Genomic DNA, 57,671 nt, shown 5'->3' with positions numbered 1-57,671 from the left:
CTTAAAACGCTAGATAGAAAACCTTAGTAGTAAGATTGCTTTGTACCTCGCAATGACGATAGTTTTATAAAGGAAATGGATTTTGAAAAATCAAACCTAACTAAAACAAACCCGATTGTAGTAGAAATACTTTTAAAATAGCAGCAACCTTGAATATGCTGTCATGCTGAGGCACGAAGCATCTGTTTCATCGATCGCAGATGCTTCGTGCTTCAGCATGACAGAAGTTTTATTAAAAGATTGAAACGAAAAGCGGGACTGCTGTAACCGATTAGCATAGCTATTGCTTTTCAAATAAATTTAAAACTTGAGGAATTAAGGTTAAACCCCAATTCTTTGTTCAATTTTTTTAACGCATTTGTAGGCTTCTTCTAAAATTACGTCGTTTTCAATTGCCTTATCTGCATTTAAGGCATTTAACATAGAAATGGTTAAACAAGCTATGATTCCGTTTTTATCGGCAACACCGATTGGAACAGAAATATCTGTTACGCCTGATACCGAGTCGCTATTTTTAAAGTATGAGCCTGTTTGTTGTATTTCTGACAAAGAAGTTAAAAAATCTTCTTGTTGTTGTTTAGCATATTTTTTGAAGATACTGTTGTTTTTTAAAACCGTACTTCGCTCACTTTCGGGCATATAAGCCAATAAAACCTTACCAGATGCGGTTAAAGGCAAAGGGAATAAATTTCCTTCTTCTATAGAAAGCGCAATTGGCCCAGGGCTTTTAGCATGGATAATTACCATTACCTGATTCATGTAGAAAATACTTAAATGACAAGACTGGCGAATGGTATTTGCAAGCTCTTCTAAAGGAAATTGTGCTGCTTTTCTTAATTCATCGATCGGTGAGTGACGGTGGGAAAGATAGAAAAGCTTAAGTGATAAACGGTATTTACCCGAAACTTCATCACGGAGAATATAACCACGGCTTTCTAAACTCATCAACATCCTATAAATTTCATTAGGTGTTTTTTCAATTCCTGTAGCAATTTCGGTTTGCGATAATGGAACTGACTGAGCAGACAAATATTCAAGTATATCTAACCCCTTATCTAATGCTGGGGCCTGGTATTTAGTATCGTTATTCATTGGAGGTAATTTAAACAAACTTAATGATTTGGATGAAAAAAAATAATTTATATATGAATAGAAAGTTCATTATAAAAGTTACATTCATATATGAAATATATATTTATATTTGAGTTAATCAGATATTCGGAAAAGAGTATGAGCCTTAAGTCTTGCACAAATTGTGAGGTAAGTCCTATATCTGATAAGATGTTAACAAAATATTAACCCTAACTAATCATTACTATTTTCTTAAACACAACTCAGATAATCTTCTAAGGATTATCAAAAAATAACCTAACCAAATTAAAATTCGATTATGAACCCAATTAAACGCAAAAGCTATTGCCGATTTAGGCTACGCTATGTATTAATCGCCAAACTCTTAACTATTATGATGTTTGTCGCGGTTTCTGGATATGCCCAGACATTACCGAGTACATTTATTATTAAAGGGACAGTGACATCGCAAAAGGGCGAAACATTACCTGGTGTGAGCGTTAAGGTGAAAGGGACAAGTATTGGGGCGACGACAGATAACGACGGAAAATATTCAATTTCTGCTGCTTCGGGTAATGTAACTTTAGTTTATTCTTTTGTGGGTTTTACCATTCAAGAAGTAGAAGTAAACAATCGCAATACCATTAATGTAAAACTTGCTGAAGAGCAAAATGACCTGGATGAGGTAATTGTTGTGGGTTACGGTACACAAAAGAAAATAAACTTAACTGGTGCCGTTGCAACGGTAAGTGGTGCAACCTTAACGGAAAGACCCGCCCCTAATGCAGCTAATTTAATACAAGGGCGTATTACAGGTGTTCAAGTTACGCAGCCTTCGGGCGAACCAGGAAGAGATAATCCAAATTTTTTAATTAGAGGAAGATCTACTTATGGTGGTAGTACCGATCCATTAATATTAATTGATGGTGTTGCAGGTTCGTTTAATAATTTATCGCCAGATGACATTGAGAATGTAACGGTGTTAAAAGATGCATCGTCTGCTGCGATCTATGGAGCTAGAGCGGCTAACGGTGTAATATTAGTAACTACCAAAAAAGGTAAAAAAGGCGAAACGGTTTTTAGTTACCGCACAAATTTTGCCCGACATACGCCAACTGCATTGCCAGATTTGATTACTAATTCTGCGCAGTATATGGAAATGTATAATACTGCCGCGGCTCGTTCTGGTATCGCTTTCAGATATCCACAGGCAGATATTGATTTATACAGAAATTCGCCAGATAAGGCACAATATCCAGATTTTGATAATATGGATTATTATATTAATCCTGCAAATGTGATGCAGCATAACCTGTCTATTTCTGGTGGAAGTGATAAAAGCACATTTAATATTTCAGCTGGTTACTTAGATCAAAATGCTGTTTTCGAAGGATATAAATTTAAACGTTATAATGCATTACTAAACTATAACAACAATCTAACCAAAAGTATAAGTGTTGGTACCATCATCAATATGACTTATAAAGACCGTAAAGAACCACCTTTTACTGGTGAGAATATGGCTTTATTGGTTTACGCTGCTGGTCCGCTTTATGGTCCATTCTTACCGGATGGAAGTGGAAGAATTGTTTCGAGAGCATATGCGAATGAAGGTAGAAATCGGAATCCGCAAGAGGCTTATGCAATGGGTGAGCAAACCACAAAGGAATACAATGTTAACGCTCAGGCATACATCGATATTAAACCATTTAAAGGCTTAACATGGAGTTCGAAGGTAGCTATTAACTATGTTGATGAATATTATAAAATGTATCAGCATCCATATTCGGCGTATTTACTTCAGGATAGGGCAGCAGTAACAAATGAATATGTTGCAAACTCTTTTGGTCCTGATATTTTAGGTGTTACCGATCAGTATTCGAAAGTTTTAAATCCAACCGTTTATTCGACTTTGACTTACGAGAAAACTTTAGGTACAGGTCATAACCTGAAGGCTTTAGCTGGTTTTGAACAGTTATCTTATAAAAATCAAAATTTAAGAGGAAGAAGAATTAGTACGGTAGCTCCAGTTTTAGAAGATCTTACAGGTTATTCTGCATCGGGCGAATCTCTATATTTTACACATCCAAGATTACCATCTTTGGCTGCACCATCTGAGTGGGGAATGAGATCGTTATTTGGAAGAATTAATTACGATTATAAAGGTAAATATCTCTTAGAAGCTAATTTACGTTACGACGGAACTTCTAAAGTTTCTCCTGATTACAGATGGGGTGTATTTCCATCGTTCTCTGCTGGCTGGTTAGTTTCAGAAGAAGGTTTCTTGAAAGATAAATTAAGCTGGTTAAGTAGTTTTAAAATTAGAGGTTCATACGGTACACTTGGTAACCAGGATATCGGTACTTATTTATACCAAGATAATATCATCATCAATAACGTAAATTATCCATTTGGTAATGGTGCATTACAACAAGGCGGTGTTATTAACGATTTTAAAGATGTTAGTTTAAGATGGGAATCAACCAGAAGTATTGATGTAGGTTTTGATTTAAACGTTAAAAATGGACTATTCGGTGCTACTTTCGATTGGTTCAGACGTTCTACCTTCGATATTTTAGCAAGACCAACCGTTCCATTGAGTTTAGGTTTAGGTGCATCAACAGTTAACGATGGAAAAATGAGGAGTCAAGGTGTAGAGTTAGCCTTAACCCACCAAAATCGAATTGGTGAATTTACATACAGCTTAAATGCATTAATTTCTACAGCCAAAAATAAAGTAATTGAACTTAGAACGCCAGCTAAAGGTAGTACAATAAACGAAGTTGGTTTACCTTATTCTTCTTTCTATTTATATGAATGGGATGGTATTTTCCAGGTTGAAGATATTGGCAATCCAAGTGTGCCTGTACATGAGTTAAATCGTAATCCAAAAGCTGGAGATTTAAAAATGAAGGATGTTAATGGCGATGGAATTGTAAATGCAAACGATAGAGTAGTAGTAGATGGCGCCTATCCTGATTTTAACTATTCTTTCGGTCTAAATTTAGGTTATAAAAGATTTAGCTTCAGTGCATTTTTTCAAGGACTTGAAGGCATAAAAAATCGTGTAAACAACTGGGGTGTCGATCCTTTTCAACAAGGTACAGCGCCAACCACTAAGTTTTTAAATGCCTGGACACCTGAAAACAGGAGTAATACTGTGCCTGCAATTTATGTTGCTGGTTATAGCGGAGTTGCGCCTTATGCAGCATCTACTTATTATTTACAAGACGCATCTTATTTACGCCTAAAAAATGTAATGCTTGGCTTCGATGTACCAGTTAGTGCTATTTCTAAAATAGGAATTAAAAATTTAAATGTTTATGTATCTGCCGACAATTTATTCACCATCACAAAGTATGAAGGAGGTGATCCTGAAAGAGCAAGTTCTACAGGAAATCTTGCGCAATATCCGCAAACGAAAATTTTTAATGTTGGTTTAAATGTTAAATTCTAAGGTGTATCTCATGAAAAATAAAAATATAATATGGTGTGCTGTATTCGGATTATTAACATTCGGATCTTGCAAAAAAGATTTTTTAGATAAAAATCCATTAAATAGTGTTTCTTCTGAAATTTTTTGGGCATCAGAAACTGATGTTCAAACCGCATTATCTGGTGTATATTCTCGCTTGCAACAAAACTTTCTAGGCTACGAAAGGGTGTATTTAGATGCTTTGAGTGATAATGCTTTCCCATATCAAAATACCAATCAGGCAAACTTACTGGAAATGACAACAGGAAGTATATCGCCTGGATTGGGAGGTGTTTTACCAAATCTTTATTCATCTCCATATAGAGCGATTACTTCTTGTAATTACTTTTTAGATAATGTAGATCGCGCTCCTGTTACCGAAGCAAAGAAAAATGTTTATAAAGCAGAAGTTCGTTTTATAAGGGCTTTAGCGTATTTCGATTTGGTTCAAAATTTTGGTGGAGTTCCAATTAACACTAATTATCCCAAAACGGTTGATGAAGTTAAAATTCCGAAAAGTACTAAAGAGCAGGTTTATGCATTTATACAGCAAGATTTAGACTTTGCAATCGCAAACTTACCTAACGAAAAATATAATGGACACGCAGTTAAAGGCAGTGCACAAGGTATTAAGGCAAGGGTTTTAATTACGCAGCAGAAATGGGCAGAAGCAGTTCCAGTTTTGAAAGAAATTATGACCGATAATAAATTTGCACTTTCTAACAATTATGCGGCTTTATTTAAAACCAGCGGACAAGCTACTGCTGCTGTTAATACCGAAATTATGTTTTCTACCCAATATCTTGCTCCAACAAATCCGCAAAGAACCTCTCCTGGTGCTGGTGGAATGGATATTGAATTGGGGTGGTTTTCTTTAATTCAGCCATATAAAGATTTAGCTGATGATTATGAAATGACCGATGGAAAACCAAGCGCAGAATCGCCACTATTCAGTGCTGCAAATCCTTATGCAAATCGCGATCCTCGTTTAGATTTAACTATGAAATTGCCAAACGAAATTTGGAGGAATTCTACAAATGTAATTTGGAATGGATTTACGCAATCTTTTACAGGGTTTTTAATGGAGAAATACGTTGATTTATCGAGAGCTCCAATTACATCTGCAACAGCTACCCTTACAGATCAGGATTATATTCATCTACGTTACGCAGACATATTATTAATGTATGCTGAAGCTCAAAATGAAGTTAGTGGACCAGATGCAACCGTTTACAAAGCAATTAATGATGTTAGGCAGCGAGTTGGTATTGCAATGCCATTAACCGATCAGTCAAAATACGGTACACAAGTTGCGCTTAGAAACTACATTCGCCACGAAAGACGAATTGAGTTTGCACTTGAAGGTCAGCGCTACAATGATCTAAAACGCTGGAATATTGCACATATAAAGCTACCAACTTTACGTACACCAGCAGGAACGACACTGATTTTTGAAACTAAAAATTATGTTTTGCCGTTTCCAGCATCAGAGTTAGATAACAATCCAAAGTTGGTTCAAAATCCAAACTATTAAAATATATACAGAGCTGGGATTATAATTAGTTCCAGCTTTGAATAAAACTTGATGATAAGATATTACAACACAAGGTTAATTTGATATAAAAAACACCCGTTACATTCCATTATTTTTGTAGTTAAGCCTATGCTCTACCAAATATATTATAATAAATTATCTGCCTTAGTTACCTGTAGAAACTTGTTTAAACAAGCTTTATCAATGCTATTTGTATTGATGTTTCTGGTATTTTCAAGCAAAAATGCTTTAGCTCAGGATATTAGCGTAAATCGTTTAACGTGTGGGTATTTGGTAAATCCAATCGGTGTAGATTTTATTGCTCCAAACTTGAGCTGGAAATTAGAATCATCAAAACACAATGTGATGCAAACCGCTTACCAGATTTTGGTTTCGAGCAGTCAGGCTAATTTAGATAAGCATATTGGTGATGTTTGGGATACTAAAAAAGTAAATTCATCTCAATCGATTCAGGTAAAATATAGTGGTGCAAAACTTTTATCTACTAAAACCTATTATTGGAAAATTCGGGTTTGGGATAATTATAAAAATGAATCTGCCTGGAGCAAAACTGCTTTTTGGCAAATGGGTTTGTTAAATGCTGAAGATTGGAAAGGTGCTAAATGGATTGCGTTTGATAAATTAGCCGATTCAAATGTAAATATCCTGCCAACGGATGGTAAGAAGGATAAGTTCAATGCCAATAATGTTTTGCCGATGTTTCGTAAAGATTTTTCGGTAACGAAAACGATTAAAAAAGCTACAGCTTTTATTTCTGGCTTAGGGCATTTCGAAATGAGTTTGAACGGAGCGAAAGTTGGAGATGATTTTCTTGCTCCTGGCTGGACGAAGTACGATAAGGAGGCTTTGTATGTTACTTACAATATAACCAAACAAGTTAAAAAAGGCGGAAATGCCATTGGCGTAATGCTTGGTAACGGCTTTTATTACGTTCCGCCAGTAAAAGATAGATACAGAAAATTAAAGGTTGCTTATGGTTACCCAAAAATGATTTGTAGAGTTTTGGTTGAATATGCTGATGGCACATCTGAAAATGTTATCAGCAATCAGAATTGGAAAACCGATAAATCTCCCGTAACTTTTTCTAGCATTTACGGAGGCGAAGATTACAACGCAAATCTCGAACAAAAGGGATGGAATGTATCAGGTTTTAATGATGGTAATTGGAAATCATCATTAATTGTTGATGGGCCAAAATTGAATGCTCAAAAGGAAGAACCTGTTAAGATTTTCGATAATTTTTCTGCAAAAAATATTACTAGTACAATTAATGGAGAATGGGTTTACGATTTAGGACAAAACTCATCGGCTATAATTGAATTAAAAGTTCGTGGTAAAAAAGGCGATACGATTAAAATTACGCCAGCTGAATTAATAAAGGAAGATGGTTCAGTTACACAGAAAAATATAGGTGGTCCATCTTACTTCAGTTATATTTTAAAAGGCGATGGTTTAGAAACCTGGCGACCAAAATTCTTTTATACAGGTTTTCGCTATTTACAAGTTAAAGGTGGCGTTCCAACTGGAAAAGGAAATACATCAGGCAAAGCCGTAATTGAAGATTTAAGAGCATTGCATATAAGAAATGCAGCAGAGCCAGTGGGGAAATTTTCATCATCTAATGAGTTATTTAACAAAACTTTTAAGCTGATAGATTGGTCGATAAAAAGCAATATGGTAAGTGTTTTTACCGATTGTCCGCACCGCGAAAAACTGGGTTGGTTAGAGCAATTGCATTTAATGGGTAACTCAGTTGGTTATAATTACGATGCTGCACCGCTTTTCAAAAAAGCTTTGCAGGATATGAAAAACTCGCAATTGCCAAACGGATTAATTCCTGAAATTGCACCTGAGTATGTAAAATTTGAGTGGGGTGGTGATATGTTTCGCGATTCGCCTGAATGGGGCAGTAGTGGCATTTTATTGCCTTGGTATTTGTATCAGTGGTATGGAGATAAACAGGCAATGGTAGGTTATTACCCAATGATGCAACGCTATATCAACTATTTGGCCACTAAAGCTGACCATCATATTTTATCACAAGGATTAGGCGACTGGTACGATTTAGGTCCGAAACCACCAGGCGTTTCTCAATTAACGCCGATGGGTGTTACTGGAACTGCGATTTATTATTATGATTTGAAGATTTTGGAAAAAATGGCTACACTTTTAGGTAAAAAAGCAGATGCTATAACTTATTCAAAATTAGCTGTTGAAGTTAGAAAATCATTCAATAATAAGTTTTTCGATAGCAAAACCAACCAGTATGCTACAGGTTCTCAAGCTGCAAATGCGATGGCTGTTTATATGGGTTTGGTTGAAGACAAAGATAAAGTTGCCGTAATTGATAATTTGGTAAGAGACATCAGAGATAGAAAAAATAGTTTAACAGCTGGTGATATCGGTTATCGTTATGTTTTGCGTGTGTTGGAAGATGCAGGGAAATCTGATGTGATTTTCGATATGAACAGTCGTTCGGATGTTCCAGGTTATGGGATGCAAATAGCCAAAGGTGCAACAGCTTTAACCGAAAGTTGGGCCGCACTTCCAACCGTGTCAAATAATCATTTTATGCTCGGGCATTTAATGGAATGGCTTTATAGCGGCATCGGTGGTATTCGCCAAGCAGAAAATTCTACGGCTTTTAAAAATATTAAAATTGAACCTGAGATAGTTGGCGATTTAACTTCGGCTGATGTAAGTTACAATTCTCCTTACGGGGAAATTTCCTCTTCATGGAAAAAAACAGGTAAAGAATTTACATTGGAAGTAAATGTTCCAGCAAATACAACCGCGGATGTTTATCTTCCTGTATCGGTTAATCAAAAAGTTAGCGAAATAAACAATGTCGCTTTCCAAACGATTGGGTCTGAGCAGGGAAAGACAAAAATTTCAATAGGTTCGGGCACTTATAAATTTAATGTGAAATAGATGAGAGCGATTTGGATCTACGTATTTGTTGCGCTATTAAGCTTTTCCGCATTTGCTCAGGAGATTAAAAATCCTGTTTCTCAAACTGAAATGGAAAAAATTTATCAGGAAGTAAAAACGCCTTACAAATATGGTTTGGTTTTGGTTCCTGATGATAAAGACCATAAAATGGATTGCCCGACGATTTTTAGAAAAGGTAAAGATTGGTATATGACTTACCTGATTTTTAGCGGTCGTGGTTACGAAACCTGGTTATCAAAAAGCAGTGATTTACTGCATTGGGAAAACCTTGGGAAACTGATGTCTTTTGAAGAATCTGGTAAATGGGATGATAATCAAAAGGCGGGTTACAATGCACTATTAGATACGAAATGGGGTGGAAGTTACCAAGCTAAAACATTTGATGGAAAATATTGGATGTCGTATTTCGGTGGAAAAGAGAAAGGTTACGAAGTAGAACCATTATCCATCGGGATGGCTTTTACAAACCAGCACCCATCTGTCGTACAGGAGTGGAAAAGGTTGGATAAGCCAGTTTTAAGTTCTTCAGATACAGATGTTCGCTGGTGGGAAAACCGCAACAAACTTTTCAAAAGCACTGTAATTGAAGATAAGAAGAGGTTAACAGGGCATCGATTTGTGATGTATTACAATGCCGTTGGCGATTCGTTAACTAATAATAAAAAAACACGTTGGTATGAGCGGATTGGTATGGCGGTTTCTGATGATATGATAAATTGGAATCGTTTTCAGAAAGATCCAGTTGTTCATCATCCTGTAGGAATTACTGGCGATGCTGTGATTCAGCAAATGGGTAAAAACTATGTGATGTTTTATTTTGGCGCTTTTTGGCAGGATAGAAAAGGGTCTTTTAATCGCTTTGCGGTTTCTAAAGACTTGGTAAACTGGACCGATTGGACTGGAGAAAACCTAATTGAATCATCAGAAAAATACGATGAATTATATGCACATAAATCTTTTGTGCTTAAATATAAAGGAGTAGTTTATCACTTCTATTGCGCTGTTAACAAGCAAGATCAACGCGGTATTGCCGTTGCAACGTCGAAAGATTTAGGTAAAAGTAAAGTGAATTTTGTTCAATAATTAGAAATGAAGATGCCTCAGTTTAAATATAGAATGTTTGGTTTGATACTTTTGGTGTTCGTGATGTTTTTTGCACCACGTCATTGCGAGGCACGAAGTAATCTAGCAACTATGGGTTTAAATAGTAACCGCATTAAGATTGCTTCGTGCGTCGCAATGACGACTGTTCCAGTAAATACGATTTCTGAATTTCGCTCTATAACAAGCTTCAACAAAGATTGGAAATTCTTCCTTGGCGATGAACCTGGTGCAAAATCTCCTGCATTTACCGATGCAAAATGGAGAAAATTGACTTTGCCACACGATTGGAGTATTGAAGGGAAATTTGATGAGAAAAACCCTGCAAAACCCGAAGGTGGCGGTTTGCCAACTGGAATTGGTTGGTATAGAAAAGAATTTATCGCACCTGCTAATTTTCAAAGCAGATTAATAACCATCGAATTTGATGGCGTTTACAAAAACAGCGAAGTTTGGATAAACGGAAAATATTTAGGCAAACGGCCGTATGGATATTCATCGTTTTCTTACGAGATAGGCAAATATCTAAAAACGGGAAAAAATATTATCGCCGTTAAAGTTGATAATTCTGCACAGCCCGATTCCCGTTGGTATTCAGGTTCAGGTATTTATAGAAATGTTTGGTTAACCTCAACAGCTAAAATTGCTGTAGCAAAATGGGGAACATTCGTAAGAGCTGATTTTGTTAAAGCAAATGCAAAAGATGTACATTATCCAGATCCTCATGCTATTGTTGAAATAAATACAAAGATTATAAATGAAACTGGTAGGATTCAGTCAGCTGATGTGATTGAGAAAATATATGACCCAAACGGTAAATTAGTAAATAATTCAACTTACAATGTTAAAAAATTAGGCAAAGAACAAGATATGTTTACCAAACTATTCGATTTAAAAAATCCGATGCTTTGGTCTGTAGAAAATCCTAATCAGTATAAATTGGTTACTCAGATTCTTCAAAACGGTAAAATAATCGATTCCTACGAAACCAAGTTCGGAATTCGCTCTTTCAACTTTGATGCGGCAAAAGGCTTTTCTTTAAATGGCAAACCGATGAAAATTTACGGTGTTTGTTTACACCACGATTTAGGCGCATTGGGTGCTGCGGTTAATGTTCGAGCGATGGAACGTCAGCTGGAAATTATGAAAGAAATGGGTGTGAATGCCATACGGACTGCACACAACCCACCTGCGCCAGAGTTTTTAGATTTATGTGATAGAATGGGTTTCCTGGTAATGGATGAGGCTTTTGATATGTGGGCGAAGAAAAAAACCAAAAATGATTATCACTTAAACTTTCCAGAATGGCACAAACGTGATTTAGAAGATATGGTTCTTCGTGACAGAAATCATCCATCAATTATATTATGGAGTATTGGAAACGAAATTCGCGAACAATTTGACAGCACAGGTATTGCGCTTACAAAAGAATTGGTTTCAATTGTTAAGAATTTGGATACTTCTCGTCCTGTAATTTCGGCTTTAACCGAAACTGATTCGACTAAAAACTTTATTTATCAGGCTAAGGCTTTAGATATTTATGGCTTAAATTATAACCATAAAAAATACGCCGATTTCCAGAAAAACTATCCTGGTGTGAAATTTCTGGCTACAGAAACAACATCTGGCTTACAAACAAGAGGTTTTTATGATACAGCCGATACCATTCGCCGTTGGCCGCGAGATGGTAAAACAAAATTTGTTGAGGGCAATAAAGAATGGTCTGCATCTTCTTACGATAACGTTTCTGCTTATTGGGGTTCTACACATGAAGAAACCTGGGCGGCAGCGAAAAAGTACGACCATGTTTCGGGTTTATTTGTTTGGACAGGTTTTGATTACCTTGGCGAACCTTTGCCTTATCCCTGGCCAGCCAGAAGTTCGTATTTCGGAATCGTTGATTTAGCAGGTTTCCCGAAGGATTCTTATTATATGTACCAAAGTGAATGGACAAACAAACCTGTTTTGCATATACTTCCACATTGGAATTGGGAGCAAGGAAAATCAATTGAGGTTTGGGCTTATTACAACAATGCTGATGAGGTTGAACTTTATCTAAACGGAAAATCTTTAGGTAAAAAAACTAAGCAAAACGATGATTTACATGTGCTTTGGAATGTAAATTTTGAACCTGGAACATTGAAAGCGATCTCCAGAAAAAATGGCAAGGAAGTTTTGGTACGTGAAGTAAAAACAGCTGGAGCTCCTGCAAAAATTGAATTAATCGCTGATAGAAAAAATATTAAAGCTGATGGTAAAGATTTATCTTTTATTACTGTTCGAATTTTAGATGAAAATGGAAATTTAGTGCCTAATGCAGATAATTTAGTTGATTTTAAGGTAGAAGGAAATGGTTTTGTTGCAGGCGTTGATAATGGTTTTCAGGCGAGTTTAGAGCCTTTTAAAGCCAATTACCGCAAAGCATTTCACGGTTTGTGTCTGGCTATTCTTCAATCAACAGAAAAAAGCGGGAATATTAAATTAACTGCAACATCTAACGGTTTATCTTCTTCATCAATTACAATTAATACTGAAAAATGATGAAGAAACCTAGTTATATAAAGATTGCTTCATGCCTTGCAATGACGTTCCCATTATCGTCATTGAGAGGAAGTTTGACAAAGCAATCTTTTTGCAAAAGCTTTTCAGTTTCGAGAAACTTAGATGTTCTTAAGTATTTTAGACGGTTAGAATTAATATGCTTAACCCTGCTAGCGACTTCGGCGTCTGCTCAGCTTGTTGATAAAACACCAACGGCCGTTCAAAAAGCGCCTCAAATTTATAGCAAAGAACCTTGGGAAGACCAATTAGTTAGTGGAATAAATCGCGATGCATCTCGGGCAACGGCTTATTCCTTTACCAGCATAGCTGATGCAAAAAATGGCAATCGAGATAAATCAACCAGAATGATTTCTTTAAACGGCGATTGGGATTTCAATTTCGCGATAAAACCTGCCGATGCGCCAACTGATTTTTATAAATCACGCGTTAGCGGATGGAAAAAGATAGAAGTGCCCTCAAACTGGGAAATGAAAGGTTATGATAAGCCAATTTATAAAAGTGCCGTTTATCCGTTTCGTCCAGTTAATCCCCCAAATCCGCCGATGGATTATAACGGAGTGGGCAGTTATCAACGCACTTTTTCTATTCCTGAAAATTGGAAAGACATGAACATTACACTGCATTTTGGTGGGGTAAGTTCGGGCTATAAAGTTTGGCTAAACGGTAAGTTTTTAGGTTATGCCGAAGATAGTTTTCTTTCTTCTGAGTTTAATATTACACCTTATTTACAAGCTGGAGAAAATATATTATCGGTACAGGTAATGCGTTGGACGGATGGTAGTTTTCTTGAAGACCAAGATCACTGGCGTTTAAGTGGCATCCACAGAGAAGTTATACTTTTAGCAGAACCAAAACTTAGAATCGCAGATTTCTTTGTTCAAACTAAGTTGGATAAGGATTACAAAGATGCAACGCTAAGCATTCGTCCGCGAATTGAAAACCTGACTGGTAAAGAAGTGAAAGGCTACAAAGTTAAAGCTTCGCTTTTTGATAAAAATGGCAAGGAAGTTTTTGCAAATCCTTTAGAAAGAAGTGCAGAAAGCATTATAAATGAAATCTGGCCACGATTAGATAACGTAAAATTTGGTTTGCTTGAAACGAAGGTTAAAAATCCATTGAAATGGAGCGATGAAGTTCCAAATCTTTACACGCTTACCATTTCATTAGAAGATAGTTTAGGAAAGGTTTTAGAAGTAAAAAGTACCAAAGTTGGTTTCCGTAGCATCGAATTTTCTAAAACAAACGGAAAGCTTTTAATCAATGGAAAAGAAACTTATTTATATGGTATTAATCGCCCTGATCATCATCCAACAAAAGGAAAAGCATTAAGTAGAGAGGATATTTTGGAAGATGTTTTAACGATAAAACGTTTTAATTTTAACTGCATTCGAACAAGCCATTATCCAATGGATCCTTATTTGTATGATTTATGCGATGAATTTGGAATTTTAGTAATTGATGAAGCGAATCTGGAAACACATGGTTTGGGTGGTAAATTAAGCAACGACCCAACCTGGACTTCTGCCTATTTAGAACGCAGCAGTAGAATGGTGATGCGTGATAAAAACCATCCAAGTATTATAATCTGGAGTTTAGGAAATGAATCGGGTAGTGGACCGAATCATGCAGCTATGGCAGCGTGGATTCATGATTTTGATATCACCAGGCCAGTTCATTATGAACCAGCAATGGGTAATCCACGTTTAGAAGGCTATATGGATCCAAGCAACCCAGCTTATTTAAAAGCTAACGACCATTCTCACAGGTTGCAAAATCCTCAAGACCAACCTTATATTGATATTGTGAGCAGGATGTATCCAAGTATCTACACGCCGAAAATGCTAGCTGAGCAAAAGAATGGTGATAATAGACCTATTTTCTTTGTAGAGTATGCACATGCGATGGGTAATTCGGTTGGGAATATGAAAGATTTTTGGGATGTTTTTCGTGCTACGCCTCGTATAATTGGTGGTGCGATTTGGGAATTTAAAGATCAGGGAATTTTACAGACAGATAGTGCTGGAAATAAATTTTATGCCTACGGCGGAGATTTTGGTGAAAAGTATTTCGATAATTTCACCATTAAAGGCATTGTAAATTCTGACGGTAAACCAAAAGGCGCAATGTTCGAATGTAAACGTGTTTATCAAGGTGCAGAAAGTGAGCTTAGCGATAAATCGAAAGCAATAATTAAAATTACAAATCGCCATTCGGTAAAAAACTTAAATGATTATACGGTTACTCTAATTGTACGGAAAGATGGTATGGTTGTTAGTCAGAAAGTATTACCAGCAATTAATTTAGCTGCAGGAAAGGATACTTTGCTAAATATTTCCAAGTATTTGCCAAAAATGGAATCTGGTTCTGAATATTTGGCTGATATTCATTTCTCTTTGAGTAAAGATGAACTTTGGGCAAATAAAGGCTTCGAAGTTGCAGCAAACCAATTTGCTTTAACAGGTTTGGCAGAAGCTAAATCAGTTGATAAGATTGCTCAACCAAAATATACAAGTAATGCCGAATTAGATATTTACTCAAGTCAAAATTTCGAAATTGGCATCAGCAAAAAGAATGGTGCTTTGGTTTCTTATAAATGGAAAGGCGAACAACAAATTTTTGCTCCGCTGTTGCCGAATTTTACTCGTCCGTTAACTGATAATGATAAACGTGGCTGGAAATCGAACAAAAAATTAAAGCAATGGTATGCTAAAGACTTGAAATTCATTTCAAGCTCTGCTGGAAAATTTGATGCTAAAGATGGTTCTGGATTGTTAATTACCAGCGATTATAGTTTGATTAACGATAGTGCCAAGGTTAAAGTAAATTATCAAATTTCATCAAGCGGAATTATCAAAGTTAATTATGCTTTAGAGGTAAAATCAGGTTTGCCAAATATTCCAAAAGTTGGAATGCAGCTAGGTATCCTACGCAAAAACGATAATATTTCTTGGTATGGTAAAGGTCCGATGGAGAATTATATCGATAAAAATTATGGTGCAGATGTGGCAATTTACAGCGAACCAATTAACGATTTTATGGAGCACTATGCGGTTCCGCAAGAGAATGGAAACCGAACCGATGTACGTTGGATGTACTTTTCTAACTCTGCAAAAAACCAAGGTTTAGTTTTTGTTGCAGACAGTTTGCTGAGCATGAGCGCTAGTCCTTATACCGATGAAAATGTGCAAGCAGCAAAACATACTAACAAATTAAAAGATGCAGGGTTTTTAACGGTTAATGTAGATTTAATTCAAATGGGCGCTGGTGGAAACGATAGTTGGAGTGATGTTGCAGCACCATTGCCGCAATATCAAATTCCATCAAAAAATTATAAATACAGTTTTTATCTTTTCCCTTTTGATGGTAAAAAGGAAGAAGTTAGTAATAAGATGAAAAGAATAAAATTTTAGGTATTGTCATTCTGAGGAACGAAGAATCTGTAAACGATAAAAAGCAGTCATTAAAATGGCAGTAACTCAAATCGAGCTTATGTTGAATCGGTCAGGGATTCTTCACTGCGTTCAGAATGACAGCAATAAATAAAAAAGGAAATTAAGTGGAGAAGACGATTAATTTAAAAGGAATAACATGGAACCACAGTCGTGGGCTTTTGCCGATGGTGGCAACAGCGCAGCGATTTTCTGAATTATACCCAAATGTTAACATTACCTGGGAGAAAAGAAGTTTGCAGCAATTTGCCGATTTTTCCATTCAGGAATTAGCAGAGCGATTTGATTTGTTGGTTATCGACCACCCCTGGGCAGGTTTTGCCTCGAAAACAAAATCTATTGTTGCGCTGGATTTTTACCTTTCTGATGATTATTTGAAAGATCAGGAACGAAATTCAGTTGGTCAATCTTATGAAAGTTATTTTTACGAGGAACATTTATGGGCCTTGCCAATTGATGCGGCAACACCTGTGGCGGCATCTCGACCAGATTTATTAGCAGAAAAAGGATTGCAATTACCTAAAACTTTTGAAGATTTATTAGCACTTGCCGATCAAGGATTAGTTGCATTCGCAGGTATTCCGATAGATGTTTTAATGAACTTTTATACACTTTGCTGCTCGTTAGGAGAAGACCCTTGCCAAAACGATGAAGAAGTTGTTTCGCAGGAGTTAGGTGTTAAAGTATTAAAAATGTACCGTGAGCTGGCATCTAAAATGGATAAAGGAAACTTCAACAGAAACCCAATTCAGGTTTATGAGTCGATGACTATAACGGATGAAATTGCTTATTGTCCTTTTGCTTATGGTTATTCAAATTATTCAAGAAATGGCTATGCCCGGAAGGTTTTGCATTTTCACGATATGATTTCTTTAGATGGAAAAACCAATTTAAGAAGCACTTTGGGCGGAACAGGTTTGGCTATTTCTTCTAAGTGCGAAGAAATGGATGTTGCTGCGAAATATGTAGAATTTGTGGGTTCTCCAGCTTGTCAATCAACATTGTTTTTCGAAAATGGCGGACAACCAGGGCATTTAGCCGCCTGGAAAAACGACGAAGTAAATCGCCAAAGCCAGAATTATTTTGCAAACACTTTGCCCGCCTTACAGCGTGCTTTTCTTCGTCCACGTTACCATGGTTCTATGTATTTTCAAGACCATGCAGGCGATGTGGTTCGAGATTATTTAATGGATGGCGGAGATGAAATTCAGGTTTTAGCTCAAATGAACGAATTATATAAGAAATCTAAAACTTTGGTTTTATCATGAACAGACCGTTAGAAGGATTATTGGTTTTAGAGTTTTGCCAGTTTTTGGCAGGCCCATCCGCTGGATTGAAATTAGCTGATTTAGGTGCTCGTGTAATCAAAATCGAACGACCAAATACTGGCGATGCTTGTCGCCAATTATCCATCAAAAATCTTTTTGTTGATGAAGATAGTTTGCTTTTTCATACTATCAATCGCAATAAAGAAAGTTATGCTGCTGATTTAAAAAATCCTGAAGATTTAGAAAAATTGAAAAAGCTCATCAGCAAAGCTGATGCAATGACACATAATTTTCGTCCAGGTGTGATGGAGAAAATTGGCTTAGACTACGAAAATGTTAAGCAAATCAATCCGAAAATTATTTATGGAATGGTTACGGGTTATGGCAATGAAGGACCTTGGCGAAATAAACCTGGTCAGGATTTGTTGGTACAAGCCGTTTCAGGTTTAACTTTTTTATCAGGTCTTGATACCGATGGACCAGTTCCTTTTGGTTTATCAGTTTCTGATATTATGTGCGGAAACCATTTGGCGCAAGGCATTATGGCGGCATTAATCAAAAGAGCAAAAACCAATAAAAGTGTACTTGTTGAGGTTAGTTTGCTAGAATCTGTTTTGGATGTTCAGTTTGAAGTGATTACAACTTATCTGAACGATGGAGGGAAACTTCCCGATAGAAGCGGAGCAAAAGGTAGCGCACATGCGTATCTGAGTGCACCTTACGGGATGTACGAAACCAAAGATGGTTATATTGCAATGGCGATGGGAAATCTTCCAAATATTTGTGCAATAATTAATTGTGACATTAGTGATTTATACGTCGAAGCTGGTTCGGCATTCGAGAATCGAGATAAATTGATTGTTCGCTTAGCGGAAACATTTAGGAAAGATGATACTAAAGTTTGGATTAATCTTTTAGAAAGTAGTGGGATTTGGTGTGCAGAAGTATTAAATTATCAAGGCGCAACGGAGTTGAATACTTATAAAAAACTACAAATTGAACAGAATTTGGAGTTGAGTGATGGAAAGCAAATAAAGACTACGGTTAGTCCGATACGCTTAGATCATGAGAAATTATTTGCGGCAAAAGCTGCACCAAAATTAGGTATTAATACGGAAGAGATTAATAAAGAGTTTGAATTAAAATAGGTTGCTAGTCGAGATTTGTAATCCCTGTTGAATTAAACTAGGTTGTTAGTCGAGATTTGTAATCTCGATTGATTGTTTTGAGGGTTTAAATCCTCATTTCATTAAGTCAAAGAAAATATCCTTGACCAGCCTGAAGATAAAGTGAAGTAAACTCGGTCGTCGTTTAGACAGAAGGGCAATAGAATAGGTAAACCTTTGGAAAGAGTTCACAGCGACGATTGGTTTATATTAATAGAGAATTGAATTAGAAAATATTTATAAACAGTTGTCATTCTGAACGCAGTGGAGAATCTGCAAGCGATGAAAAAGTAACTTAATTAAACCACAGAATAGTGTGTGATAATTATAGTATGCTATTCGGCTAGAGATTCTTCGTTGTTCTCAGAATGACAGCAAGATTATAGAAATAAATAAAATTATGAGACCGCTTGAAGATTATTTAATTATCGATTTCAGCCAGTTTCTTTCTGGGCCATCGGCGAGTTTGCGCTTAGCCGATATGGGTGCCCGTGTAATTAAAATTGAGCGTTTGGGCGTGGGCGATATTTGCCGAACGTTATACACTTCAAACTTGATTATGAATGGCGAATCGTCTGTTTTTCATGCCATCAATAGAAATAAAGAAAGCTTTGAAGTCGATTTAAAGAGTGAAGAAGATTGTGAAATGGTTCGCGAGCTGCTCAAAAAAGCAGATGTAATGATACACAATTTCCGACCTGGTGTAATGGAACGTTTGGGTTTCGATTATAAATCGGTTACTGCACTAAATCCATCAATTATTTACGGCGAAATTTCGGGCTATGGAACGGAAACCGAATGGAAAAATAAGCCTGGCCAGGATTTGTTGCTCCAATCGGTTACAGGCTTGACTTCGCTCACTGGAAATGCCGATAGCGGCCCTGTAGCAATGGGTTTATCCATTGTAGATATGTTGGCTGGCGCACATTTAGCACAAGGTCTTTTAGCTTGTTTGTATCGCAAAGCGATAAAAAATGAAGGTGGCTTTGTGCAAGTGAGCATGATGGAATCGGCTTACGATTTTCAATTTGAAACCATTACCACTTTTATGAATGACGGCGGTGCATTGCCAGAACGTTCTAAAAACAACAATGCAAATGCTTATTTGGGTGCTCCATATGGTATTTATCAAACAGAAAATGGATATTTAGCTTTGGCAATGGGTTCAATTCCACAGCTTGGTAAATTATTAGGTTGTGAGAAATTGGAAGACTACGTTGAATTAAGTGAGGCATTTGATAAACGTGATGAAATTAAGGCAATTTTAGCTGAACATCTTTTATCTAGCACCACCGAAAATTGGCTTTCTATATTAGAACCAGCCGATATTTGGTGTGCAGATGTTTTGAATTGGAATGCGTTAATGGCTCACGATGGTTTCAAGGTTTTGAATATGATACAAGAAGTGGAAATGGTAGATGGTTACAAATATGAAACCACCAGATGCCCAATTCGTATTGATGGCGAGTTGCTTACTTCATCAAAAGGTTCGCCAAAATTAGGGCAGGATAATGAAAAGATTATAAAAGAATTCATCACACAGAATACAATTGCAAATGCATAACCAAATAGAAACTTTCAAAATAGCCGTTCGCAAATTTGCACCATTTGAATCTGCCATGCAGAAATTTTGGGACAAATACTGTGAATTTTGTGGCTGTACCTTGAAACTGGAAATGGTTGTGATGGATTTGCATGAACTTTACGATCGCACCATCACTCAAAAAGGTCTGGCCAATGGCGATTTCGATATCGCCCACATTAGCACCGATTGGATTTTGGAAGGCTATTCCAATCAGGATTTTGAAGTTTTAAATCCTTTCATCAATAAAAATAAGCCACAAGATTTTCCCAAAGGATGGAGCAAGTCGCTATTGGGTTTGCAACGCTTCGGTTGGGAAGTGGTAGGATTTCCATTTCATGATGGTCCTGAATGTTTCATTTACCGAAAAGATTTATTTGATAATGAAAAGGAAAAAGCAAGTTATCAGGAACAGTTCGGTAAAGCTTTAGAAGTTCCAAAAACCTGGGAAGATTTCCATCAGGTAGCGCAATTTTTTAATCGCCCTGCGGATAATTTATATGGAAGTATTTTTGCCTGTTACCCTGATGGGCATAACGCGGTTTTCGATTTTTGTTTGCAATTATGGACCAGAGGTGGAGGTTTGGTCGATAAAGACGGCTTCATACAAATAAATACTCAAGCCGCAGTTGATGGCTTAAATTTTTACCGAACAATCGTAAACGATAAAACTGCGGTTCATCCAAAATCTTCTGAATTTGAATCTGTAGCTGCAGGAATCGCTTTTTCGCAAGGCGAAGCAGCCATGATGATTAACTGGTTTGGTTTTGCCGCCATGTGCGAAGTAGATGGGAATTCAAAAGTTAAGGGTAAAATTGATGTTGATTTATTGCCATCGGGAACTGGTCAAAATTCCGCATCTTTAAATGTTTACTGGCTTTATACCATCGCCAAAGGCAGCAAAAACAAAACAATTGCATACGATTTTCTTCGCTTCGCGTTAGCTGAAGAACAAGATAAACAGCTCACCTTAGAGGGTGGAATTGGTTGCAGAATCTCGACATGGAAAGATTCCGAAATCAACGAAATCATCCCTTACTATCATAAATTAGAACAGCTTCATGAAGTGGCGAGAACACTTCCTCAAAAACAAAATTGGGCTGCAATTGCAGCAATAGTTGATAAAATGGTTTTGCAGGCGATTAATTCAGATACAACATCTGAAGAACTTATTCAGCTTGCTCAAAACCAAATTAACGAAATTGATAAATGAGTATTGATATAAAATATAAGCCAGAATTACCAAAATCGAACCAGCCAATCATTATTATTGGTGCTGGAGGAATTGTTGCTGATGCACATTTGCCAGCTTATAAAATTGCGGGCTTTGAAGTTTTCGGAATTGTAAATAGAACTAAGGAAAGAGCGCAAAAGTTAGCCGATACTTTTGGGATTCCGAATGTATTTAATACCGTTGCTGAAGCTGTAGCAAATGCCCCCGAAAATGCAGTATATGATTTAACAACCATGCCTGCACAATACATTGATGCCTTAAACCAATTGCCAGATGGAAGTGCCGTTTTAATTCAAAAGCCAATGGGGGATGATTTTGCACAAGCAAATAAAATTTTGGAACTGTGTAGGAAGAAAAATTTAAAAGCTGCCATAAATTTTCAATTACGCTTTGCCCCATTTGTAAGCGCTGCGAGATATTTGATTGATCTTGGTTTAATCGGCGAATTGTATGATATGGAAGTTCGCGTGACGATCAAAACGCCTTGGGAAATTTTCCCTCACGTGATTATCCATCCGAGGTTGGAAATTCAGTACCATAGCATTCATTATGTAGATCTAATTCGTTCGTTTTTGGGTAATCCGCAAAGTGTTCTAGCAAAAACGCTGAAACATCCTGCGAAAAATCTATCATCATCCCGTTCTACGATTTTATTCGATTATGGCGATACGATGCATGCGGTCATTAACACCAACCACGATCACGATTTCGGTCCAAACCATCAGGAAAGCTATATCAAATGGGAGGGAACCAAAGGTGCAATCATTGCTAAAATAGGTTTGTTAATGGATTATCCTCATGGTGTGCCTGATGTTTTTGAATACTGTATTGTTGAAGAAGGGAAATCGCCTGAATGGCAAACGGTAAAATTAGATGGTTCGTGGTTTCCAGAAGCATTTATTGGTACAATGGCAAATTTAATGCGATTTAACGAGGGAAGTGATGTTGGGCTACATACCAGCGTGGAAGATGTGATACAGACGATGGCGGTCGTAGAAAGTGCTTACAAATCGAGTGACATTGGAGGGGTTAAGGTTTCGGGTTTTGAGTTGAAAGTTAAAGGTTAAAAGTTGAAAGTTAAAAATCAACAGTTTTGGTGCACACGCTATTTGCAAATTGAAAGGCCAAAGCACTAAAAATCGTTCTGCTAAAATCCAGCCTAACAAATTTTTCGGGATGCATTGTCAAAGCCACAGCATTGCCTTCAATAGAAAAATTTTAAGCTGGGAGTTTTGTTTCTTTTGCGGTCAAAAGAAAAAAGCCCGTCTGGCTAAGACATGAAAAGAATAAATGGTTGCAAAATATCATGCTATAAAGAATTAAAATTATGTATTTCAAATCAACATTTTTTGAAGATTATCAATTACAAGATAAACGTGTAACGTTAGGTCGGACAATAACAGAAACTGATTTTGTGGTTCATGCAGGCCATACAGGTGATTTCTTTCCACATCACATGGATGCGGAATGGTGTGCAACTCAGCCTTTTAAACAACGTATTGCCCACGGAACCATGATTTTTAGTATTGGAATCGGACTGACAGCATCAGAAATTAATCCAGAGGCAATGTCGAAAGGTTATGACAAATTGCGTTTTGTAAAACCTGTTTTCATTGGCGATACAATCCATTCAGAAATCACGATTTCGGAAAAAGGAGAGAGCAAAAGACCAGAATACGGAACGGTTACCGAACACGTAGAAATCATTAACCAGCACGGAGAAGTCGTTTTAGTATGCGACCATTTACTTGTAGTGAAGAAGAAATAGATCAATCGTTCATTGGTTCACTTATTTATTAGTCAACATGCCTAATCTAACCAATGAACTATTGACCATTGAACTAATGAATCCAAAATAAACCAAATATAATGAACCACAACACACAACCAGAAATCGTTACCGAAGGAGACCCATCATCAGGAAAGAAGTATTTATTGCCGTTTATTTTAGTGGTAAGCTTATTTTTTCTTTGGGGAATGGCGCATAATTTAGATTCTATTCTAATCCCGCACTTGAAGAAAGCGTGTAACCTGAGCAATAGTCAATCTACATTAATTGATACTTCTGTTTTCTTTGCTTACTTCTTAATGGCGATACCTGCTGGTATGATTTTGAAAAAATGGGGTTATAAAGCGACTATGATTTCTGGTTTGTTAGCTTTTGCTTTCGGTGCATTTCTTTTTGTTCCTGCAGCTAATAATCTATCGTATATCACCTTTTTAATTGCACTTTTTATCATTGGTTGTGGATTAACCATGCTGGAAACTTCTGCCAATCCTTATGCTGCAGTATTAGGTAATCCTTCAAAAGCCACTAGCCGACTAAATCTGGCTGCATCTTTTAACGGGTTAGCCGCTATGGTTGCACCACTGATTGGTGGCCTTTTTATTCTTTCAGGAAAATCACATACCAAAGAAGAACTCGCAGCAATGACAGAAGCCAGCCGAAACAGTTATTTTTTGGAAGAGGCAGCATCTGTTAAAACCCCATATATTACACTTGGAATAATCTTGCTGGTTATTGCGGTGATATTTTATTTCATTCATTTGCCAGAAATCAAAACGAAAAGTGTTGATGGCGAAGCGAAAGGTAGTTTTTTTGGAGCATTACGCCACAAGCATTTAAGGTGGGCTGTTATTGCTCAGTTCTTCTATGTTGGTGCACAGGTTTGTGTAACAAGCTTTTTTATCAGGATGGCGCAGCAAGGTGGTGGTTTCGATGAGAAAACAGCCGCATCATATTTAGCAATTTATGGATTGTTATTTACGGTTGGCCGTTTTGCAGGTACAGCACTTTTACAATTTATCGCGTCAAATAAACTTTTAGCTATCTACGCAGTCATTTCAGTTTTATTGAGCATTGTTGCCATTGCTGGAAGTGGTGTAGTGATCGTCTATGCGCTCGGTGGTTTGGGTTTCTTCATGTCAATTATGTTCCCTACTATTTTTGCATTAGGAATAGATGGCATTGGAGAAGATACTAAGCCAGGCTCTTCATGGTTGATTATGTCGATTGTAGGCGGTGCCATATTACCTTTTGGAATGGGCTCACTAATAGATATGTATGGCGATAACATACAAATTGGTTACAGTATTCCATTAGTTTGTTATTTAATTATTCTCTATTTCGGATTAAGAGGTTATAAAATTGCCCATAAATAATTAGCACATTTCCGTCATTGCTTCGGACCTAAGAATGATAAAAAAAACACCAATGAAACCAATATTTTGTAAACTCTTCTTCTTCTTTCTGCTTAGTGCTTTCAGCTTCACGCTTAATGCGCAACAGAGCGAAAATGCAAAACCTTGGGTGTTTTGGTATTGGGTAAAGGGTGCGGCATCTAAAGAAGGTATTACTGCTGATTTGGAAGCCATGAAAACGAATGGAATTGCAGGCGCTTATTTAATGAGTATTCAAGGTCCTGATAAAACGCCTGTATATTCTCCACCCGCAGTTCAATTAACGCCAGAATGGTGGAAATTGGTGGAGTTTGCAATGGATGAAGCAAAACGTTTAAACCTTAAGATTGGAATGCATGTTAGCGATGGTTTTGCACTGGCTGGTGGACCTTGGATTACACCTGAACTTTCTATGCAAAAAGTAGTTTGGTCTAAGTTAAATATCAATCATTCAATTAATAAAGTAAACTTACCTAAACCAGAACATAAGGAAAATTTTTATAAAGATATTGCAGTGTATGCTTATCCATCGCCAATTGGGGATGGCATTTCGACACGAACAATTGTACCTAAAATTACAGCAAGTAACGGTGCCGATGCAACAGGATTGGTTCAATTAGGAAATAAGAAAAGCTTCGGCTCAAATGAACCTTGTTACATTCAATACGAATTTGAAAAACCTTTTACTTGCCGTACAGTAACCATCAAAATTAGTGGAAATAATTACCAGGCACAACGACTGGCAATCGAAGTGAGCGATGATGGGAAAAACTTTCGCTCCATTGGAAGATTAGAAGCGCCACGCCATGGCTGGCAAGATACCGATGAAGATGTATCGCATTCTATTAAACCGACAACAGCTAAGTATTTTAGATTTATTTACGATAAAAAGGACTCTGAACCAGGGGCAGAAGATTTAGATGCCGCAAAGTGGAAGCCATCTTTAAAGTTGGTTAATCTCGAATTATCCTCAGAAGCACAAATTAATCAGTTCGAAGGCAAGAATGGTTCAGTGTGGAGAATAAGTAAAAGAAGTACAGATGAGCAAATCGCTAAAGATCTATGTGTTCCATTAAATAAAATTATCAACCTAACGGATAAATTAAATCCAGATGGAACATTAAACTGGAAAGCTCCAAAAGGAAACTGGACGGTTTTAAGGGTTGGGCATACTACAACAGGGCATACCAATGCAACGGCAGGTGGTGGAAAAGGATTAGAGAGCGATAAGTTTAATCCTGAAGCTGTTAAATTACAATTCAACAGTTGGTATGGCGAAGCAATTAAACACGGCGGACCCGAAATTGCAAAGAAAGTGTTAAGCGCTTTCCATGTCGATAGCTGGGAATGCGGCAGTCAGAACTGGTCGCCTTTGTTTAAGGCCGAATTTTTAAAACGCAGAGGTTATGATTTAACACCTTATCTGCCTATTATGACTGGCTTGCCTGTAGAAAGCGCACAAGTGTCTGAAGGTTTCTTGTACGATGTTAGAAAAACAATTTCTGAGTTGGTTGTCGACCAGTTTTACAAAACCTTGGCGAAGTTAGCAAAAGAGCAAGGCGTAACTTTTACAGCTGAAAGTATCGCCCCAACCATGATGAGTGATGGTTTAATGCATTACAAAACTGTTGATGTACCGATGGGCGAGTTTTGGTTAAATAGCCCGACACACGATAAACCAAATGATATGTTGGATGCCATTTCAGGTGCACATATTTACGGCAAAAACATTATTCAGGCAGAAGCTTTTACTACTGTTCGCATGGATTGGAATGAAAGTCCAGCAAATATGAAAACCTTGCAGGATAGAAATTATGCATTGGGAATTAACAAGTTGGTGTATCACGTTTTCGTTCAAAATCCTTTTACAGATAGAAAACCTGGTGTAACCTTAGATGGAGTGGGTTTGTATTTTCAACGTGACCAAACCTGGTGGAAGCTTGGGAAAGCATGGGTTGATTACGCAGAGCGAACACAAAACTTATTGCAGCAAGGAAAACCAGTTGTTGATATTACCGTTTTTACGGGCGAAGAATTGCCTCGTCGTTCGGTTTTACCAGATCGATTGGTTGAAACTTTACCTGGTATTTTTGGCGAAGATGTAGTACAATCTGAAAAGAAACGTTTGGCCAATGTTGGCGAACCATTAAGGCAAATTCCTGCAGGTGTTACGCACTCAGCAAACATGGCCGATCCTGAAAACTGGGTTAATCCACTGCGAGGTTATGCTTACGATAGTTTTAATCCCGATGTATTAAGTACAGCCACTGTTAAAAATGGCGAAGTTGTGTTTGAAAGTGGTGCAGCTTATAAAATTTTGGTAATTCCAGGGGCGATGAAAATGAACCCAAATTATCAATACATGAGTTTCGAAGCCGTTAAAAAGCTTTCTGAACTTGTAAAAAAAGGTGCTAAAGTAATTGTTGCAGATAAACCATTATACCAATCTGGTTTAAAGCAAACTAAATCATCAGAATTTGATGATTTGGTTGAAGAGATTTGGGGTGGTAATTTTGATTCATTTAAAAGTGGCGGCAAACCGATCTATATAAAAAAACTCGGTTTAGGGCAAATTTATAGAGCACCTTTTGAGGGGAACGATTTCAATAGTTTGGGGTTGGAAAAGGATTTAGCTATAACTGAAATTCAAACATCGAGAATGTTATTGAGCTCCGTAATTCCGCCAACGAAAAATATAACATTCACTCATAGAAAAACTAGCGATTCAGATATTTACTTCATATCAAATCAGGAAGCTAAACAAAGAGAATTTAATTTTTCATTTAGGATAAATGGAAGGGTGCCGAAAATCTACAACTCAGTAACCAATGATATGCTCGCTTTAAAAAGCTGGTCGATTAAAGATGGAAGGACTTATTTCAATTTTAAATTACCAGCAAATGGCTCAGTGTTCGTAATATTTAATGAGAAAACAGATTTAACTCAGCTACAAACTGGGCCAAATTCCAATAAGTTTAAATCCATTTTGGATATCTCTAAAGACTGGCAAGTTCAATTCGATGCAGCTTACGGTGGCCCATCTAAGGCTGTTGTTTTTAATGAACTAATCGATTGGACTAAACATTCAGATAGTTTAATTAAATATTATTCTGGAACCGCTATCTATTCAAAAGGTTTCATTTACAATGGAGATATAAAAAATGCCTGCATTGATTTGGGTGGGTTTTCGAGTATGGCCGAAGTTAAAATTAATGGCATTAGCTGTGGCACTTTATGGACAGCTCCGCATAGATTGGATATTAGCAAAGCCATCAAAAAAGGCGAAAATAAAATTACGATAGAGGTCGTGAATACCTGGGCTAATCGTTTAATTGGCGATAGTATATTACCTGAAAATAAAAGACTTACAAAAACAACGGCTCCTTTCAGGTTGGAAGGAAAGCCTTTGAATCCAGCTGGTTTATTTGGACCAGTTGTAATACAGTTGGAGGAGAAATAGAATATGAAAAGATTTAATATTGGTTTGCTTGCTATTTGTCTGTCATCGTTATGCGTAAACGCACAAGATAAGGCACTTGTTAATACTTCGAAGAGTAAGTATGCTAAGCTGCATAGCGTAAACATGAGCGATGTAACCTGGACTAAAGGTTTTTGGGCCGATCGGTTTAAGGTTGCGACTGAAACCATGGTGCCAAATATGTGGGCAATTTACAACGACCCAAAAATTAGTCATGCCTTTAAAAACTTTGAAATTGCTGCTGGATTAGATACGGGCTCACATTCTGGCCCTTCATTTCATGATGGAGATTATTATAAAACCTTAGAGGCCGTAGCCAGTTTATATGCTTCGACCAAAAATCCAAAGCTGAATGAGATGATGGATAAGGCCATCGTTGTAATTGGAAAATCGCAGCGTGAGGATGGTTATATCTACACCAAGGCTATGATTGAACAACGTAAAACGGGTTCAAATAATCAATTTCAAGACAGATTAAGTTTTGAATCTTATAATATTGGTCATTTAATGACGGCTGGTTGCATTCACTATCGGGCAACAGGTAAAACGACTTTGCTTAATATCGCTAAGAAAGCAACAGATTATTTGTATAATTTTTACAAATCAGCATCGCCAACATTGGCTAGAAACGCCATTTGCCCGTCGCATTATATGGGTGTTGTAGAAATGTATCGCACCACCAACGATCCTCGTTATTTAGATCTAGCCAATCATTTAATCGCGATTAAAGGTAAAATTGATGATGGAACGGATGATAATCAGGACAGAATTCCATTTTTAAAACAAACGAAAGCGATGGGACACGCGGTACGAGCCAATTATCTCTATGCAGGCGTTGCTGATTTATATGCCGAAACGGGAAAAGACTCGCTTTTAAATACTTTGAATTTGATGTGGGATGATGTAAATCAGCATAAAATGTACATCACAGGTGGTTGCGGTTCTCTTTATGATGGCACCTCTCCTGATGGAACTTCTTATAATCCTGCCGATGTTCAGAAAATTCATCAGGCATTTGGTCGCGATTTTCAATTGCCAAACTTTACTGCACATAATGAAACTTGCGCCAACATCGGTAACGTACTTTGGAACTGGAGAATGCTGCAAATTACTGGCGATGCCAAATACGCTGATGTAATGGAACTGGCTTTGCATAACAGTGTTTTATCTGGAATTAGCCTTGATGGAAAGAACTTTTTATACACTAATCCGCTAGCTCAATCGAATGATTTGCCTTTCAAACAGCGTTGGTCGAAAGATAGAGTGCCTTACATTGGTTTATCAAATTGTTGCCCGCCAAATGTAGTTAGAACTATTGCAGAGGTTAGTGACTACGCATACAGTGTTTCTGATAAAGGATTGTGGTTCAATTTATATGGTGGTAATAACTTAACTACTAAATTAGCTGATGGAAGTAAAATTTCTTTATCAGAAGAAACCAATTATCCTTGGGATGGTAATATTAAAATCTCTGTAAAAGAGATTGGAAATAAACCCTATTCAGTTTTTCTGAGAATCCCAGCCTGGACTCACAATGCTCAAATCAGTATTAACGGGAAACCAGAAAATATCAAAGCGATTTCAGGAACTTATGCAGAAATAAACAGGGTTTGGAAAAAAGGCGATGTAATTGAATTGAATCTTCCAATGGAAGCAACTTTGATTGAAGCAAATCCCTTGGTTGAAGAAAATAGAAATCAAATTGCCGTTAAGCGAGGGCCGATAGTGTATTGCTTAGAATCGACTGATTTGCCAGGTAAAAGTATTTTCAATGCCTTTATCCCAACAACCACAAAATTTGAAGCAAAACCAATTAACATCGATGGCGCTGATATGATGAGTTTGGTTGGGAATGCAAAAATTGTAGAACCAAATAGCTGGAAAAACGTGTTGTATCGTCCAGTTAATAACAACAGTAAGGAAGCTGAAATTAAACTAGTGCCTTATTTTGCATGGGGGAATCGTGGCCATTCAGAAATGTCGGTTTGGTTACCTGTAAGTAAATAAAAATGGAAAGAATTACAGCAACATATTACATTGAAACACCGCTTGATTTAGAAAAATCGGCGCTGGTTTTAGCGGGCGAACAATCTTCAGGAACTTTTATTGCTGTTCCAGGAGAGACGGAAGAGCTGAAAGCAAGATTTGCGGCAAGGGTAGAGTCAATTGAAAAATTAGAAAGTTCAACGGAACCATCTATTCCAAGCGTTAAATTAAAACCTGGAATTTATCAAAGAGCAGTTATAAAAGTTTCCTGGTCGATAGAAAATTTTGGCTACAATTTGCCAGTGCTTATTTCAACTTTACAAGGCAATTTATATGAATTAACGCAATTTACAGGCTTAAAGTTAATGGATATTGATTTTCCAGATTCTTATGCTAATGTATTTAAAGGTCCACAATTTGGAATTAGCGGATGTAGAAAATTGACCAATGTTGAAGGACGACCTTTGATTGGTACAATCATTAAACCTAGTATTGGAATGAGCCCTGAACAAACAGCCGAATTGGTGAAAACGTTAGTAGAAGCTGGAATCGATTTTATCAAAGATGATGAATTGTTAGGTTCGTCGGCAAATTCTCCTTTTGATAAACGGGTAGATGCGATTATGAATGTAATTAATGCTCATGCTGATAAAACTGGTAAAAAAGTGATGTATGCTTTTAACCTGAGCGACGAGATTGACCAAATGCAACGCAACTACGAGAAGATTGTTAAAAGTGGCGGGACTTCAGCAATGATTAGCCTAAATAGTGTTGGATTGGCTGGCGTTAAAAAGATCTGCGATAACCGCGAACTGGCCATTCATGGACACAGAAATGGTTGGGGAATGATAAACAGACATCCGCTTTTGGGGATTGAATTTCCTGCTTATCAAAAATTATGGCGTTTGGCAGGTGTAGACCAAATCCATGTTAATGGTATTCAAAACAAATTCTGGGAATCTGATGATTCTGTGGTGACTTCAATTGAATCTTGCTTAAAGCCGTTTTTAAGGGGCTTCTCAGTATTACCAGTTGTTTCCTCTGGTCAGTGGGGCGGGCAAGCTGTAGAAACCTATAGAAGGACTAAAACCGTCGATTTGTTGTATATGGCAGGTGGAGGTATAATGGCGCATCCAAGTGGTCCTGCTGGTGGAGTTATTGCTTTACAACAAGCATGGCAAGGGGCTGTAGATGGTTTATCTGTGGAAGATACGGCAAAAAAATATTCAGAATTTAATCAATCAGTTTCCGTTTTCGGGAAAAAATAAGATGGAGAACAAAGAAAATAACCGCTTATTAATGGCCTTTTATGGCGATGATTTTACAGGCTCTACTGATGCCCTGGAGTTTCTCTGTAAAGCAGGCGTTAAAACGGTTTTATTTATTGATGTTCCAACAAAAGAGCAGTTATTAAACTATGCCGATTTGCAAGCCATTGGTGTGGCGGGTGTAAGCAGGGCTTTATCGCCAGTTAAAATGGAAGCTGAACTTTTGCCAACATTTGAGGCATTGAAAGAGCTCAAACCACAGCACGTTCATTATAAAGTCTGCTCAACTTTTGATTCATCGCCAACTATTGGAAGCATTGGAAAAGCTATAGATGTTGCCCAATCCGTTTTTAAAGGAACTTACGTCCCATTGTTAGTAGCAGCGCCAGCTTTAGGAAGATATTGTTTGTTTGGTAATTTATTTGCCAGGATGGGAATTGGAAGCGATGGTGATATTTATCGTTTAGACAGGCATCCATCTATGAGTAAACATCCAGTTACACCTGCTGATGAAAGTGACTTACGCCTGCATTTGGGCAAACAAACCAATAAAAAGATAGGGCTTTTTAACATTACAGCTCTTCATCACTATGCTGAAAAGCATTTCGATGTAGATTTTGGTGATCATGAAATCGTTCTTTTTGATGCTTTAAAGGCAGAGGACTTAATTCCAATTGGAGAAATAATAGCGCAGTCTTCTAAACAGGATCATATCGTGTTTTCGGTCGGCTCATCAGGAATAGAAATGGCTTTAGGTTCATACTGGAAAGAAAAAGGCATTGTTAAGGATAAACTCGGTTGGGGGAATATCAAATGTTCGAAACCGATTCTGGTTATTTCTGGTAGCTGTTCTCCAGTAACTTCATCGCAAATTAAATATGCTTTGGATAATGGTTTTGCTGAAATCGCAATCGATACTGTTGCTTTTGCTAATCGATATTCATCAGATTCTGATATCGACGAAAACCTTATTTCAATCTATGTTGAGCAAGTTGTAAAATTTATTTCTGATGGTAAAAATGTTTTAATACATACCAGTCTAGGTAATGATGATTTAAGAGTCGTTGAATCCGATAAAATATTTAATAACAATGAATTGAATAAATCAACTGCATCAATTGTTTACGGTCGAGTGCTTGGCGAAATCGCTAAAAAAGTTGCAGAAAAAACCAATTTAGAAAGGCTTGTTATTGCAGGAGGAGATACATCAAGTTATGCTGCACGAGCGATGGGAATTGAAGCAATGGAGATGATTTCGCCGTTAACCGCAGGCGCTCCACTATGCAAAGTGCATTCAACAAATTCAGATATAAATAATTTACACATTGTTTTTAAAGGTGGTCAGGTAGGAAAACAAGATTTTTTTGTTCAGGCCTCGAAAGATATAATTAACATAAAATAAACTCAGTAAAAAACTAAATATGAAAACTAAAACCCTTGGACTTGTTCATACTTCTGCAACATTAGTTCCTGTTTTTCAACAGTTATGTGCAACGCATTTGCCTAATGTTAACGTTTTTAATATTGTTGATGATAGCTTGATAAAAGACGTAATTACGCGTAACGAATTAACGAAGTTAACAGCAAGAAGAGTGGTAGACCATGTAGGTTCGGCTGCTTTGGCTGGTGCCGATTATATTTTAGTAACCTGCTCGTCTATTGGTTCGGCTGTAGAAGCTGCCGCAGAGTTAACTGGCGTTCCTGTTTTAAGAGTTGATCAACCAATGGCAGATTTAGCAGTACAAACGGGAAAAAAAATTGGTGTTATTGCAACTTTACCAACCACATTAGGCCCAACAAGTGATTTGGTGAAGCGTAGAGCAGCGGCTGCTGGAAAAGAAATTGAATTAACTTCTAAATTGTGCGAAGGTGCTTTTGAGGCACTAATGGGTGGAAATCCTGAAAAGCATGATGAAATGGTTGCAGCGGCTTTAAGGCAACTCTCAACAGAAGTTGATGTGATTGTATTGGCGCAAGCATCTATGTCGCGTGTGGTGGATGGTTTGCAGGAATCAGAAAAACGTATTCCAATATTAGCTAGTCCTGCTTTGGCCATACAGCACATTGCCGAACTTATAAAATAAACGGCTATGAAAAACATTCGTAAGCTGTTTTTATATGTAGGAGGTATCGCCTTTTTGGTTTTACTTGCAGGTTTGTTTGTGTCTAATCAAACGCTCTGGCAACCTGCAGCTTTAATCTTAGCGGTAAGTTTAGCCATTGGTATTGGTGCTTTAGAAAGTTTGAAAAACTATCAATACACCGCGTGGATCATTACTGCGGTTGTTGCAGGTATGATTTATCCATCGGCATTTTTAAAATGGGGTAGCGTAGATTTAAGGAATAAGTGGCTTATTTTGGTGGTTGTACAGTTTGTTATGTTCGGTATGGGCATACAAATGGGCTTAAAAGATTTTGCAGGTTTGGCAAATAGTGGCAAAGGCGTGCTCATCGGATTACTTTGTCATTTCTCAATTATGCCTTTAATGGGTTTATTGTTGGTTAAAGTGTTCCATTTTGAAACTGAAATTGCTGCAGGCATAATTTTAATTGGTTCTTGTTCTAGTGGCTTGGCTTCGAATGTAATGGTTTACATAGCGAGGGCAAATTTGGTTTTATCGGTTGCAGTAACGGCAATAGCAACATTAGTAGCGCCCATAATGACGCCATTATTAATGAAGTTACTGGCTGGAACTCTAATTGAAATCAAATTCATTAACATGATGATGGAAATCATTAAAATCGTTATCGTTCCGATTGGTGCGGCGTTAATTCATGATTATTTAAAAAGAGCAACTCCGAAGGGCGTAAAGGTTGTTAAGGTGATCGCTGTTTTTTGCATAGCATGGTTATTAGCACTTCCATTTGGGCTTTGGAATAGTTTGGAGCAAAAACTACCTGAAGATGCCATGCATTCTGTAGAGATTTTTAGCTTTTTTACAGGCGCATTTTTGGTCGGAATTTTATATCACCTAATTACGCTGAAAATTAAAACGCTCGACGATTTAATGCCTTATGTATCTATGTTTGGCATTGTGTATTTTACAACGGTAACAACCGCTGCTGGAAGAGATAATTTATTAAAAGTCGGCTTTCTGTTGTTTTTAGCCTCGGTTATTCATAATGGCGCTGGTTATTTATTTGGCTACATGCTCAGTCGTGTATTTGGTTTGGATAAAAAATCTGCCAGAACAGTTGCTTTTGAAGTTGGTTTACAAAACGGAGGAATGGCATCGGGCTTAGCAGGCGGAATGGGTAAATTGGGCACAGTTGGTTTAGCGGCTGCGGTTTTTAGTCCGTGGATGAATATTTCGGGCTCAATCTTAGCTAATTATTGGAGAAGAAAAGCATTAAAAGAAGAAGAAAATGAACGTAAAATTTCTTAAAAAAATATTAACTTTTGGACTAATCGTATTTGCTATTGCTGCAAATGCAACGGTTAAACCTGCATCTATTTTTACCGACCACATGGTGTTACAACAACAAAGTAATGTGGCCATTTGGGGTTGGGCAAAACCATCAGCCAAAGTAAAAATAATCACTTCTTGGAATAAAGAAAACTATTCGATTACAACAGACCAAAACGGCAAATGGAAGGTTAAAGTTGCTACACCTTCAGCTGGAGGACCTTACAACATCGAATTTAATGATGGAGAGAAATTGATTTTATCTGACATATTAATTGGCGAGGTTTGGTTTTGCGGCGGACAATCGAACATGGAATTGCCGATGAAAGGTTATAAAGGTCAGCCAAATATTGGTAGTAATGAGGCTATTTTAAAATCGAAAAATCCGAATATCAGATTATACACTGTACCGCGTTCATCTATTACAGAAAGACAAGAAAACAGCAAACCATCAGAATGGAAACTTAGTGAGCCAGAAGTTGTAGCAAATTTCAGCGCAACAGCTTATTACTTTGGTACACTTTTAAACGAAATTTTAGATGTTCCAGTTGGTATTATCAATGATAGTTATAGCGGCTCCTCAATCGAAGCCTGGATGTCGCCAGAAGATTTAAAATCCTTTCCAGAAATAAAAATTCCTTCAAAAGGCGATTCGATAAAAGAAGTAAGCCGAACCCCAACAACATTATATAATGGAATGCTTTATCCAGTAATTGGCTACAGCGTAAAAGGTGCTATTTGGTATCAAGGGGAATCTAATTACGAGCGCCCCGACCAATACGAGAGCTTATTTCCTGCGATGGTTTCAAGCTGGAGAAAGAATTGGGATAATGGTGAATTTCCTTTCTATTATGCACAAATTGCACCATACAATTATGCTCAGTTAGCACCATTTCATAAAGGTGGAAAATACAATTCTGCATTTTTGAGAGATGCACAACGCAAATCATTATCTAAAATATCAAATTCGGCGATGGCTGTTTTGATGGATATTGGCGAGGAAAATATGATTCATCCTTCAAAGAAAAAACAAGGTGGCGAACGATTGGCTTATTTAGCATTGGCCAAAACTTATGGCATTAAAGGATTTAGCGCAACCAGTCCGCTTTATGAATCGATTACGATTGAAAAAAATGAAGCCGTCGTTAAATTTAAAGATGTACCAAATGGCTTAACTTCATTTAGTAGAGAATTATCTTTATTCGAAATTGCTGGCGCTGATAGGAAATTTTATCCTGCAAAAGCAATAATAAAAGGCAGCAGTATTAATGTTTCTTCAGAGCAAGTAAAAAATCCAGTTGCGGTTCGTTACGCATTTAATGATTTTATTGTTGGTGATTTATTTGGAAATGAAGGCTTGCCAGTTTCATCATTTAGAACTGATAACTGGGATAATTAGAAGAATAGAATAATGATTTTTACCACGAAGACACATATCACTTACAACAAGAACTTAAATGTCCTTGGTTGTTTCAGATGGTCGACTTTTTTGAAAACTAATAACTTTGTTGTGTTCTTTTTGTCTTTATGGTTTATCACAACAACTCAAGCACAAGAAAACGTTGTGTGGACTAGCCAGAGCCAAAATTCATCTGAATCCATGCCAGTTGGTGGCGGTGATATCGGCTTAAATCTTTGGGTAGAAAAAGGAGAAGTTTATTTTTATTTATCAAAAAGCGGCACTTTTGACGAAAACAATACGCTATTGAAGTTGGGTAGGGTAAAACTAAAACTTAGCCCAAATCCGTTCGAAGGCAAAACATTTAAGCAAGAGTTGATTTTGAAAGATGGTTTTGCACAAATCAGCGCTTCAAATGGTAACTTAAATACGCTAATTAAAGTATGGGTTGATGTTTTCAATCCAGTTATTCATATCGATATCAATTCAAGTCAAAAAATTATAACTGAAGCAAGTTATGAAACCTGGCGTTTTGAAGACCGAATTACGAAAGGCAAAGAAAATAACCAGAATTCTTATAAATGGGCACCACAAGGTGTTGTGAAAACTTTAAAAGATGAAATCGCTTTTAAAAATAATGGTATTCAGTTTTACCACCAAAATAAAACAGAAACCGTTTTTGATGTGGCTGTGAAACAACAAGGTTTAGAAGACAGAAAATCAGATTTATTCAATCCTTTAAATAATCTAATTTTTGGCGGTTTAATGCAAGGCGATAATATGGTTTTGGCTGGAAACTACACAGGCATTTATCTTAATACACCATTTAAAGCATGGGCTTTAAAAAGCAAATCGCCATCACACTCACAAAACATAACGATAAGTTTAAATGCGAGAAAAGCAGCAACAGTTGCAGATTGGGAAAGAGAAACTAATCTATCAAAAAGAAATTCAAATCAAAAAGCCAGTATAAAATGGTGGAATGATTACTGGAAGAAGAGCTTTATATACATCAATTCTGATGATAAAGCTGCCGATCAATCAGCTAGAAACTATCAGTTGTTTCGCTACATGTTGGGTTGCAACGCTTTTGGTAAATATCCTACAAAGTTTAACGGTGGCTTATTTACTTACGATCCACAATTAACTGATTCGGCCTTAAAATACACACCAGATTTTAGAAACTGGGGTGGTGGAACTCATACTGCGCAAAATCAACGTTTGGTTTATTGGCCAATGCTTAAAAGTGGCGATTTCGATATGATGAAGCCCCAATTTGATTTCTATCTCGATTTACTAAAAAATGCTGAAGTTAGAACGGAAGCTGCTTGGAGCCATAAAGGTGCAAGTTTCACCGAACAGTTAGAAAACTTTGGCTTACCAAATCCTGCTGAATATGGTTGGAAACGACCTGCTGATTTTAACAAAGGCATGGAATATAATGCCTGGCTAGAATATGAGTGGGACACGGTTTTAGAATTTTGTATGATGATTTTGGAAACCGAAAGATACGACAACCGAAACATTGAAAAATATCTTCCTTTGATTGAAAGTTCACTTACTTTTTTTAAAGAGCATTATACATATTTAGCCAAGCAACGCGGTGCAAAAGCATTAGATGCAGATGGTCATTTGGTTTTATATCCAGGTTCTGGCGTTGAAACTTATAAAATGGCTTATAATTCTACATCTACAATTGCTGCCTTAAAAACGGTTTTACAAAGATTGATTGAACAACCTAATCTATCTCAAAAAAAGAAAACAGAATGGGCTGAAATGTTAAAAACCATTCCATCAATTAGCTTTAGAAATTTTGATGGCAAACCAACAATTTCACCTGCAAAATTATGGGAACGGATTAATAATACCGAAAGTCCGCAGTTGTACCCAGTTTATCCATGGGGGATTTATGGCCTTGGAAAGCCAGGACTAGATACTGCAATTAATACTTTTAAATATGATACTGATGTGCTTAAATTTAGAAGTTATGTAGGTTGGAAACAAGATAATATTTTTGCCGCTAGATTGGGTTTAACAGAAGATGCTGCAAAATTAACAACAGATAAATTAAAAGATTCAGGTAGAAGATTTCCAGCATTTTGGGGGCCAGGTTTCGATTGGACACCTGATCATAATTGGGGCGGTTCTGGAATGATTGGCTTACAGGAAATGTTAATGCAGGTTGATGGGAAGAAAATTTTTCTTTTCCCTGCATGGCCAAAAGACTGGAATGTGCATTTCAAACTGCATGCACCTTATAAAACCACGGTTGAGGGAACATTAAAAGATGGGAAATTAATAGATTTAAAAGTATTGCCAGAATCAAGAAAGGCAGATGTAATTAATATGATTAAATAAATTAACCACAGATAAAAAGGGATCTGTTGCTAATTGGTGCTCATATCTGTGATATTGAATTGAAATAAAACTCTGCAAGGTTAGCATCTTTTATCCCCTTTGGGAGCAGGAAGACGAATTGATAAAGAATAAAAATATTTTGAAATGGATTTAAATTTAAAAGAAAAGGTTGTCATAATTACTGGCGCTGCAAAAGGCATTGGTAGAAGCATTGCAGAGGTTTTTGCAAAAGAAAACGCTGTTGCAGTTATTGTAGGAAGAAAAGCCAACGATAACCAGAAAGTGGTTGATGCAATTGAGGAACAAGGTGGTAAGGCAGCTCAGTTTGTAGCAGAATTATCCAATCCTGATGATTGCAAAAAAGTAGTCGCTGAAATTATAAACCAATTCGGTAGGATTGATGGTTTGGTGAACAATGCAGGTGTAAACGACGGTGTAGGTTTAGAAAGTGGAAACTATGAAGATTTCATGGCTTCGTTGCATAAAAATGTAGTGCATTACTATTTAATGGCACATCATGCTTTGCCAGAATTAATTAAAAGTAAAGGTGCAATTGTAAACATCACTTCAAAAACAGCGGAAACAGGACAAGGAAATACTTCAGCCTATGCTGCGGCAAATGGAGGACGAAATGCTTTAACCCGCGAATGGGCAGTTGAGCTTTTAAAATATGGAATTCGTGTAAACGCAGTGGTTGTAGCCGAATGCTGGACGCCAGCTTACGAAACATGGATTGAAACTTTACCAGATGCTCAAGCCAAATTAGATGAAATAACTTCAAAAATTCCGTTGGAAAACAGAATGACTACGGCTGAAGAAATTGCAAATATGACGGTTTTTTTAATGTCTGATAAATCAAGCCATACCACAGGACAAATTATCCATGTTGATGGTGGTTATGTTCACTTAGATAGAGCTTTAGCAAACGCATAAATTAGTAAATCTTTAATCTGCTGTCGTGATGGTGAGGCAGGAAGCAATCTCCTTTTACTTAACTAAGGAGATTGCTTCATGCCTCGCAATGATCAAAAAAATCAAGCTGACAAAAACGATAAAAAATGAAAACCCTTACCTGTACAACACCTGGAACTTTTGAATACTCAGAAACTGATAAACCTGAATTGAAAAAAGACCACGCCATTATAAAAATTAAAAGAATTGGCATTTGCGGAACGGATTTACATGCCTTCGAAGGCACGCAACCTTTCTTTAATTATCCAAGAGTTTTAGGTCATGAGCTTTCTGGCGAATTAGTTGAAGCCGATGGTGCTGATGGTTTTTCAATAGGAGAGGCTGTAACATTCATTCCATATTTTAATTGTGGCGAATGTATTGCCTGCCGAATGAATAAACCCAATTGTTGCGTAAAAATGCAAGTTTGCGGCGTACATGTCGATGGCGGAATGCGTGAGTATTTGCAAGTTCCATCTAGAACACTTTTGCATGGCGAAGGTTTAAGTTACGATGAATTAGCTTTAGTAGAACCTTTAGCTATCGGCGCTCATGGTGTTCGCAGAGCTGATATTCAGCCAGGTGAGTTTGTATTAATAATAGGTGCTGGTCCGATTGGTTTAGGCACAATGGAATTCGCAAGAATTGCTGGTGGACACGTAATTGCCTTAGATATTAACGACGACCGTTTAGCTTTCTGTAAAGAAAAATTAGGCGTAGCGCATATCATAAATGCTTTATCTACAGATGTTACCGAGCAATTAAGTGAAATTACAAATGGCGATATGCCAACAGTTGTAATCGATGCAACTGGAAATCAAAAAGCAATAAACAATGCCATTAACTACATGGCTCATGGCGCAAGATTTGTATTGATTGGCCTTCAAAAAGGTGATTTAATATTTAATCATCCAGAGTTTCACAAAAGAGAATCGACTTTAATGAGCAGTAGAAATGCCAATATCGAAGATTTCGAGCATGTAATTAAATCAATGAAAGCTGGTTTAGTAAAACCTACAACTTACATTACCCACAAGGTAGATTTTGATAAAGTGAAAGATAACTTCGAAAGCTGGTTAGATCCGAAAAATGGTGTAATTAAAGCGATGGTTAAGATGGAGGATTAGTTTTTTTCTTTTTGCTAGATTTATTTTAGCATCTTTTGGGATATATAAAAAAGGGCAATTTCTGACGAAGAAATTGCCCTTTTTTTATTTTAATCACAAGCTACCAAAACTTAACATAAATGAGTGTAATTAAGAGTAAGGTTACAACAATCAACACAAGTGTAGATGGCGCAACTTTAAACATCGATTTATCTAATTCGAATGCTTTAGGATTTACTTTAGGACCTAATAAACTTAATCCAACCATTACAATCATGGTAAATAAGAACGATAAGCCCATACAGATTAAGAATGGAATTTCATAAATACCATCTTTGTTTAGATAAGCCGTGTATAAAAAGTTTTCGTGACCGAACCATATCGGTGCATAATTATTGAAAACTACTGAAAGCAAGAATCCAGTGACTAAGCCTGCAATTGCTGCGGTACCTGTAGTACGCTTCCAAAACATCCCTAAAAGAAACATTGCAAATACACCAGGGCTAATAAAGCCTGTATATTTTTGGATAAAGGTAAATCCACCTTCGCCACCTATACCTAATAAATCATCCCAGGTTAAAATTACCGACATTACAATTGCCACTAAAATGCTTAACCGACCAATAACAACTAACTTTTTCTCGTCTGCATTTTTATTGATGTATTTTTTATAAATGTCTAATGTCCAAATTGTAGAAATACTATTTGCTTTACCAGCTAAAGAGGCAACAATGGCTGCTGTTAAAGCTGCTAATGATAAACCTTTTAATCCGTTAGGTAAAAAAGTTAATACCGCAGAGTATGCATTATCTGCGATTACTTTACCATCTGGGGCCATTTCATGCTGCAATGCACCATTTCTGTGTAAAACATAAGCTGCAATACCAGGTAACATTACAATAATTGGCATACCTAATTTTAAAAATCCTGCAAATAAAATACCTGTTCTGGCTGTTTTTAAATCCGCACCCAACGCTCTTTGTGTAATGTATTGGTTGCAACCCCAATAGTTTAAATTCACAATCCATTGACCAGCAAAATACATGGCAATACCAGGAAGCGCTAAATATTTATTTACATATTCTTGCGATGAGTTTGCTGTTGGTTTGTCTAAAATCATTTTAAAATGATCTGGAGAATCTTTCATCAGCATTTTAAAACCTGCAATAGCATCTTTACCTAAACCAAAGTGATCACTTACCATAGTTAAGGCAATGTAAGTGGTAACCAAACCGCCAGCAATTAAAACAATAACCTGAATTACATCTGTAAAACCAATTACCTTCATTCCGCCAAGCGTAATAATTAAAGAGAATGCAGCCAAACCGATAACTATATATTTAAAATATGCAGGGTCTATCATGCTGCTAATGGCAATCGAACCTAAGTATAAAATCGAGGTAAGGTTTACAAAAATGTACAGGAATAACCAGAAAATGGCCATAATTAAACTCACGGTTTCGTTATACCTCGTTTGCAAAAATTGAGGCATTGTAAAGATTTTATTCTTCAGATAAACTGGAATAAACCAAACTGCAACAATAATTAATGCAATTGCGGCAACCCATTCGTAAGCTGCAACCGCCATACCCACCTGAAAACCCTGACCACTCATGCCAATAAATTGTTCGGCAGAAATGTTCGACGCAATAAGTGAGGCACCAATGGCCCACCACGTTAAAGAGCCTTCGGCAAGAAAGAAGTCGTGACTTCCCGATGTACCTTTATTTTTCTTTTTACTGTATATCCAAAATCCATAACTGGAGATTAGGATAAAGTAAAAGATAAAAACGGCGTAATCAACCGTCGAAAAATTATTCATAATTTGGTTTTAATTTGGTTATAGTTAATTATTTATAGAAAACTTCGTTCCATTGAAGCTCATTTCTAAATTGGTTTATTTTGGTTTCAGCGCCAATATTAATGTACTCAATACCTGCAATATTTGCGAAATCAGATAAGTGCTCAGTTGTTAAATTTTGGCTATAAGCTGTGTGATGCGCGCCACCAGCATAAATCCAGGCTGCACAACCAGTTTTCATATCAGGAAGTGGTTTCCAAAGTACACGAGCTACAGGTAAGTTTGGTAAATCATTTTCGGCTTCAACAGCTTTAACTTCGTTCACCAATAAACGGAAACGATTGCCCATATCAATTAGTGACGCATTTAAAGCATCGCCGCCAGCAACATTAAAAACTAAACGAGCTGGATCTGCCTTGCCACCAATACCTAAAGGATGAACTTCTAAACTTGCTTTACCTTTTGCTAACGAAGCATCAACTTCTAACATATGCGAACCTAAAACCATTGAGTTTGCAGGATCGAAATGGTAAGTGTAATCTTCCATAAAAGCATTTCCACCTGCTAAGCCAGCGCCCATAACTTTACAAGCACGAACTAAAGCTGCAGTTTTCCAATCGCCTTCACCAGCGAAACCATAACCATCGGCCATTAAACGTTGCGCAGCAATTCCTGGTAACTGAATCATTCCATGTAAATCTTCAAAAGTATCCGAGAAACCCTTAAAATTCCCATCTTTTAAAAATTTCCTTAAACCTAACTCAATTTTAGCGGCATCATAAACTGAAGAATGTCTTGCACCACCAGGTTTCAAATCATCAGCCATATTATAAGTCGCTTCGTATTCTTGTACCAAAGCTTTGATATCATCTTCACTTACCGCATTAATTACAGCAACTAAATCGCCAATACCATAAGTATTTACCGAGAAACCAAACTTCATTTCAGCCTCAACCTTATCGCCATCCGTTACCGCAACATAACGCATATTATCACCAAAACGGGCAAATTTTGCGCCTTGCCAATCATGCCATCCAGCAGCAGCCCTGCACCAGGTATCAATTTGCGAAGCAACTTCTTCATCTTCCCAATGGCCAACAACAACTTTTCTATCTTTTCGCATCCGCGTAACCATAAAACCAAATTCTCTATCGCCATGCGCACTTTGGTTTAAGTTCATAAAATCCATATCAATGGTATTCCAAGGAATATCGCGATTGAATTGAGTATGTAAATGAAGCAATGGCTTTTGTAAAACATTTAAACCTCTAATCCACATTTTAGCAGGCGAGAAAGTGTGCATCCAGGTTACAACCCCAATACAATTTTCATCGGTATTAGCGCTTTGTAGGGTTTCAAAAATCTCATCGGTATTTTTAACAATTGGTTTGAAAACCACCGAAACTGAAATTTTTTGGTTGTTATTTAACGATTTTGCAACTTGCTCTGCATGAATCGCAACTTGTTTTAAAGTTTCTTCACCATACAAATCCTGCGTACCCGTAATAAACCAAACCTGTAATTTTTTTAAATCAATCATTGCTCTTATATTTTTAGTTATAATCTTTATATTTTATTTGAAAAGCAAGCTTCGGCTTTCTATCGGTTCCGATAGTCCTGCTTTTCGTTTTATTCGGCTAATAAAAAATTAGCCTTCATGCTCACTTCAATCAGGTTTATTTAACCTAAAATGGTGCTAAAAACTTCTAATCTACTTCTGCCCGTAATAAGCATCCGAGCCATGTTTGCGCTCGTAATGTTTCTTTATTAAAGAGTCCTTTAACTTCGGTGCATTCGCATTAATTTGTTCGGTAAGTATGGCCATTTGCGCAACTGCTTCTAAAACAGCACTATTGTAAACAGCTTTGTCTGCTGTTTTTCCCCAGGTAAAAGGAGCGTGGTTGCCAACTAAAATCATTTCCACTTCTTTATAGCTTAAACCAAGGCTCTCAAAATGATTCATAATCTGGAAACCAGTTTCATATTCATAATTTCCTTTAATCATTTCATCATCCATTGGCGGCGCACAAGGAATATCTACCGTTAAATGGTCGCCATGCGTGGTGCCAAAAATTGGAATGGCTCTTTGTGCCTGGGCCCAAGCCGTTCCATAAGTAGAATGTGTATGTACAATACCGCCGATGTTTTCCCAGTTTTTGTAAAGCACAGCGTGGGTTTTGGTATCAGATGATGGACGCAAGTTTCCTTCAACAGTATTGCCATCGAAATCCACAATCACCATGCTATCAACTGTTAATTCATCATAAGGAACTCCGCTTGGTTTAATTGCAAAAACACCGTTTTCTCTATCTGCAGCACTTACATTTCCAAAAGTAAAAAGCACTAAACCTAACTTTGGCAATTGCATATTAGCAGCATAAGCCTGCTCTTTTATATCCTGATAGTTGCTCATGATAAATATGGTTTTACATCTTTTTTATTAAACTTTTCTAAATATCTACCCAAGCTTAAATATTGCTGATAGTGCTGACGATAAAGTTTTTGTTTTTTAATATTAGGATGATATTCTTTTTCGAAACCGGTTCCCATCGCTTTCATTGCCGTTTCAACATCTGGATAAATACCTGCAACAACAGCCGCAAACATGGCAGCACCTAAAGCACAAGTGTGCTCAAAACGGTGTATGCGGATTGGCATTTCCAAAACATCGGCCATCATTTGCATAATGTATGGCGATTTTTTAGCCACACCTCCAATACCAATAATACCTTTAACAGGTACGCCTTGTTCCTTAAACCGATCTACAATTGCTTTAGCACCAAAGCAAGTTGCAGCGGCTAACGCCCTGAAAAATCTTGGAGCATCGGTACCTAAGCCCAAACCAGTAATGGCACCTTTTAGCTCTTGGTTTGCATCGGGTGTTCTTCTACCATTTAACCAATCAACAGCCAGTTCCGAGTAATCATCATCGGGTAATTCTGAAGCTTGCTTAGCTAAATTTGCAAGTATTTTGTGTTCAAGTTCTTCTCTTAAAGCATTAGCGGTATGCTCATCAATTATGGTCGATTCTGATAAGAGATTATTGATTGGCCAGCTGATCAGACTTTTAAACCAGGCATAAACATCACCAAACGCAGACTGGCCAGCTTCTAAACCAGCCATATCTGGAATAACAGAACCATCAACTTGCCCGCAAATACCGTTAATTAATTTACCTTCCAGGTCTTTATTAGGAGCAACTAAAATATCGCAAGTACTCGTGCCCATTACTTTACTTAAATAATAGGGTTCTATCTCGCCGCCAACAGCGCCCATGTGTGCATCGAAAGCGCCAACACCAATAACTACGTCGGTATTAAGGCCAAGCTTTTCGGCCCATTCGGCGCTTAAGTTTCCTGCAGAAACATCAGATGTATAAGTATCTCTGAATAATAAATCTCTATATCCTTTCAACAATGGATCTAAGGTTTTAAAGAATTCTTCAGGAGGCAATCCGTCAAATTCTTCTGCCCATAAAGCTTTATGTCCAGCTGCACAACGACTGCGTTTCATTTCTTTAACATCCGTTTTACCAGAAAGTAAAAAGGGAATCCAATCGCAATGTTCTACCCACGAAACTGTATTTTTTCTAACTTGAGTATCAACCCTTAGTATGTGAAGCAATTTCGACCAAAACCATTCAGATGAATATATTCCACCCACATACTTCAGGTAATTTACTTCAAATTTTTCGGCGTGTTTATTAATTTCTGCGGCTTCCTGAACAGCTGTGTGATCTTTCCATAACACAAACATTGCATTCGGATTTTCAGCGAAATCGGGCTTTAATGCAAGTGGTGTTCCTGTTTCATCAACTGCAACAGGGCTAGAACCCGTGGTATCAACAGAAATTCCTTTTATAAATGGAACGATAGCCTCACCGCCAGCTTTTGCAATACAATCTTTAATTGTATGGGTTAAACCTTCTACATAATCTAAAGGATGTTGCCTGAATTGGTTAAGGGAAGGTTTACAATATAAACCTTTTTGCCATCGAGGATAAAGGAATACAGAAGCTGAAATTTCTTTTCCGTTTGCGGTATCTACCAGAACGGAGCGGACAGAATCCGTCCCGTAATCTACACCGATTACATAGTTTGCTGTGCTCATAACTAACAATAAATAAATGTCTAATTAACGTTTATTTATTTGAATTAAAAAATATTTTAACGTGTTTTTGACGTTTATAATTTTTAACAATGATTTTGGGCGATGTTTGAAGGTGTTTTTTGCAGATTAAAAAGATAGGGAACGCAGATTTTCGCAGATAAGAAAGAAAATCATTTTAAAACTGCTGGAAATTATGAGAAACTAAAGCGACTTCCTCAAATTCAAGTAAAATGGAACGTGAATTTTTTCTGTGATGTTGTTTAAAATACAATTTGCAGCTTGCGTTCCAAGCATTGCAAAATCTGTAGAGATAGTGGTTATCCCATCAAGAATTATTCTTTTTAAAGGTATTTCGTTATATGATATTACACCAACATCCTTACCAACTTCCAACTCCAGCGAGATGATTTTCTCAATAAGTGTAACTAAATCATCTTCCATTAAACTGATATAAACTTCACCATTATTAATTTCTTCATCAATAATTTTATCTACTACTTGATGATTAAAGGCATATTGTTGACAAAATTTATAAAATCCGTCTAATATTTCTTTAGGAAAATAACTGCTTTTCGGGAAGATAATTTTTAATGTATCGTATTTAGAAAGCGGGACAAGTGCTTGTTCTAAGGCATTGTAAATGTCTAATGCGAAATTTTCGTAAACAGCTGCATAATCTCCAGAAATCCCGGGAAGTAATTTGTCTAAAATAACCAGTTTTTCTCTTGGTATTGCATTGATTAGATCCTGTGCTTTTTCGTCGCCCTCGTTAAAATGAGGAATGATAACATAGTGGGTATAGTCGTCTTTCTTATTATTTAATAAACTTCTGAAAAGTGAAAAGTCGTTATTATAAACATATAAATCTATCGCGGCTTGCTCGCCAATTGCTTTTGTAAACGAATCATAAATGATTTTTTTATGGGTACTGAGCTTATTAAAAAGCAAACAGATTTTTAATTTTCTCGAAAAATCGGTGTTGATTACAAAATAGCCTTTGCCTGGAATGGATTCGATAACACCCAACTTGCGCAATCTCCGATATCCTTTTTCAGCTGTATCTCTTGATATTTCTAAAACAAAACTGAGTTCATTTATTGAAGGGAGCAAATTTCCTTTCTCAATTTTTCCAGTTTCAATAGCATACAAAATTGCATTTACCAGCTGCTTATACTTTGGGGTTGCAGAATATTCGTCAATAAGGATATGGCTAATTAAACTATCAGACTTCACGGTTCAGGAATTAAATTTCTCAAATATAATAAAACACATTTCTTATGCAGCATGACAGTACATAACAGTTAAGTTTGAATCAATCGATACTTTCGAAAACCAAATATAAAACCAATTATAATGCAAGCAATTTTAGGCGTAATCTTTCATTTCATCGGCGGTTTTGCCTCCGGTAGTTTCTACATTCCGTATAAAAAAGTTAAAGGCTGGGCCTGGGAAAGCTATTGGATTGTTGGTGGCGTATTCTCGTGGTTAATTGTTCCCCCTTTAGCTGCATTTTTAACCATTCCGAACTTTACAGATATAATAGCCAGTACAAACGGCAAAATTTTATTATTAACTTATTTCTTCGGGATACTGTGGGGAATAGGTGGTTTAACCTATGGCTTAGGTGTTCGTTACCTTGGTGTATCCCTTGGAAGCAGTATTATCTTAGGATTATGCATGGTGTTAGGTTCTATTTTACCATCAATTTACTTCGATTTCTTTCCTCAAGCTGGTAAAGATACTTTCACTATGTTCTTGCAAACAGATTGGGGAAGAATGGTTATGCTCGGACTTATTGTTTGCGTATTGGGTATCATAATCTGTGGAAAAGCAGGGATGATGAAAGAAAAAGAAATTAAAGCTGACGTTACTGATCCACATGGAATGGAAGTGAAAACCGAGTTTAAATTTGGTTTAGGCTTATTCGTTGGAATCGTATCAGGTGTTTTAAGTGCTTGTTTTAATTTCGGTATTGAGGCGGGTAAACCAATGGCCGATGCTGCAAATGCAATCTGGAAGGCTGCTAATCCTTCGGAAACTGGAAATTTTCTTTTTCAGAATAATGTAACTTATGTTGTTGTTCTTTGGGGTGGTTTATCTACTAATTTTATTTGGTGTATGATTCTTAACGCCCGTAATAAAACCTTCGGCGATTATACAAAATCGAGCACGCCACTCCTAAAAAATTACATCTTTTCGGCACTTGCTGGTACAACCTGGTTTTTACAGTTTTTCTTTTACGGCATGGGCGAAAGTAAAATGGGTAATGGCGCCAGTTCTTGGATTTTGCACATGGCATTCATCATTTTAATTGCAAACGTATGGGGTTTAATTTTAAAAGAGTGGAAAGGCGTGTCGAAAAAAACTATGTACACCGTTTTTGCGGGCATTTTAACCATTATCGTATCTGTACTTATTGTTGGGTACGGCAATTCAATTAAATAATTTTAAAAAAGTAAAATATTAATATACATGTCTGTTAAAGAAACAAATTATAAGTACGTAAGTTACTTATGGGATGAAGAAGAGGCCGCAAAATTAGCTGGCGATGAAGTTGCATTGTTAATTTATCGCTCCAATTTATTAGGTGCCGATTTACGATTAACCAATTACGGCGGAGGTAATACCTCATGTAAATTATTAGAAAAAGATCCGCTTACAGGTTCAGAAACCGAAGTAATGTGGGTTAAAGGTTCGGGGGGCGATTTAGGTACTTTAAAGAAAAGTGGGTTAGCTGCACTTTATGTAGATCGTCTTCGTAGTTTAAAAAACATTTATAGAGGTGTTGAGCATGAAGATGAAATGGTTGAATTATTTAATCACTGTATTTTCGATTTAAGTTCAAAAGCACCTTCAATTGATACACCGTTACACGGATTTTTACCATTTGCACATATCGACCACTTGCACCCTGATGCAGCTATTGCAATTGCAGCAGCAAAAGACGGAAAGAAAATTACGCAAGAGTTGTTTGGTGGTACAATTGGTTGGGTAGAATGGAAGAAACCTGGTTTTGAATTAGGTTTAACGCTAAAGAAATGTTTAGATGAAAATCCAGGCATTCGTGGTATTATGTTAGGTTCGCATGGTTTATTTACCTGGGGAAATACAGCCTACGAAAGTTATGTAAATACTTTAGATGTTATTGAGATTTGCTCGGCTTATCTGGAAGAAAACTATGGTAAAAAAGGTTTGGTTTTTGGCGGACAAAAAATAGAAAGTGCTGAAGCTGATAAACGTAAAAAACAAGCGGCTACTTTAGCACCTGTTTTACGTGGTTTATGTTCTTCAAAACAGCATATGATTGGTCATTTTACTGATGATAGCCGTGTTTTAGAATTCATAAATTCAAATGATTTATCTCGTTTGGCTCCAATGGGCACCAGCTGTCCTGATCATTTCTTAAGAACTAAGATTAGTCCATTAGTTTTAACTTTAGCTGCTGATGCAGATTTATCTGATAATCAATCGTTAAAAGAAACTTTGGAGCCTGCGTTTGAGGCTTACCGTAAAATGTATACAGACTATTACGAAACCTGTAAACATTCCAATAGTCCAGCAATTCGCGATACCAATCCTGTTGTAATTTTGTATCCAGGTATTGGTATGTTTACTTTCTCAAAGGATAAACAAACAGCCAGAGTTGCAGCAGAATTCTACATAAACGCAATTAATGTAATGAAAGGTGCAGAAGCTGTTTCTGAATATACTTCATTACCGCATCAAGAGGCTTTTAATATCGAATATTGGTTGCTCGAAGAAGCTAAACTTCAGCGTATGCCAAAACCAAAACCTTTAACTGGTAAAATTGCCTTAATTACTGGCAGTGCTGGTGGAATTGGAAAAGCAATTGCTAAAAAGTTTGTTGCAGAAGGTGGCGTTGTGATTTTAAACGACATGAATGCAGAACGCTTAGAAGCGGCTGGAGAAGAGTTTAAAGCTCAATTTGGTAAAGATTCTTACGCTACAGCAATTTTAAATGTAACCAGTCAGGAAGATATTAATGCAGCTTTTGATGCTGCCGCCTTAGCTTTTGGGGGCATTGATATTGTTGTAAATAATGCTGGCTTATCAATTTCTAAAACCATTGGCGATCATACCGAAAAAGATTGGGATTTATTATACGATGTTTTGGTAAAAGGTCAGTTTTTTATCTCTCAGGCTGCAACAAATACGATGCAAAAGCAAAGTATTGGTGGCGATATTATTAATATTGTAAGTAAGAACGCATTAGTAAGCGGGCCTAATAATGCAGGTTACGGAAGTGCAAAAGCAGCTCAACTGCATTTAAGTAGATTAAATGCTGCAGAATTAGGCGCAGATAATATTCGTGTTAATGTTGTAAATCCAGATGCCGTCATTAGCGATAGTAACATCTGGGCTGGCGGATGGGCAGAAGGTAGAGCCAAAGCTTATGGAGTTACCGTTGCAGAATTACCTGCTTATTATGCAAAGCGTACTTTGTTAAATCAAATTATTTTACCTGATGATATTGCAAATGCATGTTTCGCTTTTGTTGGCGGTTTGCTTCAAAAATCGACAGGAAACGTTTTAAACGTTGATGGCGGTGTAGCCATGGCATTTGTACGATAATAAAGTTAGTTTTAGTAAGTTGTTTCACTGGCCCGTGGCTCATTGCGGGCCGAAATAACTTTTAAAGTGAAATATTTTCGAAACAAAAAAGAATAAATTACCTAACCACGGCTTGTATTTTACGAGTTGTATTAACCAAATATTGCGATGAATATCGAACAGAACCAATTAGAAAAACATAACGATTCCCTTATAAGTTCGCATCAGCGTAAGCTTAATTTTTTAAAAGAAGAGTGGTCGCATGTTGATTTAGAAAGCATAATTCAAAAACTTGTCGATTTTCAAATCGCGATACCAAGCTGGGCTTTAGGTACTGGAGGAACACGTTTTGGACGCTTCGCCATTACTGGTGGCGAGCCGCGCACCATAGAAGAAAAAATTGAGGATGTAGGTTTACTTCATGCTTTAAACGGTGCAAGTGGCGCAATTTCTTTACATATTCCATGGGATATACCTCAAAATGCCGATGCTTTAAAAAGTTTAGCTTCAGGTTATGGTTTAACCTTCGATGCCATGAACTCCAACACTTTTCAGGATCAGGCGGGTTCGGCACACAGCTATAAATTTGGCTCCCTTCAAAATGTAAATAAAGCAGTTCGTAAACAAGCAATTGAACACAATATCGAAGTAATAAAACAAGGTGTAGCTTTAGGGTCAAATGCTTTAACGGTTTGGTTAGCAGATGGTTCTTGTTTTCCAGGACAATTAAATTTTCGCAAGGCTTTTGAAAATACTTTAGAAAGTTTACAGGAAATTTATTCGGCTTTGCCAGAAGACTGGAAAATGTTTGTCGAGTATAAAGCTTTCGAACCAAACTTCTATTCTACAACTGTTGGCGATTGGGGACAATCGTTACTTTATGCAAATAAATTGGGTAAAAAAGCTTACACGCTGGTAGATTTAGGTCACCATTTACCAAATGCAAATATCGAGCAGATCGTATCGTTACTTTTAATGGAAGGTAAACTGGGTGGTTTCCATTTCAACGATTCTAAATACGGAGATGATGATTTAACTGCTGGAAGTATTAAGCCTTATCAATTGTTCTTAATTTTTAACGAACTTGTGGAGGGAATGGATGCAAAAGGAATGAATCATGCAAAAGATTTAGGCTGGATGATCGATGCTTCTCATAATGTGAAAGATCCGTTAGAAGATTTATTACAATCGGTAGAAGCGATTATGATTGCTTATGCACAGGCATTATTGGTTGATAGAAAAGCTTTAAATGCTGCTCAGGATAATAACGATGTTGCTGCTGCACAAGAAATTCTTCAAAATACTTTCCGTAGCGATTTGAGAGCGTTGGTTGCCGAAGCTAGATTAAGAACTGGAGCAGCATTATCGCCAATTAGTTTATATCGTGATTTAGATTGCAGAAAAAATTTAGTTAACACAAGAGGTTTAAATACAATTGCAACAGGATTATAATTTAGGAGAAATAAAGATGCCCAAAGCTGTTGTAGCTATATTTGATGTAGGAAAAACAAACAAAAAATTGTTTTTAATCGATGAAAATTACAACATCGTTTACGAGCGTTCGGCCCGTTTTGTAGAAACAAAAGATGAGGATGGAGAAGTTTGCGAGAATTTGGAAAGTCTTCGCTCTTCGGTTTTCGATTCTTTAAATCAGGTTTTACAACTTAAAGAATACGATATTAAGGCGATTAATTTTTCTACTTACGGCGCTAGTTTTGTTTATCTTGATGAAAAAGGCGAACCACTTACGCCGCTTTATAATTATTTAAAGGAGTATCCCGAAGAATTAAAAAAAGAGTTTTATTCTACTTATGGTGGTGAAGAAAAAATTTCGTTAGAAACAGCATCGCCAATTTTAGGTAGTCTGAATTCAGGAATGCAGCTTTATCGTTTAAAAAAGGAAAAACCTGAAATTTTTGATAAGGTAAAGTATGCCCTTCATTTGCCACAATATCTAAGTTATCTGATTACAGGTAAAGGTATGAGCGATATTACCAGTATTGGTTGCCATACGCAGCTATGGGATTTTGGTAAAAACGAGTACCATAAATGGGTATCTGCTGAAGGACTCATTGAAAAATTCGGAGAATTTACACCCGCTGATTCTAGTGTTAAAGCAACTTTTGAAGGTAAAGAATTTAATGTTGGTGTAGGTTTACACGATAGTTCTGCAGCTTTAATACCATATCTTGCAAATTTTACAACACCATTTGTTCTGCTTTCTACCGGAACTTGGTGCATTAGTTTAAATCCTTTTAATCAAGATGTTTTAACAGAAAAAGAACTTAAGCAAGATTGCCTTTGTTATATGCATTTTAAAGGAAAAGGAGTTAAAGCCTCAAGGATTTTTGCAGGTTACGAGCATGAGGTTCAATTGAAAAGAATTGCAGAGCATTTTGATCGGGCAGCTTATTTATTTAAGCACTTAAAGTTTAACGCTGGTTTAGTTTTAAATCTCGCAAATAAAATCCCTGAAAATGCGGTAATCAAGACTGAATTTTCGGCTAATTCTGCATTTCCAGATCGAGATTTAAATCTTTTTAAAACTGCCGAAGAAGCTTATCATCAATTAATTTTAGATTTAGTAAAGCAACAGGTTTACTCTTTAAAACTAATTCTAAATCAAGGTGTAAAAAGAATTTTTGTAGATGGTGGATTTGGAAGAAATGCAATTTACATGCATCTGTTGGCAACCGCAATCCCAGATATAGAAGTTTACGCTTCTTCGGTATCGCAAGCTACCTCAATAGGTACTGCTTTAGCCATTCACGATGCCTGGAATGAAAACCCTGCACCGAGTGATATTATTCAATTAAAATACTACTCCGCTTTGCAGCGAAGTATTGAAGCCTAAATAATAAATATACCCATGAGTTGGATATACAATAGTGATTACCCATCTGTAGATGATTTAAGAAATAAAGCAAAATCGAAAATGCCACGTTTTGCTTTTGAATATTTGGATGGTGGTTGTAATGAAGATGTAAATCTGTTTCGCAATACAGATGACATCAGAGCTTTAGAACTTTTACCTTATTATCTGAAAGATTTTAAAGAAGCATCGTTAAAAACAGAACTTTTCGGGCATACTTATGATGCCCCTTTTGGTGTTGCTCCTGTAGGTTTACAAGGCTTAATATGGCCAAATGCACCAGAAATTTTAGCAAAAGCTGCTTTTGAGCATAACATTCCTTTCATTTTGAGTACGGTTAGTACGGCTTCGATTGAAAGAATTATGGAAATTACAGAAGGTAATGCCTGGTATCAGTTATATCATCCAGCAGAAGAATTGATAAAAGATGATATAATTAATAGGGCAGAAGCTTCTGGTTGTAAGGTTTTGGTTATTCTTTGTGATGTACCAAGTTTTGGTTTCAGACCGAGGGATATTCGTAACGGCTTAGCTATGCCACCAAAAATGTCGGTTAGAAATATGTTGCAAATTGTTGGTAGACCTGAATGGGCATTAAGAACTTTATTTCATGGCCAACCTGCTTTCGAAACCATGAAACCATATATGCCAAAAGGTTTAAATATGAAACAACTTGGTTTGTATATGAATAGAACCTTTTCGGGCAGATTAAATGCCGACAGGATTGCTTCTATTAGAGATAAATGGAAAGGTAAATTGGTTTTGAAAGGTGTTGCAACAGAGGAAGATACACAAATGGCGATTAATTTAGGTTTGGATGGAATTATCGTTTCCAACCATGGTGGCCGACAATTAGATGCTGGCCAATCTGCTATTAAGCCGTTAATTCAAATTGCATCGCAGTATAAAGATAAAATTAAAGTGATGATGGATAGTGGAATTCGCTCAGGTCCGGATATTGCCAGAACAATTTCTGCTGGTGCAGAATTTACTTTTTTAGGTAGAACCTTTATGTATGGAGTTGGTGCATTGGGTGATAAAGGAGGAAATCATACCATGTCGATGCTTAAAACTCAGCTTAAGCAAGTAATGGATCAGGTTGGCTGCGAAAAAATCGAAGACTTATCAAAGCATCTTTCTTAATCAGAAATAGTTTCTCAAAATATTTTATAAATTAACGCTTATAAAAAAGGTTTGTTTCGATATCGAAACAAACCTTTTTAATTTATTTGAATGTGCAAGCAAAATGGATAAACTTTAGTCATTGCAAGGTTAGAAGCATTCTTAAAAGGAAAACCATCAAATTAGGATTTTTGTGCTTCGCAATGATGAATTACAAACAGATGATCGCTAGCGGTTATACCAGCTACTTTTTCAGCAGTTCATCAATTTCGCTGTTAAATTCCTTGACAAACTCATCGTAAAACTTACCCGTTGCTGGTCCATTATAGCCTGTGTGTATTTTAGCTACATTACCACTCTTATCAATAAAAATGGTTGTAGGAAAAGATACAAATGAATTTAAAGCCGGAAGAGACTCGGCAACAGCTTGCTTATCAGCCTTGCCCGCAATTACCTGGTCATATTCAATTCCAAAACGATTTCGGAAATTTGTTAATGCTTTTTTAGCATATTCTGCATCGGTTTGACGCTCATAATGAAGAGCGATTACTTCTACGCCTCGTTTTTTATTTTCTTTATACCAAGGTGCAATAAAACCAGCTTCATCAATACAATTTGGGCACCAACTGCCAGTAATCGTTAATACAACTACTTTGTTTTTATACTTATCATCCTTCAACGAAATTTTCTTCCCGTTTACATCAGGTAAAGAAAAATCTAGAGTTTTATAACCTTCTTTCAGATAGGTTAATTTGTATGCATCTGGAAGCGCAGCATCTTTATTTTTAACTCCCGTAAATGGCTGACTTCCTCTTGCGCTTAAAATTTCACCAGTTAGAGTTCCATCCGATTCAAATTTTCCTTTGTAATAAGAAGGGGAAGAGCCGATAAATGCTGAAAGTTGAAATTCATTTCCCTGAACAGTTCCTTCCAAATAACGTGAATCGCCCGTTACACGTAGGAAAGTTCCAGTAATTTTATTGCCAGTTTGCTTAAACAAACCAACAGTCTTCTCTTCTTTCCCATCGGGAGATTTAAAAATCACATCGTAACTGCCAGAATAATTACCCGCTGCAGCCTTACCATTTGGCTCAAAACGGTAATCTTTTTTCTCAGCAGAAATTTGTGTGGCTTTGCCCGTACCATTTTGTTTTCTTAAACTGCCGTTAAGGGTATTGCCATTAATGCCAAGTGCAAGTTCGTTATCAAACTGATCAATTTTTACAAAAATAGAATCTGCCGTCTGCTTAATCACTCCACCTTCAAAGCTTTCTTCTGCATTTCTGAAATACAGTTTTTTCAGGCCGTCTTTATCTTTTATCTCAAAATTAAATGGAATGTCAAGGTCGGGTTTAATTTTAAATACACCCCTCCAGTTTCCATTCGGCGAAAATGCGGCAGATTTTTGGTTTTGATTTTTATGCGCTTGTGCATCTGCATGAACAATAGATTCGGCCTTTTGCCCTTGGGCAAAGCTAATCGATGGAATTGCAAAAGCAATTGCAAAGGGAATATATAGGGATTTATTATACATTGGGATATTTTTATCTACTAATTTAGTCGACAAATATAAGGAGCTATTTCCCAAAGAAAAAATATTTATAAAAAAATCTATAAAAACTATAGAGTATATGTGATTAATTATATCTTTGCGCCAGTTATTTTAAAATACTTATCAAGAAAGGTGGAGGGAATGGCCCTACGAAACCTTAGCAACCATCCTTACTATGAGGAAATGGTGCTAATTCCATCTGGCAGGAATGTCGGGTAGTTAAGTCAGTTGCGATAAACCCACACAATAAGTGGAGCACTTCTGATTTACGGGGTGCTTTTTTTTTGCCCGCTAATCTGATAAGTAGTATTAATTAAAATCCATTCAAATGAAAAAAACAGACGAGCGCAAATTCAAAAAAAACATTTCAATTAAACATATCGGGTTCTTCCGAATGTGTAAGCCCTGTTAAAGCTTTTTAGTTTTTAACAGGCGCTCTTAATAGCCCTCAATATTTTTAATCAAAAAAATACAGTTTAAAACTGTGCTGGGCTTGCTATGCCTAATTATTACGAACATTAACTCTTCATTAATAAAAAAATATGTTTAAAAATTTAAAACTACCGCTGGTTGTATTTTTGCTTTTCATAGGGCAAAAACTTGCAGCTCAAAATATAGTTGTAACTGGAACGGTTAAAGAAACATCTGGAGAAAGCATTCCTGGAGCTTCAGTTTTACTGAAAGAAACCAAACAAGTTGTTGCAACTGATGCTAAAGGTGCATTCTCGATTAATGCTCCAGATAAAAGTACATTGGTTATTTCTTACATAGGCTTTAAAACGCAGGAAATTCAAATCAATAAAAATTCGGGTGCTATAGTTGTTACACTTCAATCGAGCGAAAATGCCTTAAACGAGGTTGTTGTAACCGCCTTGGGTATTTCCAGACAAAAAAAATCTTTAGGATATGCTGTTCAGGAGTTAAAAGGGCAGGATTTAGCAGAGGCAAAAGAATCTAATTTAGTTAATGCTCTTGCAGGTAAAATTGCTGGTGTTCGGGTTACCAATAGCCAGGGCGATATGGGTTCGTCGAGAGTGGTGATTCGTGGAGAAACTTCGATTTCAGGTAATAATCAACCACTTTTCGTAGTCGAT

General features: G+C 36.9%; 36 protein-coding genes and 1 riboswitch (1 of these 37 running past the window's edge). Of the genes, 29 read left to right on the top strand and 7 right to left on the bottom strand.

The window, feature by feature from the left end; genetic code table 11:
• Positions 1-321: 321 nt before the first annotated feature.
• A complete protein-coding gene (locus ACZZZI_RS19715) occupies positions 322-1,092 on the bottom strand; it encodes an IclR family transcriptional regulator (protein WP_316758152.1) in 771 nt (256 codons plus the stop codon).
• A 298-nt stretch (positions 1,093-1,390) separates the two neighbouring features.
• On the opposite strand from ACZZZI_RS19715, the gene ACZZZI_RS19710 reads away from it, so the two are divergent.
• The 23 genes from ACZZZI_RS19710 to ACZZZI_RS19600 all read left to right on the top strand — a co-directional run bounded on the left by ACZZZI_RS19710 (position 1,391) and on the right by ACZZZI_RS19600 (position 40,569).
• Positions 1,391-4,528, top strand: coding sequence for a SusC/RagA family TonB-linked outer membrane protein (locus tag ACZZZI_RS19710; RefSeq protein WP_463490888.1), 3,138 nt, complete (start codon positions 1,391-1,393; stop codon positions 4,526-4,528).
• Between the two features lie 10 nt (positions 4,529-4,538).
• Positions 4,539-6,080: a RagB/SusD family nutrient uptake outer membrane protein gene (locus tag ACZZZI_RS19705; RefSeq protein WP_316758157.1), complete on the top strand. Its 1,542-nt coding sequence runs from the start codon at positions 4,539-4,541 to the stop codon at positions 6,078-6,080.
• 204 nt (positions 6,081-6,284) lie between these two features.
• Positions 6,285-9,032: a family 78 glycoside hydrolase catalytic domain gene (locus tag ACZZZI_RS19700; protein ID WP_316758159.1), complete on the top strand. Its 2,748-nt coding sequence runs from the start codon at positions 6,285-6,287 to the stop codon at positions 9,030-9,032.
• Positions 9,033-10,136, top strand: a complete 1,104-nt coding sequence (locus tag ACZZZI_RS19695; RefSeq protein ID WP_316758160.1) for a glycosylase — start codon at positions 9,033-9,035, stop codon at positions 10,134-10,136.
• A gap of 12 nt (positions 10,137-10,148) precedes the next feature.
• Positions 10,149-12,695: a beta-galactosidase GalB gene (galB, locus tag ACZZZI_RS19690; protein WP_463490885.1), complete on the top strand. Its 2,547-nt coding sequence runs from the start codon at positions 10,149-10,151 to the stop codon at positions 12,693-12,695.
• Complete coding sequence (locus tag ACZZZI_RS19685; protein ID WP_316758165.1) at positions 12,692-16,126, top strand: glycoside hydrolase family 2 TIM barrel-domain containing protein; 3,435 nt, start codon at positions 12,692-12,694, stop codon at positions 16,124-16,126. The genes galB and ACZZZI_RS19685 overlap by 4 nt, the downstream gene beginning before the upstream one ends.
• A 146-nt stretch (positions 16,127-16,272) precedes the next feature.
• Entirely contained in the window at positions 16,273-17,433 is a 1,161-nt protein-coding gene (locus ACZZZI_RS19680) for an ABC transporter substrate-binding protein (RefSeq protein WP_463490882.1), read from the top strand.
• Positions 17,430-18,581, top strand: a complete 1,152-nt coding sequence (locus ACZZZI_RS19675) for a CaiB/BaiF CoA transferase family protein (RefSeq protein WP_463490880.1) — start codon at positions 17,430-17,432, stop codon at positions 18,579-18,581. Before ACZZZI_RS19680 ends, ACZZZI_RS19675 begins: the two co-directional genes overlap by 4 nt.
• Positions 18,582-18,999: 418 nt before the next feature.
• Positions 19,000-20,163: a CaiB/BaiF CoA transferase family protein gene (locus ACZZZI_RS19670; protein ID WP_316758169.1), complete on the top strand. Its 1,164-nt coding sequence runs from the start codon at positions 19,000-19,002 to the stop codon at positions 20,161-20,163.
• Complete coding sequence (locus tag ACZZZI_RS19665) at positions 20,156-21,394, top strand: extracellular solute-binding protein (protein WP_316758171.1); 1,239 nt, start codon at positions 20,156-20,158, stop codon at positions 21,392-21,394. Before ACZZZI_RS19670 ends, ACZZZI_RS19665 begins: the two co-directional genes overlap by 8 nt.
• Complete coding sequence (locus ACZZZI_RS19660) at positions 21,391-22,482, top strand: Gfo/Idh/MocA family protein (protein ID WP_316758173.1); 1,092 nt, start codon at positions 21,391-21,393, stop codon at positions 22,480-22,482. Before ACZZZI_RS19665 ends, ACZZZI_RS19660 begins: the two co-directional genes overlap by 4 nt.
• Positions 22,483-22,742: 260 nt before the next feature.
• The gene (locus ACZZZI_RS19655) at positions 22,743-23,183 is read left to right on the top strand and encodes a MaoC/PaaZ C-terminal domain-containing protein (RefSeq protein WP_010603407.1); all 441 of its coding nucleotides are present in this window, start codon (positions 22,743-22,745) and stop codon (positions 23,181-23,183) included.
• Between the two features lie 101 nt (positions 23,184-23,284).
• Entirely contained in the window at positions 23,285-24,577 is a 1,293-nt protein-coding gene (gene fucP, locus ACZZZI_RS19650; protein WP_316758175.1) for an L-fucose:H+ symporter permease, read from the top strand.
• Positions 24,578-24,629: 52 nt separating this feature from the next.
• The gene (locus ACZZZI_RS19645; protein WP_463490876.1) at positions 24,630-28,055 is read left to right on the top strand and encodes a glycosyl hydrolase; all 3,426 of its coding nucleotides are present in this window, start codon (positions 24,630-24,632) and stop codon (positions 28,053-28,055) included.
• A gap of 3 nt (positions 28,056-28,058) precedes the next feature.
• Positions 28,059-30,080, top strand: coding sequence for an aceric acid hydrolase (locus tag ACZZZI_RS19640; protein ID WP_463490874.1), 2,022 nt, complete (start codon positions 28,059-28,061; stop codon positions 30,078-30,080).
• 2 nt (positions 30,081-30,082) lie between these two features.
• Positions 30,083-31,327 (top strand): ribulose-bisphosphate carboxylase large subunit family protein, encoded by a 1,245-nt coding sequence (locus ACZZZI_RS19635; RefSeq protein WP_316758181.1) that lies wholly within the window; start codon positions 30,083-30,085, stop codon positions 31,325-31,327.
• Between the two features lies 1 nt (position 31,328).
• Positions 31,329-32,729 (top strand): four-carbon acid sugar kinase family protein, encoded by a 1,401-nt coding sequence (locus ACZZZI_RS19630; RefSeq protein ID WP_316758183.1) that lies wholly within the window; start codon positions 31,329-31,331, stop codon positions 32,727-32,729.
• Positions 32,730-32,748: 19 nt separating this feature from the next.
• Positions 32,749-33,411 (top strand): aspartate/glutamate racemase family protein, encoded by a 663-nt coding sequence (locus ACZZZI_RS19625; RefSeq protein WP_316758185.1) that lies wholly within the window; start codon positions 32,749-32,751, stop codon positions 33,409-33,411.
• A gap of 6 nt (positions 33,412-33,417) precedes the next feature.
• A complete protein-coding gene (locus ACZZZI_RS19620; protein ID WP_316758187.1) occupies positions 33,418-34,713 on the top strand; it encodes a bile acid:sodium symporter family protein in 1,296 nt (431 codons plus the stop codon).
• Complete coding sequence (locus ACZZZI_RS19615; RefSeq protein WP_316758189.1) at positions 34,694-36,133, top strand: sialate O-acetylesterase; 1,440 nt, start codon at positions 34,694-34,696, stop codon at positions 36,131-36,133. The genes ACZZZI_RS19620 and ACZZZI_RS19615 overlap by 20 nt, the downstream gene beginning before the upstream one ends.
• Before the next feature lie 90 nt (positions 36,134-36,223).
• Entirely contained in the window at positions 36,224-38,491 is a 2,268-nt protein-coding gene (locus ACZZZI_RS19610; RefSeq protein WP_463490870.1) for a DUF5703 domain-containing protein, read from the top strand.
• A 144-nt stretch (positions 38,492-38,635) separates the two neighbouring features.
• A complete protein-coding gene (locus ACZZZI_RS19605) occupies positions 38,636-39,424 on the top strand; it encodes an L-fucose dehydrogenase (RefSeq protein ID WP_316758193.1) in 789 nt (262 codons plus the stop codon).
• Positions 39,425-39,549: 125 nt separating this feature from the next.
• Positions 39,550-40,569: a zinc-binding alcohol dehydrogenase family protein gene (locus ACZZZI_RS19600; RefSeq protein WP_316758196.1), complete on the top strand. Its 1,020-nt coding sequence runs from the start codon at positions 39,550-39,552 to the stop codon at positions 40,567-40,569.
• A gap of 100 nt (positions 40,570-40,669) precedes the next feature.
• Here the strand turns inward: ACZZZI_RS19600 and ACZZZI_RS19595 are convergent, their stop codons facing one another.
• The 5 genes from ACZZZI_RS19595 to ACZZZI_RS19575 form a co-directional block, all read right to left on the bottom strand.
• Complete coding sequence (locus ACZZZI_RS19595) at positions 40,670-42,370, bottom strand: sodium:solute symporter family transporter (RefSeq protein WP_316758198.1); 1,701 nt, start codon at positions 42,368-42,370, stop codon at positions 40,670-40,672.
• A 28-nt stretch (positions 42,371-42,398) separates the two neighbouring features.
• The gene (gene araA / locus ACZZZI_RS19590) at positions 42,399-43,889 is read right to left on the bottom strand and encodes an L-arabinose isomerase (protein ID WP_463490867.1); all 1,491 of its coding nucleotides are present in this window, start codon (positions 43,887-43,889) and stop codon (positions 42,399-42,401) included.
• A gap of 171 nt (positions 43,890-44,060) precedes the next feature.
• On the bottom strand, positions 44,061-44,762 hold the full coding sequence (locus ACZZZI_RS19585; RefSeq protein WP_463490865.1) for an L-ribulose-5-phosphate 4-epimerase: 702 nt from the start codon (positions 44,760-44,762) through the stop codon (positions 44,061-44,063).
• The gene (locus tag ACZZZI_RS19580; protein WP_463490863.1) at positions 44,759-46,459 is read right to left on the bottom strand and encodes a ribulokinase; all 1,701 of its coding nucleotides are present in this window, start codon (positions 46,457-46,459) and stop codon (positions 44,759-44,761) included. The genes ACZZZI_RS19585 and ACZZZI_RS19580 overlap by 4 nt, the downstream gene beginning before the upstream one ends.
• A gap of 201 nt (positions 46,460-46,660) precedes the next feature.
• Entirely contained in the window at positions 46,661-47,692 is a 1,032-nt protein-coding gene (locus ACZZZI_RS19575) for a GntR family transcriptional regulator (RefSeq protein ID WP_316758206.1), read from the bottom strand.
• Between the two features lie 120 nt (positions 47,693-47,812).
• Here ACZZZI_RS19575 and rhaT point away from each other — a divergent pair, with 120 nt between their 5' ends.
• The 5 genes from rhaT to ACZZZI_RS19550 all read left to right on the top strand — a co-directional run bounded on the left by rhaT (position 47,813) and on the right by ACZZZI_RS19550 (position 55,046).
• Positions 47,813-48,904 carry an L-rhamnose/proton symporter RhaT gene (gene rhaT, locus ACZZZI_RS19570; protein ID WP_316758208.1) on the top strand — a complete coding sequence of 364 codons (1,092 nt, stop codon included), beginning with the start codon at positions 47,813-47,815 and terminating at the stop codon, positions 48,902-48,904.
• A 27-nt stretch (positions 48,905-48,931) separates the two neighbouring features.
• On the top strand, positions 48,932-51,052 hold the full coding sequence (locus ACZZZI_RS19565; RefSeq protein WP_463490860.1) for a bifunctional aldolase/short-chain dehydrogenase: 2,121 nt from the start codon (positions 48,932-48,934) through the stop codon (positions 51,050-51,052).
• Positions 51,053-51,199: 147 nt separating this feature from the next.
• Complete coding sequence (locus tag ACZZZI_RS19560; RefSeq protein ID WP_316758212.1) at positions 51,200-52,483, top strand: sugar isomerase; 1,284 nt, start codon at positions 51,200-51,202, stop codon at positions 52,481-52,483.
• Between the two features lie 16 nt (positions 52,484-52,499).
• Positions 52,500-53,885 carry an FGGY-family carbohydrate kinase gene (locus ACZZZI_RS19555; RefSeq protein ID WP_463490857.1) on the top strand — a complete coding sequence of 462 codons (1,386 nt, stop codon included), beginning with the start codon at positions 52,500-52,502 and terminating at the stop codon, positions 53,883-53,885.
• 15 nt (positions 53,886-53,900) lie between these two features.
• Positions 53,901-55,046, top strand: a complete 1,146-nt coding sequence (locus tag ACZZZI_RS19550; RefSeq protein ID WP_463490855.1) for an alpha-hydroxy acid oxidase — start codon at positions 53,901-53,903, stop codon at positions 55,044-55,046.
• 223 nt (positions 55,047-55,269) lie between these two features.
• Here ACZZZI_RS19550 and ACZZZI_RS19545 read toward each other — a convergent pair whose 3' ends face one another.
• Positions 55,270-56,559: a peroxiredoxin family protein gene (locus ACZZZI_RS19545; protein ID WP_463490853.1), complete on the bottom strand. Its 1,290-nt coding sequence runs from the start codon at positions 56,557-56,559 to the stop codon at positions 55,270-55,272.
• Between the two features lie 135 nt (positions 56,560-56,694).
• Positions 56,695-56,803, top strand: a riboswitch (SAM riboswitch).
• Between the two features lie 316 nt (positions 56,804-57,119).
• Between ACZZZI_RS19545 and ACZZZI_RS19540 the strand changes: the two genes are divergently transcribed.
• Positions 57,120-57,671: the 5' portion of a SusC/RagA family TonB-linked outer membrane protein gene (locus tag ACZZZI_RS19540; RefSeq protein ID WP_463490851.1), read on the top strand. Its footprint extends 2,616 nt past the window's final position; 552 of the gene's 3,168 nt are visible here — the first part of the coding sequence; it begins with the start codon at positions 57,120-57,122; its stop codon lies off the right edge, out of view.

This window comes from Pedobacter sp. AC190 (assembly GCF_979258025.1).
The sequence above is the reverse complement of the archived record's forward strand: the minus strand, read 5'-3'. Positions and strand labels throughout refer to the sequence as shown.

Bases quoted from the DNA above. Each gene is read 5' to 3' on its own strand.
- ACZZZI_RS19715 (WP_316758152.1), bottom strand. From the start codon at position 1,092: ATGAATAACGATACTAAATACCAGGCCCCAGCATTAGATAAGGGGTTA.
- ACZZZI_RS19710 (WP_463490888.1), top strand. From the start codon at position 1,391: ATGAACCCAATTAAACGCAAAAGCTATTGCCGATTTAGGCTACGCTAT.
- ACZZZI_RS19705 (WP_316758157.1), top strand. From the start codon at position 4,539: ATGAAAAATAAAAATATAATATGGTGTGCTGTATTCGGATTATTAACA.
- ACZZZI_RS19700 (WP_316758159.1), top strand. From the start codon at position 6,285: ATGCTATTTGTATTGATGTTTCTGGTATTTTCAAGCAAAAATGCTTTA.
- ACZZZI_RS19695 (WP_316758160.1), top strand. From the start codon at position 9,033: ATGAGAGCGATTTGGATCTACGTATTTGTTGCGCTATTAAGCTTTTCC.
- galB (WP_463490885.1), top strand. From the start codon at position 10,149: ATGCCTCAGTTTAAATATAGAATGTTTGGTTTGATACTTTTGGTGTTC.
- ACZZZI_RS19685 (WP_316758165.1), top strand. From the start codon at position 12,692: ATGATGAAGAAACCTAGTTATATAAAGATTGCTTCATGCCTTGCAATG.
- ACZZZI_RS19675 (WP_463490880.1), top strand. From the start codon at position 17,430: ATGAACAGACCGTTAGAAGGATTATTGGTTTTAGAGTTTTGCCAGTTT.
- ACZZZI_RS19670 (WP_316758169.1), top strand. From the start codon at position 19,000: ATGAGACCGCTTGAAGATTATTTAATTATCGATTTCAGCCAGTTTCTT.
- ACZZZI_RS19665 (WP_316758171.1), top strand. From the start codon at position 20,156: ATGCATAACCAAATAGAAACTTTCAAAATAGCCGTTCGCAAATTTGCA.
- ACZZZI_RS19660 (WP_316758173.1), top strand. From the start codon at position 21,391: ATGAGTATTGATATAAAATATAAGCCAGAATTACCAAAATCGAACCAG.
- ACZZZI_RS19655 (WP_010603407.1), top strand. From the start codon at position 22,743: ATGTATTTCAAATCAACATTTTTTGAAGATTATCAATTACAAGATAAA.
- fucP (WP_316758175.1), top strand. From the start codon at position 23,285: ATGAACCACAACACACAACCAGAAATCGTTACCGAAGGAGACCCATCA.
- ACZZZI_RS19645 (WP_463490876.1), top strand. From the start codon at position 24,630: ATGAAACCAATATTTTGTAAACTCTTCTTCTTCTTTCTGCTTAGTGCT.
- ACZZZI_RS19640 (WP_463490874.1), top strand. From the start codon at position 28,059: ATGAAAAGATTTAATATTGGTTTGCTTGCTATTTGTCTGTCATCGTTA.
- ACZZZI_RS19635 (WP_316758181.1), top strand. From the start codon at position 30,083: ATGGAAAGAATTACAGCAACATATTACATTGAAACACCGCTTGATTTA.
- ACZZZI_RS19630 (WP_316758183.1), top strand. From the start codon at position 31,329: ATGGAGAACAAAGAAAATAACCGCTTATTAATGGCCTTTTATGGCGAT.
- ACZZZI_RS19625 (WP_316758185.1), top strand. From the start codon at position 32,749: ATGAAAACTAAAACCCTTGGACTTGTTCATACTTCTGCAACATTAGTT.
- ACZZZI_RS19620 (WP_316758187.1), top strand. From the start codon at position 33,418: ATGAAAAACATTCGTAAGCTGTTTTTATATGTAGGAGGTATCGCCTTT.
- ACZZZI_RS19615 (WP_316758189.1), top strand. From the start codon at position 34,694: ATGAACGTAAAATTTCTTAAAAAAATATTAACTTTTGGACTAATCGTA.
- ACZZZI_RS19605 (WP_316758193.1), top strand. From the start codon at position 38,636: ATGGATTTAAATTTAAAAGAAAAGGTTGTCATAATTACTGGCGCTGCA.
- ACZZZI_RS19600 (WP_316758196.1), top strand. From the start codon at position 39,550: ATGAAAACCCTTACCTGTACAACACCTGGAACTTTTGAATACTCAGAA.
- ACZZZI_RS19595 (WP_316758198.1), bottom strand. From the start codon at position 42,370: ATGAATAATTTTTCGACGGTTGATTACGCCGTTTTTATCTTTTACTTT.
- araA (WP_463490867.1), bottom strand. From the start codon at position 43,889: ATGATTGATTTAAAAAAATTACAGGTTTGGTTTATTACGGGTACGCAG.
- ACZZZI_RS19585 (WP_463490865.1), bottom strand. From the start codon at position 44,762: ATGAGCAACTATCAGGATATAAAAGAGCAGGCTTATGCTGCTAATATG.
- ACZZZI_RS19580 (WP_463490863.1), bottom strand. From the start codon at position 46,459: ATGAGCACAGCAAACTATGTAATCGGTGTAGATTACGGGACGGATTCT.
- rhaT (WP_316758208.1), top strand. From the start codon at position 47,813: ATGCAAGCAATTTTAGGCGTAATCTTTCATTTCATCGGCGGTTTTGCC.
- ACZZZI_RS19565 (WP_463490860.1), top strand. From the start codon at position 48,932: ATGTCTGTTAAAGAAACAAATTATAAGTACGTAAGTTACTTATGGGAT.
- ACZZZI_RS19560 (WP_316758212.1), top strand. From the start codon at position 51,200: ATGAATATCGAACAGAACCAATTAGAAAAACATAACGATTCCCTTATA.
- ACZZZI_RS19555 (WP_463490857.1), top strand. From the start codon at position 52,500: ATGCCCAAAGCTGTTGTAGCTATATTTGATGTAGGAAAAACAAACAAA.
- ACZZZI_RS19550 (WP_463490855.1), top strand. From the start codon at position 53,901: ATGAGTTGGATATACAATAGTGATTACCCATCTGTAGATGATTTAAGA.
- ACZZZI_RS19545 (WP_463490853.1), bottom strand. From the start codon at position 56,559: ATGTATAATAAATCCCTATATATTCCCTTTGCAATTGCTTTTGCAATT.